The organism is Plantibacter sp. MMLR14_011, assembly GCF_001865025.1.
GTDB lineage: Bacteria > Actinomycetota > Actinomycetes > Actinomycetales > Microbacteriaceae > Plantibacter > Plantibacter flavus_A.
Genome location: NZ_MJGW01000094.1, coordinates 20,286 through 76,689, shown reverse-complemented (window position 1 = coordinate 76,689; position 56,404 = coordinate 20,286). Strand labels below are relative to the sequence as shown.

At 70.4% G+C, this 56,404-nt stretch carries 49 protein-coding genes (1 of these 49 running past the window's edge); 29 read left to right on the top strand and 20 right to left on the bottom strand.

Features of this window, described 5'->3' with window-relative positions:
• On the top strand, window positions 1-235 hold the 3' portion of the coding sequence (locus BIU99_RS18305; protein WP_064295247.1) for a zf-HC2 domain-containing protein. 17 nt of this gene lie to the left of the window's left edge; only the last 235 of its 252 coding nucleotides appear in the window; its start codon lies off the left edge, out of view; its stop codon occupies window positions 233-235.
• Window positions 236-251: 16 nt separating this feature from the next.
• Here BIU99_RS18305 and BIU99_RS18300 read toward each other — a convergent pair whose 3' ends face one another.
• The gene (locus BIU99_RS18300) at window positions 252-1,955 is read right to left on the bottom strand and encodes a sodium:proton antiporter (RefSeq protein ID WP_071262473.1); all 1,704 of its coding nucleotides are present in this window, start codon (window positions 1,953-1,955) and stop codon (window positions 252-254) included.
• A 136-nt stretch (window positions 1,956-2,091) separates the two neighbouring features.
• Window positions 2,092-5,847, bottom strand: a complete 3,756-nt coding sequence (locus tag BIU99_RS18295; RefSeq protein ID WP_071262472.1) for a multifunctional oxoglutarate decarboxylase/oxoglutarate dehydrogenase thiamine pyrophosphate-binding subunit/dihydrolipoyllysine-residue succinyltransferase subunit — start codon at window positions 5,845-5,847, stop codon at window positions 2,092-2,094.
• Window positions 5,848-5,993: 146 nt separating this feature from the next.
• Here BIU99_RS18295 and BIU99_RS18290 point away from each other — a divergent pair, with 146 nt between their 5' ends.
• Together BIU99_RS18290 and BIU99_RS18285 are read left to right on the top strand one after the other, a co-directional pair.
• Entirely contained in the window at window positions 5,994-7,433 is a 1,440-nt protein-coding gene (locus BIU99_RS18290; protein ID WP_071262471.1) for a GuaB1 family IMP dehydrogenase-related protein, read from the top strand.
• Between the two features lie 48 nt (window positions 7,434-7,481).
• A complete protein-coding gene (locus tag BIU99_RS18285; RefSeq protein ID WP_071262470.1) occupies window positions 7,482-7,781 on the top strand; it encodes a hypothetical protein in 300 nt (99 codons plus the stop codon).
• Window positions 7,782-7,796: 15 nt separating this feature from the next.
• Here BIU99_RS18285 and BIU99_RS18280 read toward each other — a convergent pair whose 3' ends face one another.
• A complete protein-coding gene (locus BIU99_RS18280; RefSeq protein WP_071262559.1) occupies window positions 7,797-8,642 on the bottom strand; it encodes a LysR substrate-binding domain-containing protein in 846 nt (281 codons plus the stop codon).
• A gap of 203 nt (window positions 8,643-8,845) precedes the next feature.
• Between BIU99_RS18280 and BIU99_RS18275 the strand changes: the two genes are divergently transcribed.
• The 3 genes from BIU99_RS18275 to BIU99_RS18265 all read left to right on the top strand — a co-directional run bounded on the left by BIU99_RS18275 (window position 8,846) and on the right by BIU99_RS18265 (window position 12,674).
• Window positions 8,846-10,159 (top strand): MFS transporter, encoded by a 1,314-nt coding sequence (locus BIU99_RS18275; protein ID WP_071262469.1) that lies wholly within the window; start codon window positions 8,846-8,848, stop codon window positions 10,157-10,159.
• A gap of 149 nt (window positions 10,160-10,308) precedes the next feature.
• On the top strand, window positions 10,309-11,628 hold the full coding sequence (locus BIU99_RS18270; protein ID WP_064295253.1) for a hemolysin family protein: 1,320 nt from the start codon (window positions 10,309-10,311) through the stop codon (window positions 11,626-11,628).
• Window positions 11,625-12,674, top strand: a complete 1,050-nt coding sequence (locus BIU99_RS18265; protein ID WP_071262468.1) for a hemolysin family protein — start codon at window positions 11,625-11,627, stop codon at window positions 12,672-12,674. Before BIU99_RS18270 ends, BIU99_RS18265 begins: the two co-directional genes overlap by 4 nt.
• Window positions 12,675-12,749: 75 nt before the next feature.
• Here the strand turns inward: BIU99_RS18265 and BIU99_RS18260 are convergent, their stop codons facing one another.
• Window positions 12,750-13,826 (bottom strand): NADH:flavin oxidoreductase/NADH oxidase, encoded by a 1,077-nt coding sequence (locus BIU99_RS18260; protein ID WP_071262467.1) that lies wholly within the window; start codon window positions 13,824-13,826, stop codon window positions 12,750-12,752.
• A 140-nt stretch (window positions 13,827-13,966) separates the two neighbouring features.
• Here BIU99_RS18260 and BIU99_RS18255 point away from each other — a divergent pair, with 140 nt between their 5' ends.
• The 7 genes from BIU99_RS18255 (at window position 13,967) to BIU99_RS18225 (ending at window position 21,022) form a co-directional block, all read left to right on the top strand.
• A complete protein-coding gene (locus tag BIU99_RS18255; protein WP_071262466.1) occupies window positions 13,967-14,830 on the top strand; it encodes an ADP/ATP-dependent (S)-NAD(P)H-hydrate dehydratase in 864 nt (287 codons plus the stop codon).
• A gap of 149 nt (window positions 14,831-14,979) precedes the next feature.
• The gene (locus tag BIU99_RS18250) at window positions 14,980-15,507 is read left to right on the top strand and encodes an FMN-binding protein (protein ID WP_139205505.1); all 528 of its coding nucleotides are present in this window, start codon (window positions 14,980-14,982) and stop codon (window positions 15,505-15,507) included.
• Between the two features lie 20 nt (window positions 15,508-15,527).
• Entirely contained in the window at window positions 15,528-16,415 is an 888-nt protein-coding gene (locus BIU99_RS18245; protein WP_071262465.1) for an FAD:protein FMN transferase, read from the top strand.
• A 58-nt stretch (window positions 16,416-16,473) separates the two neighbouring features.
• Complete coding sequence (locus BIU99_RS18240) at window positions 16,474-18,015, top strand: FAD-dependent oxidoreductase (protein WP_071262464.1); 1,542 nt, start codon at window positions 16,474-16,476, stop codon at window positions 18,013-18,015.
• Between the two features lie 89 nt (window positions 18,016-18,104).
• The gene (locus BIU99_RS18235) at window positions 18,105-19,334 is read left to right on the top strand and encodes a glycosyltransferase 87 family protein (protein ID WP_071262557.1); all 1,230 of its coding nucleotides are present in this window, start codon (window positions 18,105-18,107) and stop codon (window positions 19,332-19,334) included.
• 2 nt (window positions 19,335-19,336) lie between these two features.
• The gene (locus BIU99_RS18230) at window positions 19,337-19,645 is read left to right on the top strand and encodes a thiamine-binding protein (protein WP_064295260.1); all 309 of its coding nucleotides are present in this window, start codon (window positions 19,337-19,339) and stop codon (window positions 19,643-19,645) included.
• Window positions 19,646-19,720: 75 nt separating this feature from the next.
• Entirely contained in the window at window positions 19,721-21,022 is a 1,302-nt protein-coding gene (locus tag BIU99_RS18225) for an MFS transporter (protein ID WP_071262463.1), read from the top strand.
• Between the two features lie 213 nt (window positions 21,023-21,235).
• Here the strand turns inward: BIU99_RS18225 and BIU99_RS18220 are convergent, their stop codons facing one another.
• From BIU99_RS18220 to BIU99_RS18200, 5 genes are all read right to left on the bottom strand, one after another.
• Complete coding sequence (locus tag BIU99_RS18220; protein ID WP_056012577.1) at window positions 21,236-21,886, bottom strand: response regulator transcription factor; 651 nt, start codon at window positions 21,884-21,886, stop codon at window positions 21,236-21,238.
• Window positions 21,883-23,115 (bottom strand): hypothetical protein, encoded by a 1,233-nt coding sequence (locus BIU99_RS18215; RefSeq protein WP_071262462.1) that lies wholly within the window; start codon window positions 23,113-23,115, stop codon window positions 21,883-21,885. The genes BIU99_RS18220 and BIU99_RS18215 overlap by 4 nt, the downstream gene beginning before the upstream one ends.
• Entirely contained in the window at window positions 23,112-24,278 is a 1,167-nt protein-coding gene (locus BIU99_RS18210; protein WP_064295263.1) for a sensor histidine kinase, read from the bottom strand. The genes BIU99_RS18215 and BIU99_RS18210 overlap by 4 nt, the downstream gene beginning before the upstream one ends.
• Before the next feature lie 80 nt (window positions 24,279-24,358).
• A complete protein-coding gene (locus BIU99_RS18205; RefSeq protein WP_064295264.1) occupies window positions 24,359-25,564 on the bottom strand; it encodes a homoserine O-acetyltransferase in 1,206 nt (401 codons plus the stop codon).
• Window positions 25,565-25,829: 265 nt separating this feature from the next.
• Complete coding sequence (locus BIU99_RS18200; RefSeq protein ID WP_064295265.1) at window positions 25,830-27,155, bottom strand: bifunctional o-acetylhomoserine/o-acetylserine sulfhydrylase; 1,326 nt, start codon at window positions 27,153-27,155, stop codon at window positions 25,830-25,832.
• Window positions 27,156-27,359: 204 nt separating this feature from the next.
• On the opposite strand from BIU99_RS18200, the gene BIU99_RS18195 reads away from it, so the two are divergent.
• Window positions 27,360-28,136, top strand: a complete 777-nt coding sequence (locus tag BIU99_RS18195) for an SDR family oxidoreductase (protein ID WP_175484436.1) — start codon at window positions 27,360-27,362, stop codon at window positions 28,134-28,136.
• A 32-nt stretch (window positions 28,137-28,168) separates the two neighbouring features.
• On the opposite strand, the gene BIU99_RS18190 is transcribed toward BIU99_RS18195, so the two are convergent.
• Window positions 28,169-29,707 carry an MFS transporter gene (locus BIU99_RS18190; RefSeq protein ID WP_071262461.1) on the bottom strand — a complete coding sequence of 513 codons (1,539 nt, stop codon included), beginning with the start codon at window positions 29,705-29,707 and terminating at the stop codon, window positions 28,169-28,171.
• 45 nt (window positions 29,708-29,752) lie between these two features.
• Here BIU99_RS18190 and BIU99_RS18185 point away from each other — a divergent pair, with 45 nt between their 5' ends.
• The 12 genes from BIU99_RS18185 to BIU99_RS18130 all read left to right on the top strand — a co-directional run bounded on the left by BIU99_RS18185 (window position 29,753) and on the right by BIU99_RS18130 (window position 42,906).
• A complete protein-coding gene (locus BIU99_RS18185) occupies window positions 29,753-30,250 on the top strand; it encodes a phosphoribosyltransferase (RefSeq protein WP_071262460.1) in 498 nt (165 codons plus the stop codon).
• A 40-nt stretch (window positions 30,251-30,290) separates the two neighbouring features.
• Window positions 30,291-31,028, top strand: a complete 738-nt coding sequence (locus BIU99_RS18180) for a Type 1 glutamine amidotransferase-like domain-containing protein (RefSeq protein ID WP_064295268.1) — start codon at window positions 30,291-30,293, stop codon at window positions 31,026-31,028.
• A gap of 3 nt (window positions 31,029-31,031) precedes the next feature.
• A complete protein-coding gene (locus tag BIU99_RS18175; RefSeq protein ID WP_071262459.1) occupies window positions 31,032-31,751 on the top strand; it encodes a uracil-DNA glycosylase in 720 nt (239 codons plus the stop codon).
• A 65-nt stretch (window positions 31,752-31,816) separates the two neighbouring features.
• Window positions 31,817-32,398, top strand: a complete 582-nt coding sequence (locus BIU99_RS18170) for a GNAT family N-acetyltransferase (RefSeq protein ID WP_064295270.1) — start codon at window positions 31,817-31,819, stop codon at window positions 32,396-32,398.
• Window positions 32,399-32,508: 110 nt separating this feature from the next.
• Entirely contained in the window at window positions 32,509-33,939 is a 1,431-nt protein-coding gene (locus BIU99_RS18165) for an amidase (protein ID WP_071262458.1), read from the top strand.
• Window positions 33,940-34,041: 102 nt separating this feature from the next.
• Window positions 34,042-35,562, top strand: a complete 1,521-nt coding sequence (locus BIU99_RS18160) for an NtaA/DmoA family FMN-dependent monooxygenase (RefSeq protein WP_071262457.1) — start codon at window positions 34,042-34,044, stop codon at window positions 35,560-35,562.
• A 90-nt stretch (window positions 35,563-35,652) separates the two neighbouring features.
• On the top strand, window positions 35,653-37,275 hold the full coding sequence (locus BIU99_RS18155; RefSeq protein ID WP_071262456.1) for an ABC transporter substrate-binding protein: 1,623 nt from the start codon (window positions 35,653-35,655) through the stop codon (window positions 37,273-37,275).
• A gap of 72 nt (window positions 37,276-37,347) precedes the next feature.
• Window positions 37,348-38,439 (top strand): ABC transporter permease, encoded by a 1,092-nt coding sequence (locus BIU99_RS18150; protein ID WP_071262455.1) that lies wholly within the window; start codon window positions 37,348-37,350, stop codon window positions 38,437-38,439.
• Entirely contained in the window at window positions 38,436-39,308 is an 873-nt protein-coding gene (locus tag BIU99_RS18145) for an ABC transporter permease (protein ID WP_082916039.1), read from the top strand. The genes BIU99_RS18150 and BIU99_RS18145 overlap by 4 nt, the downstream gene beginning before the upstream one ends.
• A complete protein-coding gene (locus BIU99_RS18140) occupies window positions 39,305-41,023 on the top strand; it encodes an ABC transporter ATP-binding protein (protein WP_071262454.1) in 1,719 nt (572 codons plus the stop codon). The genes BIU99_RS18145 and BIU99_RS18140 overlap by 4 nt, the downstream gene beginning before the upstream one ends.
• A 35-nt stretch (window positions 41,024-41,058) precedes the next feature.
• Window positions 41,059-41,823: an SAM-dependent methyltransferase gene (locus BIU99_RS18135; protein WP_071262555.1), complete on the top strand. Its 765-nt coding sequence runs from the start codon at window positions 41,059-41,061 to the stop codon at window positions 41,821-41,823.
• Window positions 41,824-41,952: 129 nt separating this feature from the next.
• Complete coding sequence (locus BIU99_RS18130) at window positions 41,953-42,906, top strand: oxygenase MpaB family protein (protein ID WP_254773654.1); 954 nt, start codon at window positions 41,953-41,955, stop codon at window positions 42,904-42,906.
• 133 nt (window positions 42,907-43,039) lie between these two features.
• Here BIU99_RS18130 and BIU99_RS18125 read toward each other — a convergent pair whose 3' ends face one another.
• From BIU99_RS18125 to BIU99_RS18105, 5 genes are read right to left on the bottom strand one after another with little or no spacing between them, the layout of a single operon-like run.
• A complete protein-coding gene (locus BIU99_RS18125) occupies window positions 43,040-43,825 on the bottom strand; it encodes an ABC transporter ATP-binding protein (RefSeq protein ID WP_071262453.1) in 786 nt (261 codons plus the stop codon).
• Entirely contained in the window at window positions 43,818-44,606 is a 789-nt protein-coding gene (locus BIU99_RS18120) for an ABC transporter ATP-binding protein (protein WP_071262452.1), read from the bottom strand. Before BIU99_RS18120 ends, BIU99_RS18125 begins: the two co-directional genes overlap by 8 nt.
• Window positions 44,603-45,514 carry an ABC transporter permease gene (locus BIU99_RS18115; protein ID WP_083397457.1) on the bottom strand — a complete coding sequence of 304 codons (912 nt, stop codon included), beginning with the start codon at window positions 45,512-45,514 and terminating at the stop codon, window positions 44,603-44,605. The genes BIU99_RS18120 and BIU99_RS18115 overlap by 4 nt, the downstream gene beginning before the upstream one ends.
• Window positions 45,511-46,470, bottom strand: a complete 960-nt coding sequence (locus tag BIU99_RS18110) for an ABC transporter permease (protein WP_071262451.1) — start codon at window positions 46,468-46,470, stop codon at window positions 45,511-45,513. Before BIU99_RS18110 ends, BIU99_RS18115 begins: the two co-directional genes overlap by 4 nt.
• Window positions 46,467-47,975, bottom strand: coding sequence for an ABC transporter substrate-binding protein (locus BIU99_RS18105; RefSeq protein ID WP_071262450.1), 1,509 nt, complete (start codon window positions 47,973-47,975; stop codon window positions 46,467-46,469). Before BIU99_RS18105 ends, BIU99_RS18110 begins: the two co-directional genes overlap by 4 nt.
• Window positions 47,976-48,248: 273 nt before the next feature.
• Between BIU99_RS18105 and BIU99_RS18100 the strand changes: the two genes are divergently transcribed.
• Window positions 48,249-48,704, top strand: coding sequence for an SIP domain-containing protein (locus BIU99_RS18100; protein ID WP_064295280.1), 456 nt, complete (start codon window positions 48,249-48,251; stop codon window positions 48,702-48,704).
• 46 nt (window positions 48,705-48,750) lie between these two features.
• On the opposite strand, the gene BIU99_RS18095 is transcribed toward BIU99_RS18100, so the two are convergent.
• The 5 genes from BIU99_RS18095 to BIU99_RS20360 all read right to left on the bottom strand — a co-directional run bounded on the left by BIU99_RS18095 (window position 48,751) and on the right by BIU99_RS20360 (window position 54,316).
• Window positions 48,751-49,161, bottom strand: a complete 411-nt coding sequence (locus BIU99_RS18095) for a Fe-S oxidoreductase (protein ID WP_071262449.1) — start codon at window positions 49,159-49,161, stop codon at window positions 48,751-48,753.
• On the bottom strand, window positions 49,158-50,573 hold the full coding sequence (locus BIU99_RS18090; protein ID WP_064295282.1) for an NAD(P)/FAD-dependent oxidoreductase: 1,416 nt from the start codon (window positions 50,571-50,573) through the stop codon (window positions 49,158-49,160). The genes BIU99_RS18095 and BIU99_RS18090 overlap by 4 nt, the downstream gene beginning before the upstream one ends.
• Window positions 50,570-51,430: an arginase family protein gene (locus tag BIU99_RS18085; RefSeq protein WP_064295283.1), complete on the bottom strand. Its 861-nt coding sequence runs from the start codon at window positions 51,428-51,430 to the stop codon at window positions 50,570-50,572. The genes BIU99_RS18090 and BIU99_RS18085 overlap by 4 nt, the downstream gene beginning before the upstream one ends.
• A gap of 79 nt (window positions 51,431-51,509) precedes the next feature.
• Complete coding sequence (locus BIU99_RS18080) at window positions 51,510-52,283, bottom strand: PspA/IM30 family protein (RefSeq protein ID WP_071262448.1); 774 nt, start codon at window positions 52,281-52,283, stop codon at window positions 51,510-51,512.
• A gap of 74 nt (window positions 52,284-52,357) precedes the next feature.
• Window positions 52,358-54,316, bottom strand: a complete 1,959-nt coding sequence (locus BIU99_RS20360; RefSeq protein ID WP_256374767.1) for a TPM domain-containing protein — start codon at window positions 54,314-54,316, stop codon at window positions 52,358-52,360.
• Between the two features lie 366 nt (window positions 54,317-54,682).
• On the opposite strand from BIU99_RS20360, the gene BIU99_RS18070 reads away from it, so the two are divergent.
• Together BIU99_RS18070 and BIU99_RS18065 are read left to right on the top strand one after the other, a co-directional pair.
• Window positions 54,683-55,429 (top strand): gamma-glutamyl-gamma-aminobutyrate hydrolase family protein, encoded by a 747-nt coding sequence (locus BIU99_RS18070; protein WP_064295286.1) that lies wholly within the window; start codon window positions 54,683-54,685, stop codon window positions 55,427-55,429.
• Window positions 55,430-55,548: 119 nt separating this feature from the next.
• Entirely contained in the window at window positions 55,549-56,379 is an 831-nt protein-coding gene (locus tag BIU99_RS18065) for a DUF3097 domain-containing protein (protein WP_071262446.1), read from the top strand.
• Window positions 56,380-56,404 lie beyond the last annotated feature (25 nt).

Genomic DNA, 56,404 nt, shown 5'->3' with positions numbered 1-56,404 from the left:
CGACAAGGCCAAGCGAGACCTGGAGGAGTACCTCCGTCACGAGGTGTGCAAGACGGAGGCCGCCGACATCCGCGAGCACCTCGCGAACTGCCCGGAGTGTCAGAACGAGGCGCTCGTCGCCCAGACCCTCACCGAGGCCGTGCAGCGGGCGTGCAAGGAGACGGCACCCGAAGACCTGAAGAACCAGGTCCTCGCGTCGCTCCGGGCCACCCAGGCCACCCACGAGAGCGCCTGACGGCCGACCGACGGCATCAGCCGGCACCGTCGAGGCGTGACTCCTCGACGTCCAGCATCCGCTGCGCCTTCGCCAGCACCTCGGAGGAGTAGCTGCCGGTCGCCCGCGCATCGAGGAGCGCGTCGCGTTCGGCGTCGAGCACTCGGCGTCGCAGTTGTCGGAACTGCTCGTGCGGGCCCACGCCGGCATCGGTGCGTTCCGCCGCCGACTCGACGCGGATGAGGCTGCTCGTACGCACCCGGTCGACGACCGCGGTGTCGAACGGTTCGCCACCGTCCGTGCGCAGCTGCGGGTCGTCGAGGGCGGCCACACCGACGGTCGAGATCTCCTCGACGAGACCGGCCAGTTCCGCCATCGCGGCCTGCTCGTCCGTCCCGCCGACCCGGGACAGCCGGATGACGAGCGGGAGGGAACCGCCCTGGAGCAGCAGGGTGACGATCGCGACCGTGAACGCGATGAGGACCAGCTCCGCCCGATACGGGGTGTCGAGCGGCAACGACTGCGCGGCGGCGATCGTGACGACCCCACGCATACCCGCCCAGGCGAGCACCGCGCCGCCGCGCCACCCGAGTCCCTCGCGTTGCAGGAAGTCCAGGTCGGCGCTCCGCCGGGCGATCGACCTCGAGAAGGCGGCCTTGCGTTTGGCTGAGCGCGCGTTCTCCGTCGAATGCTCCTCGAGACGTGCTGAGACCTCCGCCAGCCTCGGGCGCCGGGAGAGGGCCTCCCGTTCGTCGCGTCGCAACGACCAGACGAGGACGCCGACGAACACGATGCGGACGACGATGAGGGTGCTGGCGGTCAGCAACCCCAGGCCGATCGACGACCAGATGCCGAGGTCGTCCTGCTCCACCTGCGAGACGATGGCCTCGAGCTCGAGGCCCATGAGCAGGAACACCCCGTTCTCGAGGAGGAACTGCGTCGTCCGCCAGTTGATGCGCTCGCTGATGCGGTCCTGGGCGGTGAAGTACTTCGCGCTCTGATGCCCGGTGTAGAGTCCGGCGACGACGACCGACAGGACGCCCGAAGCGTGGAAGTGCTCGGCGGGCAGATACGCGATGAACGGCACGGCGAAGGAGATGACCGTCGTGAGGACCGGGTCGCCGAGGCGGGACCGGATCCGGACCGTGATGAACCCGACGACGATCCCGATCGCGATCGCGAGCGCCACGGCATAGGCGAAGTCGCCCAGGACACCCCACAGCGAGACCGTGCCGGCGGTCGCGGCGATGGCGGAGCGCAGGAGGACCAGGGCCGAGGCGTCGTTCACGAGGCTCTCGCCCTCGAGGACGCTCACGAGTCGCGACGGCATGCCCAGCCGCTTACCGATCGAGGTCGCGGCGACCGCGTCGGTCGGACTGACGACGGCACCGAGGGCGATGCCGGCGGCCAGGCTCAGGTCGGGGAGGATCGTCGACAGGATCCAGCCGATGAGGACCGACGACACCACGACGAGGACGACCGAGAGTCCGGAGATCGCTTTGAGATTGCGGCGGAAGTCGACCAGGGGAACGTTGACCGCGGCGGAATAGAGGAGCGGTGGCAGCACGCCGGCGAGGATCCACTCCGGCTTGACCTCGACGTCCGGCACGAACGGCAGATAGCTGAGGGCGAGCCCGACCAGGACGAGGATGAGCGGGGCTGCCACGCGCAGCTTGTTCGCGAAGCGGGCCACCGCGACGATGGTCACCACCGCGACGACGGCGAGGAATGCGAAGTCCATGGCGTCAGCCTATTGGCGGCGGCTCACCGCCCACGCACGGATCACTGTCGCCGTGCTGACCACCCGCGCCCAGACGACGACGCAGACGACGACGACCGCCCGTCGGAACGGGCGGTCGTCGATCGTGCGGCTGGGGTCAGAGCGCCAGCGCGGTGCGGAGGAGTTCCGCCTGCTCGGCGGCGTGACGCTTCGCCGAACCCGTGGCGGGGGAGGCGGACGCGGTGCGCGACACGTTGCGGATCGTCCGACCCTCGAGGTGCTTGGCGGCCTCCAGGCAGATGAACGGCCACGCGCCCTGGTTCTCCGGCTCGTCCTGCACCCACACCAGTTCGGCGTTCGGGTACTGCGCGACCACGGCGTTCAGCTCGGCCACCGGGACCGGGTAGAACTGCTCGACGCGGACGAGGGCGATCTCGTCGTTCGGCTGCTTCTGCAGCTCGCTGAGGAGGTCGTAGTGGATCTTCCCGGAGTGCAGGAGCACCCGCTTGACCGCGGCCTTGTCGGTGATCCGCGCGTCGTCGATCACCGGCTCGAAGCGGCCCGAGGTGAAGTCCGCCACCGGGCTCGTCGCGCCACGCAGACGCAGCATCGCCTTCGGGGTGAAGACGACGAGCGGCCGACGCGGGCGGGCGTACGCCTGGCGACGCAGCAGGTGGAAGTACGACGCGGGGGTCGACGGCCGTGCGACGGTCATGTTGTCCTCGGCGCAGAGCTGCAGGAACCGCTCGATCCGCGCGGACGAGTGGTCGGGGCCCTGGCCTTCGTAGCCGTGGGGGAGGAGGAGCGTGACACTCGACCGCTGCGACCACTTCTGCTCGGCGGAGGAGATGAACTCGTCGATGATCGTCTGCGCGCCGTTGGTGAAGTCGCCGAACTGCGCCTCCCACAGCACGAGCGCGTCGGCGCGTTCGACCGAATAGCCGTACTCGAAGCCCATGACCGCGTACTCGCTGAGGAGCGAGTCGTAGATCCAGAAGCGGGCCTGGTTGTCGCTGAGGTTCGCGAGCGGCAGCCACTCCTGGCCGTTGACCCGGTCGTGGAGGACGGCGTGGCGCTGCACGAAGGTGCCGCGGCGGGAGTCCTGTCCGGACATCCGCACCGGGGTGCCCTCGATGAGCACCGATCCGAGTGCGAGCAGTTCTCCGAAGCCCCAGTCGATGTTGCCGTTGCGGCTCATGTCGAGACGCTTCTCGAGGAGCTGCTGCACCTTCGGGTGCACGGTGAACCCGGCGGGCTTGTTGTTGAACGCGTCGCCGATGAGCTGCACGACGCCCTCGGAGACGCCGGTCGTCTCGAGTTCGCCGGAGTAGCCGTCCTCGTCGAGGACCTCGGTCGGGATCGGCGTCGGCGAGGTCTGCTCGGCGTGCGTCTCCATGAAGGCGCGTTCGAGGCGGTCCTGGAAGTCGCGGTGCGCGGCCTCGTACTCCTCCTCGGTGATGTCGCCACGGCCGACGAGCGCCTCGGTGTACAGCTTGCGCACGGAGCGCTTCGCCTCGATGAGGCTGTACATGAGCGGCTGCGTCATCGACGGGTCGTCGCCCTCGTTGTGGCCGCGTCGGCGGTAGCACACGAGGTCGATGACGACGTCGCGCTTGAACTCCTGGCGGTACTCGAAGGCGAGCTCCGCGACCCGCACGACGGCCTCGGGGTCGTCGCCGTTCACGTGGAAGATCGGCGCCTGGATGGTCTTCGCGACGTCGGTGTTGTAGATGGAGGAGCGGCCCTCGCCAGGAGGCGTCGTGAACCCGACCTGGTTGTTGATGACGACGTGGACCGTGCCGCCGGTGCGGTAGCCGCGGAGCTGGGACAGCTGCATCGTCTCGAGGACGACGCCCTGACCGGCCATCGCCGCGTCGCCGTGGATGAGGATCGGGAGGGTGCCGAACGCGCCGATCGGCCCCCGGTCCTGCTTCGCGCGGACGATGCCCTCGAGCACGCCGTTGACGGCCTCGAGGTGCGAGGGGTTCGCGGCCAGGTAGACCGGGATCTCGCGGCCGTCCTCGGCCTTGAAGGTGCCCTCGGTGCCGAGGTGGTACTTCACGTCGCCGGAGCCGTGGCTAGCCGGGTCCTGCGTGCCCTCGAACTCGCGGAAGATCTGACCGTATGTCTTACCGGCGATGTTCGTGAGGACGTTGAGGCGGCCGCGGTGGGCCATACCGATCGCGACCTCGTCGAGCTGGGCCTGCGACGCACCCTGGAGGATCGTGTCGAGGAGGGCGATGGTGGACTCGCCGCCCTCGAGGCTGAAGCGTTTCTGGCCGACGTACTTCGTCTGCAGGAAGGTCTCGAAGGCCTCGGCCTCGTTGAGCTTGCCGAGGATGCGCATCTGCTCGTCGTGCGTCGGCTTCTCGTACTTGCGCTCGACCTTGCTCTGGATCCACTTGCGCTGCGCGGGGTCCTGGATGTGCATGTACTCGATGCCCGTGGTGCGGCAGTACGAGTCGCGGAGGACGCCGAGGATGTCGCGCAGCTTGGCCGTGCGGGCCGAGCCGAAGGCGCCCGTGACGAACTCGCGGTCGAGGTCCCAGAAGGTCAGGCCGTGGGTCTCGATCTCGAGGTCGGGGTGCGACCGCTGCACGTACTCCAGCGGGTCGATGTCGGCCATGAGGTGGCCGCGGACGCGGAACGCGTTGATGAGCTCCTGGACGCGGGCGGTCTTGTCGACGGCGTCGGCGAGGTCGACGCTGATGTCGGGCGACCAGTGGATCGGGTCGTACGGGATGCGGAGCGCGGCGAAGATGTCCTGGTAGAAGCTGCGGCTGCCGATGAGCAGCTCGTGGACGACCTTGAGGAACTCGCCCGAGCCGGCGCCCTGGATGACGCGGTGGTCGTAGGTGCTCGTGAGCGTGATCGTCTTGCCGATAGCCAGCTCGTTGAGCGTGCGCTCGGAGGCGCCCTGGAACTCGGCCGGGTACTCGAGGGCACCGGCGCCGATGATGCAGCCCTGGCCCTTCATGAGGCGGGGGACCGAGTGCACGGTCCCGATGCCGCCGGGGTTCGTGAGCGAGATCGTGACGCCCTGGAAGTCGGCTCCGGTGAGCTTGCCCTTGCGGGCGCGGGTCACGAGGTCCTCGTAGGCCGAGAGGTACTCGTTGAACGTGAGGGTGTCGGCACGCTTGATGCCCGGCACCATGAGGGCGCGGGAGCCGTCGGGCTTCGGGAGGTCGATGGCGATGCCGAGGTTGATGTGCGCCGGCGCGACGACCGTGGGCTTGCCGTCGGTCTCCTCGTAGTAGACGTTCTGGCTCGGGAAGTCCTTCAGCGCCTGGATGAGGGCCCATCCGATGAGGTGGGTGAAGCTGACCTTGCCGCCCCGGGCGCGCTTCAGGTGGTTGTTGATGACGATGCGGTTGTCGATCATCAGCTTCGCCGGGATGGTGCGCACGCTCGTCGCGGTCGGGACCGTCAGGCTCGCGTCCATGTTGGTGGCGAGCGACTTGGCCATGCCCTTCAGCACGGTGACCTTGTCGACGTCCTCCGGAGCGGGTTCGGTCTGGTCGCTCTTCGGCTGCTGGACCTGGTTCGGGCTCGTCATCGGGGCGTCGGCCGGGATCGGGGCCGGCTTCGCCTGGACCGAGGTGGTGCGGGCGACCGGCTGCGCGCCGATGACCTGGATCGGGGCCGTCGGCGGGTTGACCCGGGCCGCCTCGTCAGACGCCGCGGGGGCGGGGGCCGGCGCCGTGGTGCCGACGGACGCCGCACCGTCGTCCGACTGGCCGCCCGTCGTCCCCTGGGCTGCGCCGTTCACCGGCCGGTAGTGCTCGAGGATCGGCCACCAGGAGCGGTCCACGGAATCCTTGTCGACGAGGTACTGCTCGTACATCTCGTCGACGAGCCATTCATTGGCTCCGAATTCGTTCGTTGCGCCGTCATCGGCGCCCACTCCGGTCATCTGGCTCGACACCGTCGATCGCCCACTCTCTCCGTTGAATTCTCACTGTTTGCAGGCAGGGAACATGCCCGCACGATCCAGTCATCAAGCCTAAACCCATTCCGTCGTCGGTGCGGCTCGGACGCCGCTCGGGATACGGTGTTCTCATGCGGTTCATCGGTGAGATCCCCAGCCACGACCTGACGTACTCGGACGTGTTCCTCGTCCCCAGCCGCTCCGGGATCACGAGTCGACTCGACGTCGACCTGGCTCCGGATGACGGCACCGGCGCCACGATCCCGATCGTCTCCGCCAACATGAACTCCGTCACCGGGCCACGTCTCGCGGCGGCCCTGGCGCGGCGCGGCGGACTCGGCGTCCTGCCGCAGGACATGCCGCTCCAGGAGCTCGACGCGGCGATCCGCTGGGTCAAGGAGCAGCCGGTCGCCTTCGACACCCCGCTGATCATGCGCGCCGATCAGACCGCGGCCGACGCCCTGCGCCTGATCCCCGCGGTCGCCGGTCACGGCATCGTGCTCCACGACGAGCGCGACGCCTTCGCCGGCTGCATCCCGGCCGCGCGTCTCGCCACGGCGCTGCCCGACGCACGGCTCGGCGACCTCGCGCGCGGATCGCTCGCCTCGATCGACGCCGACGACGTGACCGGTGGCCGGGCCGCGTTCGACCTCATGGTGGCCGCCGACCTCGAGTTCGCGCCCGTGCTGCACCACGGAGCGGTGGTCGGCACCCTCAGCCGGACGAGCGCGCTCCGGTCGACCATCTACACGCCGGCGCTCGACGCGTCGGGCCGACTCCGGGTCGCCGCGGCGATCGGGATCAACGGTGACGTCGCCGTCAAGGCGCAGGCGCTCGCCGCCGCCGGGGTGGACGTCCTCGTGATCGACACCGCCCACGGGCACCAGGAGGGCATGCTCCGGGCGATCGCGGCCGTCCGCGCCCTCGGTCTCGGCCTCCCGATCGTTGCCGGCAACGTCGTGTCCGCCGTCGCGGTGCAAGACCTCGTCGACGCCGGTGCCGACATCCTCAAAGTCGGTGTCGGACCCGGTGCGATGTGCACCACGCGGATGATGACGGCGGTCGGACGTCCGCAGTTCTCGGCCGTGCTCGAGACGGCCGCGACCGCCCGCGCACTCGGCGCGAAGGTCTGGGCGGACGGTGGCGTCCGCTACCCCCGCGACGTCGCCCTCGCCCTCGCGGCCGGTGCGTCCTCGGTCATGATCGGTTCGTGGTTCGCCGGCACGATCGAAGCCCCCGGTGAGCTGCAGCGCGCCGCCGACGGGTCGCTCTACAAGGAGAGCTGGGGCATGGCGTCGACGAAGGCCGTGCATGAGCGCTTCGGTCGACTCGATCCCTTCGAACTCGCGCGGAAGACGCTCTTCGCCGAGGGCATCTCGTCCTCCCGCATCACGATCGACCCGCTCCGGCCGTCGGTCGAGGACCTCCTCGACATGATCACCGCCGGTGTGCGCTCGTCGTTCACCTATGCGGGTGCCGACTCGGTCCCCGGCTTCCACGAGCGCGCCATCGTCGGCGTCCAGTCGGCCGCCGGGTACGAGGAGGGCAAGGCGCTGCCCGTCTCCTGGTGAGCCGGGGCACTGGTGCGGCACGCACGACCGCGGTGGGATGATGGGCCCATGGCGGTGAACGGTGGGACGCGCGGGTTCGGTGTCGGCATGCAGGTCCTCGTGCTCGTGGACCCGGCATCCGATCCCTCGACGGGGGAGCGTGCCTCCGGGGTCATCGTCGCGCCCGGCCGCCAGCGCGCCGCGGCGTTCGTCTCGGTGTGGACCGAACAGCTGACGACGTGGATCGTCGAGTTCGACGAACCCTTCACCGCGCCCGACGGCAGCGGCCCGCACGAATCGGCCGAGGTCCGCGAGACCTACCTCATCCCGGCGCCGTTCGCCGAGGCGTGGGAGTCCGTCGACGCCTGACCGCCGTGTGCTCGCTCAGGCGAGCGACCGGTCCATGATGGCCGAGGAGAGCGCCTCCACCGGGCCGGCGGCCGCCAACGGGTTCGCGAGCAGGGTGAAGTCGACGCCGCCCAGGGTCGGGAGTTCCAGCCGGTTGCTCAGCATGACGAGGTCGCTCGGGATCAGGCTGCGCGGGAAGACCGCGACGCCGAGCCCGGCCCGCACCGCTGCGAGGACGCCGTTCACCTCCCGTGTACTGCAGGTGATCCGCCAGGTGCGCCCGGCGGCCTCCAGGGCGTCGATCGCCAGCTGCCGGGAGAGACTCGGGTCCTGGTAGGCGATGAGGGGGACAGGCTGGCCCGGCTCGATCGTGGTCTTCTCGAGACCGACCCAGACCATCGAGTCGGTCCGCACGAGCTTGCCCTCGTTCTGGCCGGGGTGCATCTTGACGAAGATGAGGTCGAGGGCGCCCGCCTTCAGCCGGCGGTACAGCGGCCCGCTCTGGTTCACCGTGAGTTCGAGGTTCAGCTGCGGGTGACCCTGCCGGAAGTGCCGCAGGATCCGGGGGAGCTGGGTCATCGCGAGGTCGTCGGCGGCCCCGAAGCGGAGGCGACCGCTCATCGCCGAGCCGGTGAAGTAGCTCTCCGCCGAGGCGTGTGCAGCGAGGATGGTCCGCGCGAACCCGGCCATCGCGTCACCGTTGTCGGTCAGGCGGACCGCTCTCGTGTCCCGGACGACGAGCCACCGGCCGGCGGCCTCCTCGAGCCGTCGGATCTGCTGACTGACCGTCGGCTGGCTCAACCCGAGCTGCGCGGCGGCGCGCGTGAAGTTCTTCGTCTCGGCGACGGCCAGGAAGGTGCGCAGCAGTGCGGGGTCGAACATGCATGAGCCGATCATTCGGGAATCGAATAGGACTGATAGGGATCATCCTGCTCGGAAATGGCCGCGTCGGCAATAGCGTGGACGGGAGCCGACGGCCTCCGCGGCTCCACCCATACGACACGCACTCGACATACGAAACGCTGGCTCTCTCCGTGACCCCTCCCTCCGACACCGCCGTCGCTCCGCCGCCGCCCACCGCCCCCATGCCGATCGTGGGGGAGCGCCCCGCCTGGCGGGACACCTTCTCCTCGCTCCGCGTCCCGAACTTCCGACTCTTCACGATCGGACACATCGTCGCGACGACCGCGATCGGGATGCAGCGCATCGCGCAGGACTGGCTCGTCCTCGAACTCTCCGGCAGCGTCGCCGCCGTCGGAATCACGGTCGCGATGCAGTTCGCGCCCATGCTGCTGTTCGGACTGCTCGGCGGCGTGATCGCGGACCGCTACTCGAAGCGCGTGCTGCTCATGATCACGCAGTCGCTCGCCGCCGTCCTCGCGGTCGCGCTGTCGATCCTGACGCTCAGCGGCGCGGTCGAGGTGTGGCACATCTACGTCATCGCCTTCATGCTCGGGCTCGTCACGGTCGTCGACAACCCGGCCAGACAGGTGTTCGTGAACGAGCTCGTGGGCCCGGCGAGACTGCGGAACGCCATCAGCCTCAACTCCGCCGTCTTCCAGCTCGGGCAGCTCGTCGGTCCGGCCGTCGGCGGTGTCCTCATCACCGCCGTCGGTTCCGGGTGGTCCTTCGCGATCAACGCCCTCGCCTGTTCGGGCGTCGTGCTCACCCTGGCGCTCATGCGCGTCTCGGAACTCGTTCCGACCCCGGTCGTCGCGAAGGCGAAGGGCCAGCTCAAGGAGGGGCTCGGCTACGCCATGCGGAAACCGGCCATCCGGTGGACGGTCATCATGGTCGCGTTCATGTCGGTGTTCGCCTTCAACCTGCCGGTCCTGCTCGCCGCCTACGCCTCGGACGTCTTCGACATCGGCGCGAGCGGCTACGGGTTCCTCAACGCCCTCGTCGCCGTCGGAGCGCTGACCGGGGCGCTCGCGTCGACGAGGCGTGGGGGTGTGGACCTGCGCATCGTGATCGTCGCGGCGGCGGCGGTCGGTGTCCTGCAGGCGGCCGCCGGCGCGATGCCCGTGCTCCTGCCCTTCGCCCTCCTGCTCGTCGCGGGCGGGGTCGCGAACCTCCTCTTCATCACGGCGGCGAACTCGCTCGTCCAGCTGTCGTCCAACGTGGCGATCCGCGGACGGGTGATGTCGCTGTACATCCTCGTGCTGCTCGGCGGGCAGTCGATCGGCGGTCCGCTCATGGGCTGGCTCGTCGAGGTCGCCGGGCCACACGTGGGCATGATCGTCTCGGGTGGGGTCCCGGCGCTCGCCGCGGCGTGCATCGGAGCACGGTTCCTCCTCCTGCGGCGTCGGAAGCGTCGCGCGGCCGAGGATCGCCAGCGGCAGACGGAGGCTGAGAAGAACCCCGGAAATCCGGGGTCCACAGCCGCGGATGTCCGATAGACTCGTCCGCACAATGGACGACCCTCCTTCAGACAGATCCCCCGGCCACCATCCCAGCCCCGTGCTGACCCGATCACGGGAGACGACCGCCCATCCGGGCGACGGATCCCCCACTCCGGCATCGACCGCTCAGCACGGACGGGATCGTCATGTCTGAGTGGATCATGCTCGGCGTCGGCCTCGTACTGACCATCGGCACGGGCTTCTTCGTCGCCTCCGAGTTCGCGCTCGTGAACCTCGACCGCGCCGATCTCGAGGCCCGCCGCGACCGTGGTGAGACCCGCCTGACGATGACGATCGCAGCGCTCAAGATCACGTCGACGCACCTGTCGAGCGCGCAGCTCGGGATCACCCTGACCACCCTCCTCACCGGTTACACCATGGAGCCGGCGCTGTCGTCGATGCTCGCCGGTCCGCTCGGCGCCATCGGGATCCCCGAGGGCGTCGTCGCCGTCGTGGCGACGATCGTCGCGATCACCCTCGCCACGCTGCTCAGCATGATCATCGGCGAGCTCGTCCCGAAGAACTTCGCGCTCGCGTTGCCCCGACAGACGGCCAAGTTCGTCGTCCCGTTCCAGACGGCCTTCACCTGGGTGTTCAAGCCCGCCATCGTGGTCCTCAACGGCAGCGCCAACGGCTTGCTGCGGTCGATGGGCATCGAGCCCAAGGAGGAGCTGTCGGGAGCACGGACGGCCGAGGAGCTGTCGTCCCTTGTGCGTCGATCGGCGCTCGAGGGCACACTCGAGGCCGACACCGCTACCCTGCTCAACCGCACCCTCCGCTTCTCGAGCCACGATGCGTCGGACGTCATGACGCCGCGCCCGCGCATCGCGTCGATCCAGCGCGGCGAACCCGCCCAGGCGGTGCTCGCCCTCGCGAGGTCGACCGGCCACTCGCGCTTCCCCGTCACCGATGCCGACGTCGACGACATCACCGGTGTGGTGCACGTGAAGCAGGCCATCGCGGTCCCGCGCGACCGCCGCGGCGAGGTGCCCGTCTCGGCCCTGCAGTCACCGGCGCTGCGCGTCCCGGAGACGATGAAGCTGGACGTGCTGCTCTCGCAGCTGCGCGGACGCGGCTACCAGATGGCCGTCGTGGTCGACGAGTACGGCGGCACAGCGGGCGTCACCACCCTCGAGGACCTCGTCGAGGAGCTCGTGGGCGAGGTCGCCGACGAGCACGACCGTTCGCGTGCCGGGGTGGTCCGCGGACGCGACTCCACGACCTTCCCGGGCAGCCTGCGTCCCGACGAGCTCCTCGAGCGCGCCGGCGTGCGCGTCCCCGAGGACGGCCCGTACGAGACGGTCGCGGGCTACGTCATGAGCGAGCTCGGACGGCTCGCGGTCTCAGGCGACGAACTCGAGCTCGAAGACGGAACGCTCCGCGTCGAGCGACTCGACGGCCGACGGATCGATCGGATCCGATTCACCCCGAGACCCGTCGTGTCGGAGGACGGTGGTGACGTATGAGCGACTGGGCAGGAATCGCCTGGCTCGTGGTGCTGCTGCTCGCGAACGCCTTCTTCGTCGGTGCCGAGTTCGCGGTCATCTCCGCGCGTCGGTCGCAGATCGAACCCCTCGCCGAGCAGGGGCGCCGGAGCGCCAAGACCGCGCTGTGGGCCATGGAACACGCCACGCTCATGTTGGCGACGAGTCAGTTGGGCATCACCGTCTGCTCGCTGCTCATCCTGAACGTCTCCGAACCGGCGATCCACCACCTGCTGGAGGTGCCGTTGGCGCTCACCGGCTGGCCTGAGGAGACCATCGGCACGGTGGCGTTCATCATCGCGCTGCTGCTCGTCTCCTACCTGCACGTGGTCTTCGGTGAGATGGTCCCGAAGAACCTCTCCTTCTCGATCCCGGATCGCGCGGTCCTGCTGCTCGCGCCGCCGCTCGTCTTCGTGGCGCGCGTCTTCCGCCCGATCATCGTGTCCCTCAATGCGACCGCGAACGCCGTCCTCCGCCTGTTCCGGGTGGAGCCGAAGAACGAGGCCGCGAGTGCGTTCACGCTGGACGAGGTGGCGACCATCGTCGACCAGTCCACCCGCGAGGGTGTGCTCACCGACTCGACGGGTGCGCTCGTGGCGGCGTTCGAGTTCACCGAGAAGAAGGTCCACGACGTGGCCCTGCCGCTCGGGAGCCTCATCACGCTGACGGAGGAGGCCACCCCCTCGGACGTCGAGCGCGCCGTCGCCAAGTACGGCTACTCGCGGTACGTGATCGTCGACGACGAGTCGGTGCCGATCGGCTACCTGCACCTGAAGGACGTGCTGCGGTACGACGACCTCGACGGCAGTGGCGACGAGGAGCGGCCGGTGCCCGCGAAGCACATCAGGCAGCTGGTCTCGGTGTTCGAGGATTCGGACGTCGAAGACGCACTGACCACGATGCGTCGCTCGGGGGCGCACGTCGCCCGGGTGTTCGACGAAGCGGGCGCCACCACCGGGGTGCTCTTCCTCGAGGACATCATCGAGGAGCTCGTCGGCGAGGTCCAGGACGCCACCCGGCGTCGCTGATCGGACGCCGGAGCACGGATACGAGGACGGCCCGCACGCGAACGCGTGCGGGCCGTCGTCGTGTCGGGGTAGCGCTCAGGCGCGCGGCTTGGCCCGCTCGTACTGGCCCGGCCAGGCGACCTCCACGCCGAGCTCGGTCGCGGCGCGCAACGCGAAGTGCGGATCACGGAGCGCCTCGCGGGCGACCATGACCGCCTCCGCCTGCCCGTCGGCGACGATGGCCGCGGCCTGCTGGGCGTCGGTGATGAGGCCCACGGCGCTCGTGTCGACACCTGTCGATCCGATGTGCGCCGCGAACGGGACCTGGTATCCGGGGGAGAGCGGGATCCGGACGCCGCCGACGGCTCCACCGGTCGAGATGTCGAAGAAGTCGGCGCCTCGCTCGGCGCACCAGGCGGCGACGGTCGCGGTCTGGTGCTCGTCCCATCCGTCGTCCACCCAGTCCGTGGCCGAGAACCGGACGAACAACGGCAGACCGGCCGGGAGGACCTCGCGAACCGCCTCGACGACGCGGAGGAGGAGCTTGGCCCGGTTCTCGAGCGAGCCGCCGTAGCCGTCCTCGCGGTGGTTGACGAGCGGGGAGAGGAACTGGTGCAGCAGGTAGCCGTGCGCGGCGTGGAGTTCGATGACCTGGAAGCCGGCGTCGACCGACCGGACGGCCGCCGTCCGGAAGTCGTCGACGACGCGGTCGATGCCCTCGTCGTCGAGGGCTTCCGGGACGGCGTAGCCCGGGAAGGCCTCGGGCGACGGAGCGACGGTCGACCAGCCGCCCTCTTCGATCGGCACGCTGCCGTGCCCGTCGGTGCCCCAGGGGGCGAACGTGGAGGCCTTCCGGCCGGCGTGCGCGAGCTGGATGCCGGGGACGGCACCCTGATCGGTGATGAACGCGGTGATCCGTCGCCAGGCGTCGCGCTGTTCGTCGTTCCAGATGCCTGCGTCCTGGGGGGTGATCCGACCCTCGGGGCTGATCGCCGCCGCCTCGGAGATGACGAGGCCGAAGCCGCCCGCCGCGAACTGGCCGAGGTGCATGAGGTGCCAGTCGGTCGGGACGCCGTCCCGGGCGGTGACGCTGTACTGGCACATCGGGGCGATCCACAGGCGGTTGGGGACGGTGAGGTCGCGGATGGTGATCGGATCGAACAGCTGGGGCACGGAACTCCTCGGGTCTCGGGGCGACGGGCGTCGCCACCCGGCTCAACGTCCCCGGGCGCGCTCGGATTCCCGACACCGGGATGACCGACGATCGACGGCTCAGAGCCGGGTCGCCGCGGCGACTGGCCTAGGGTGATGGCATGGCCGAACCGCGACTCTGGACCCCTGCCGACGCACGCGACTGGATCGCCGTGCCCGATGCCGAATCGGACAAGTACTCCCGGGGGGTCCTCGGTGTCGTGACCGGGTCCGACCGCTACCCGGGTGCCGCCGTGATCGGTGTCGAGGCGGCGATCCGCACCGGCGTCGGCATGGTCCGCTACCTCGGAGCGGACCGAGCGGCGAACCTCGTGTTGCAGCGACGTCCCGAGATCGTGACGGCGGAGGGGCGCGTGCAGGCCTGGCTCATCGGCTCCGGCATGGACCCCGGCAAGCTGACCCGCGAGGAGAGCTCGCTGCTCGACGCAGCCCTGCACGGGGGCGAGCCGGTCGTCGCCGATGCCGGGTCGCTCCGTCGCGTCGCCGCGGGTGCCCACCAGCGGGCGTTCGGTGTCGACGAGTCGTGGCGCATCGTGGCCACACCCCACGTCGGTGAACTGGCGACCATGTTGAGCGGCCTGGGGAGCCCGGCCGAGGTCGGGGACATCCGCGCCGACCCCGTGTCGTACGCGGCCGACGTCGCCGCCCGCCTCGGCATCATCGTGGTGCTGAAGGGCGGCACGACCCACGTGGTCGCGCCGGACGGCGACGCCATCACGGTCTCCGGCGGATCGCCCTGGCTCGCGACCGCCGGCACCGGCGACGCCCTGGCCGGGATCATCGGGGCGCTCGTCGCCACGAACGCCGAGCGCGTGCTCGCCGACCCCGGCTGCCTGGCGAGCGTCGCCGCGAGCGGGGTGCTCCTGCACGCGGCCGCAGGGGACGCCGCCGCAGCCGACGGCCCGCTGGCCGCGCTCGACGTGGCCGAAGCGGTGCGCGGTGTCGTCGATGGTCTCCTCCGCTGAACGAGCGTTCATCGGTGGACGAAGGACAACTCCCAGAACGCTCATAGCTCGCCCATAGGGAAGCTCAGGACACTGGTGCCACCGCGGCGGAGACCTCGCTGCGGCGGCCGCCGCACCGCGGCCCACACATCGCCCGAGGAGATTGAACGATGCGCAACCCCACCACCACCCAGCCTCCCGTCCGCACGCCACGGCTGTCCGTGGCGGCGAAGAAGACGACGTTCGCGGCTCTGACCGGCCTCACCCTCGTCGGCAGCCTGGCCGGTTGCTCGGCGGCCGACGCCGGCAGCTCGACCACCACCACGCAGCCGAGCACCGAGAGTGCGGCGACGCCCGAGGCGACCACCTCGACCGACGCCGCGGCGGGCTCGGGCGCCACCGACTACCAGGACGGCTCCTACACCGCGGACGGCAGCTACCAGTCGCCGAACGGCACCGAGTCGATCACGGTGACCGTCACCCTCGCCGCGGACACGGTCACGGCGGTCGACGTCGTCTCGCACGCCGAGAGCGCGAACAGCAAGCGCTACCAGGCGGAGTTCATCTCCGGGATCGCCGCCGAGGTGGTCGGCAAGGACATCGACAGCCTCAAGGTCTCCAAGGTCGCCGGTTCCTCGCTCACGAGCGGCGGCTTCAACGCGGCCATCGACACGATCAAGACCGAAGCGAAGGGCTGAGCCGCAGGGCCGGACCGACGATGAGCGAGACGACACTGCGCTTCGAGGCGATCGGCACCGGATGGGAGTTCGACACGGCTCTCCCGCTCGAGCCCGAGACCGCCGAGGCCGTCGCCGCGTGCATCGACCGGTTCGACCGGACCTGGTCGAGGTTCCGGGACGACGCGTTCATCGCGCGCTTCGCCGCCGGCCCGGTCTCGACCGCCTTCCCCGACGACGCGCGCGAGGACGCGGTCGCGCTGTTCGACACGTACCGGCGTCTGCACGATGCCACCGCCGGAGCCGTGACGCCGTTCATCGGCACCTCGCTCGAACGGCTCGGCTACGACGCCTCCTACTCGCTCGTCCCCCAGGGCCCGGCGGTGGCCGCCCCGCACTGGGACGACGTGGCCCGGTGGGACGGCGAGGTGCTCGAGACGAGCCGTCCGCTCGTGATCGACATCGGTGCGGCCGGCAAGGGGCGGCTCGTCGACCTCGTCGCGGACCTCCTCCGCAGCCACGGCCACGAGTCCTTCACGGTCGACGCCTCGGGCGACCTGCGTCACGAGCACGGGTCCCGCACGTCGGACCCGCTCCGCATCGCGCTCGAGCATCCGTACGATCCCAGCAAGGCCATCGGGGTCGCGACGATCGACGACGGAGCCCTCTGCGCCTCCGCCACCAATCGTCGTGCCTGGGGCGACGGCCTCCACCACGTCATCGACGGCCGGACCGGCGAACCGACGAGGACCGTCGCGGCGACCTGGGTCACCGCCCGGGAGGCGATGGTGGCCGACGGACTGGCCACCGCGCTGTTCTTCACCGATCACGAGACCCTGGCGGAGGCGTTCACCTTCGAGAGCGTCCGCATGTTCACGTCCGGTCTCACCGACCGGTCCGTCGGGTTCCCCGGCGAACTCTTCACCTGAGTCACGCGCCACAGGGCCCGAGCCCGGTCGGCACCATCTCCCAGAAAGCAGACCGCACATGAACGGCCGTACCGGCTCCTTCTTCGGCACCGTCCTCGGGCGGGTCACCATGTACCGCCTCGTGACGCTGTCACTCGGCACCCTCGCGATCTACGCCTTCGTGCTGTCGCTCTTCGGGCAGGTGTTCTACAAGCCGCTCGAGCTCCTCGCCACCCTGGTGACGCTGCTCGTCGTCGGCTACCTGACGAACCGCCTGTTCGGTGCGCTGTTCCAGGCGCAGCCGCACAGCGAGTCGTCCGTCATCACCTCCCTCCTGCTGTTCTTCATCCTGTGGCCGACGAGCGAGCCCGCCGCGCTGGCCTGGATCGCCCTCGCCGCCACGGTCGCCTCGGCGTCGAAGTACCTGCTCGCGATCCGGGGTCGGCACGTCCTCAATCCGGCGGCCATCGCTGCACTGGTGATGAGCGTATTGGCGAGCTACGTCACCCTCCCGGGCGTGTCACCGTCGGTCTGGTGGGTCGCCAACCCGTGGCTGCTGCCCGGTGTCGTGATCCTCGGCGGCCTCGTCCTCATCCGGACGAAGCGACTCACCATGGCACTCGTCTTCATCGTGCTCTCCTGGGCGCTCGTCACCGTCCGGCTCGTCACCGGTGGTCAAGAGCTGGGACCGGCACTGCTGGCTCCGCTCACGTCGTACCCGATCCTCTTCCTCGCGGCGTTCATGCTCACCGAGCCGCTCACGCTCCCGCCGCGGCGCTGGCAGCAGCTCGCCGAGGCGGCGATCGTCGCGGTGCTGTTCTCCATCCCGTTCATGCTCGGCCAGGTGGCGTCGACCCCGGAGCTCGCGCTCATCGTCGGCAACGTGCTCGCGTTCGCCGTCGCCCGTCGTCGGGGGATGCGTCTGACGCTCGAAGGCACCCGCGCCCTCACCCCGACGGCGGTCGAGTACCGGTTCAGCTCGAAGCGGTCGATCCCGTTCGCGGCCGGCCAGTACCTCGAGCTGTCGTTGCCGCACCGCGGAGCCGACGTCCGCGGCTCGAGGCGCGTCTTCAGCATCTCCTCGCCACCCGACGACGACCGCACGATCCGCGTGGCGATGCGTGTGCCCGAGCGGGCCAGTAGCTTCAAACGGGCGCTGAGTGCGCTGCCGGTCGGCGCGAGCCTCTCGGCGACCGGCGTGTGGGGCGACTTCGTCCTGCCGAAGGACGCGAGCAAGCCGATCCTGCTCATCGCCGCCGGCATCGGGATCACCCCGTTCGCCAGTCAGCTGTCCCGCCTGCACCTCCGCACCGACAAGCGTGACGTCGTCCTCGTCTACGTCGTGTCAGACGCGCAGGAGCTCGCCTACGCGGCCGAGCTCGAGACCTGGGGGACACCGGTGCTCGTCGTGGGACCGACGGACGACGTCCGGCTGCCGGACGGCTGGCGTGGCCTCGGACCCGGGCGCCTCGACCACGAGCGCCTCGCCGAGGCCGTCCCGGATCTGGCCGAGCGTGAGGTCTTCATCTCCGGGCCGCCCGCGATGATCGAGGCCCTGAAGCCCGCCCTGCGCGGGATCGGCGTCGGACACGTCCGCACCGACGCCTTCAGCGGGTACTGATCAGCAGGCTCGCGGACCCGACCCGCTCGGGCGTCGAGCGAGTGGCGGACGGGTTCCACAGGCGGCGCGAGCCTAGGATGGTCCACGTGATGCGGCGTTGGCTCCTCTGGTGCGGGTTCGGCCTCGTGCACCTCCTCGTCGGGTGGCTGTGCCTCGTGGCGGAGGGTCTCCCGCTCGGCGACGTCATCCTCGTGTACCGGCCGTGGGTCGAACAGGCGACGTCCGGCGGCCCGATCCCCGCCATCGACGAGCCCTGGGTCTATCCGATCCTCGCGATCGTCCCCATGCTGATCCCGCTGCTGCTCGGCAGCGCCGGGTACGGCGTCGGCTGGCTCCTGCTGGTGACCGCGATGAACGCCGGGGCGTTCGCGGTCCTCCTCGGCAACGGCCACTCGCGCCCACGGTTGATCGCGGCATGGTGGTGGCTCGCGTTCCTCCTCCTGCTCGGACCGATCGCGCTCGCCCGGATCGACTCCGTGACCGTCCCCATCGCGATCGTCGGGCTCCTCTGGGTCGCCGGCCGCCCGCGGGTCGCCGCGGTCCTCCTGACGCTCGCCGCCTGGATGAAGATCTGGCCGGCGGCCCTGATCGGCGCGATCGTCCTGGCGCACCGCCACCGCGGACAGGTGCTGATCGCGGCGGCGGCGACGTCGGTCGTGGTCCTCGGGGTCGGCCTCGTGCTCGGCGGTGCGAACGCGGTCAGCTTCGTGACGGAGCAGACCGGACGTGGTCTCCAGATCGAGTCGCCCATCGGCAACGCCTACCTGTGGCTCGCCGTCCTGGGGGTCCCGCAGAGCTTCGTCTACTACGACCGCGACATCCTGACCTTCCAGGTGACGGGCCCGGGCGTCGACACCGCGATCGCCGTCATGACGCCGCTCCTCGGCCTCGCCGTCGCCGGCGCGGTGCTCCTCGGGGTACTCGCGGTGCGGTCCGGACGCCCGCTCGTGCAGGTGCTCGCGCCGTTGTCGCTCCTCTTCGTGCTCACGCTCATCATCTTCAACAAGGTCGGGTCGCCGCAGTTCGCGATGTGGTTGGCTGCACCGGTGATCCTCGGGATCGTCCTGCAGCGTCGGCGTTTCCTCGCGCCGGCCGTCCTCGCGTTGATGATCGCCGCGCTCACGCAGCTCGTCTACCCCTACTTGTACCTGTGGTTGCTCAACGTCGACCCGGTCCTCGTGACGGTGCTGACGGTCCGCAACCTCGCCTACCTGGTCCTCGCCGGCTGGGCCGTCCACGCGTTGTTCTCGCCGCACCGCCACGACGAGGACGTCTCCTCGGTCTCCATCCCCGTCCCCGCTCGAACCCACAAGGAGTGACCATGCTCGTCGCCTTCTCCGTCGCCCCCAGCGGCACCGGCAACTCGGACGGTTCCGTCCACGATGCGGTCGCCGCGGCCGTGCGGATCGTCCGCGAGTCCGGCCTGCCCAACCGGACCGACTCCATGTTCACGACCATCGAGGGGGAGTGGGACGAGGTGTTCGCGGTCATCAAGGACGCCACCGAGGCGGTCGGCGCCTATGGCAGCCGGGTCTCGCTCGTGCTGAAGGCCGACATCCGCCCCGGCTACACGGGTGAGCTGACCGCCAAGCTCGACCGGCTCGACGCCGCGCTCGAGAACGACGGCTGAGCCCATCGGGAGGCGGTCGTCGGGTTTCGTCGGTCGGGACTCGAATCGATTCGAGGATTCCCGTACACTCGATCCATGCCCACCATCCTGGACGGGTCGACGCAGCTGTCGCCGACCCGTGTTCGTCTTGCCATCCTCGCGCTCGCCGTCGGGGCCTTCGGCATCGGCACGACCGAGTTCGTGGCGATGGGTCTGCTGCCGAACATCGCGACCGACCTCCTGCCCGAGCTGGCTGCTCGCAGCCAGGAACAGGCGAACGCGCAGGCCGCCTGGTTGATCACGGCGTACGCGCTCGGCGTCGTCGTCGGTGCGCCGACGATCGCCGCGCTCGTCGCGCGGTACCGGCGCAAGACCGTCCTGCTCTGGTTGGGCGTCGCGTTCACCGTCGGCACGCTCGCGTCGGCGGTCCTGCCGAGCTTCGGCCTCGTCCTCCTCGCCCGGTTCGTCGCGGCGCTGCCGCACGGCGCCTACTTCGGCATGGCCGCCCTCGTCGCCGCGAGTCTCATGGGGCCGGGGAAGCGCGGCAAGGGCGTCGCGCTCGTCATGACCGGGCTGACGATCGCGAACGTCGTGGGCGTGCCGTTCGCGACCTGGGTGGGCCAGGAGTTCGGGTGGCGCTCCGCCTACCTCATCGTCACCGGCATCTTCGCGCTCGCGACCGTGACCATCTGGTTCGCCGTGCCGGTGCAGGCGGGCAATCCGCAGCAGACGATGCGTCGTGAACTCCGCGTCTTCCGGCGCGGCCAGGTGTGGTTCGTGCTCGGGTTCGGGTCGATCGGGTTCGGCGGGCTCTTCGCCGTGTACAGCTATCTCGCGCCCCTCGTGACCGAGGTCGCGGGGGAGGCGGCGACACTCGTCCCATGGGCGCTCGCGACCATGGGGGTCGGCATGACGATCGGCAACCTGGTCGGTGGGCATCTCGCGGACCGTGGGGTGAGGCGGGCCCTGATCGTCTTCTTCGCGCTCATGATCGTGGTCCTGACGGCCCTGGCGCTCACCGCGACGTGGACTCCGACGATGTTCCTGTTCGTCTTCGCCGTCGGCTTCGCGTCGCAGGGCCTCGGCCCGGCCATCCAGACGAGGCTCATGGACGTCGCCGGCGACAGCCAGTCCCTCGCTGCAGCGCTCAACCACTCGGCGCTCAACATCGGCAACGCGCTCGGGGCCTTCCTCGGCGGTGTGGTCATCGCCGGTGGCCTCGGCTACCTCGCCCCGGTCTGGACCGGTGTGGTGCTGACCGTGATCGGCCTCGGGATCGTCATCACGAGCTTCACGGTCGAACGTCGGCAGCTTCGTCGCGAACTCCTGCGGGCGAGCGACGCCGAGGAACGCCGGATCGCGGACCGCAACCCGCCGACGGCTCCGATCCCCGTCTGACCGATACCCGTCGCCCATCCCGGCCCGTGGGGTGCGGTCTGGCGTAGTGCCAGCGCGGTGCGCTCACGCGAGCGCGCCCCATACGCGTGAGCGCGGGTCTCCGGAGACCCGCGCTCACGTATCCGAGTGGCGCTCACGCCGCACCGTGCGGTCTCGCGTCAGCGCACCGCGCTGACGCCGACACCCGCGCGCTCGCGTCAGCGCACCGCGCTGCTAGTCGACGATGATGCCGTCGAGGATCGCCCGCTTGCGCAGGGCGACCTTGGTACCGACGTCGATGCCGGCGTTGCGGTACTTCTCGCGGATGCGCTTGAGGTAGCTCTTCGCAGTCTCGTCGGAGATGCCGAGGCTCTCGGCGACCATCTTCACGGGCTCACCGGCGGCGTACAGCGCCATGACGCGACGCTCCTGCGCGCTGAGGCGGGGGCCGGTCCCGGAGGCTCCGCTCGCGAGGGCGAGGTCGAGCTCGGGGGAGATGTAGGACTCACCGCGTGACGCCGCACGGAGGGCGTGCACGATGGTCTCGGCGTCTTCGCTCTTCGCGAGGTAGCCCAGGGCGCCCGCGGCCAGGGCTTCACGGACCACTGCCGGGTCGCTGTAGGTGCTCATGAGGACGGTCGTGACGCCCGTGGTCTTCAGCGTCGCGAGCTTCACGGCGACCGGGACGTTGTCCTTGAGGTCGACGTCGAGGAGCAGGACGTCGACGGGGAAAGCGGGGTGCGTCAGCAGCTCCGGCCAGGACGGGGTCACGACGACGAGTTCGATGTCGTCGGCGACGCTCCTGATCCACTCGGTGAGCGCACCGAGCAGCATCCGGTGGTCATCGACGATGCCGACCCTGATGCGAGACTCCTGTGACGTCATTGACGTTCCCCTTTCCGCTGGCCCGCAGCAGGATTGTCGACGGTGCTGTCGATCTCGATCCTGATCCGGGATTTCTGGTACGTGTCCGTAGAGCTGCCCACTCGTCCGAGCGCTTCCCACACCGCGGGATCCACCTTGGCGCGTTGCACTCCGACCGCTTCGAGGACGATCGGGATGACGAGCGCACCTGATCGGCCCGGTCGTTCGGAGCGGTCGACCGGTCCGAGCGTCAGCACAGCTCTGGCACTCTGCGCATCTGCTTCCCCGAGGAGCAACCATACTGCAGAGAGCAGTCCATCCCGCTGATCCGTTGCGAGATACGTCGCGAGTCGCTCGGGGTCGCGGAGGGTGGCGCTGTCCGACAACACGGACGACTCCTGGAACGCGTGCTCGAGCCAGGACTCCTTGCCCTCGGACATGAGGTGACGCCGGAGCTCGGTCGCAAGGCGGGAGGCGCGCGCCGCGAGCTCGGGGCTGAGCGGGAGGTCGACCGAGCCGTCGGCGACACCGACGAACAGCTCCTCCGCTTCGAGGTCGAGGGTCACGAGTTCCTCCGAGTCGAAGAACCCGAGTGCGTCCCGGACGCTCTCGACGGTGGAGGCGACCATGACCCGGTCGAGTTCGAGGCGGACGATCCGGCGGTACTGGGAGACGATCGCGCAGGCGATGAGTGGTGGGACGACGGCGACCGCGGCGAAGAGCAGCTCCGCACCGAGGGTCGCGGTCTGGGTCCGCGTGACGGTGAGGATCGAGCCCACGAGCATCAGCCCGAGCACCACGGTCGCGGCGGCGACGTCGCGCACCGGGCGGAGGGTGACGACCGCGAGCAGGCCGCCGCCGACCGCCGCGGCCGCCGTCGGATAGACGCCCACGGCGTCGCGACTCCAGACGCTCGCCAGGTCGAGCGCGGCGACCACCACCAGCTGGATCAGCAGCGCGACGAACAGCCGATCCGAGAGGTGGAACGCGGAGCGGCGGAGGAGGAGGAAGGTCGACACGATCGCCGCGGTGAGCAGCAGCCAGGCGACGACGCTGAGCAGTGGTCGCGGGTAGTGGTGGACCGAGCTGACGAAGCGGATCGCGGCGTAGACGACGAGGATGACGCCGGACACCGAGAGACCGATGCCCAGCTGTGTCGTTCCGAGTGACGAACGCTGCCGGTCGATGGCGCGACGATGACGGTAGCGACGGGTCGGTCCGGTGGCCTCCTCGAGGGCGTCGACACTCATGCTTGCGGGACCTCCAGGATGACCGTCGTCCCGGCCCCGGGGGCGGAGAAGACGCGCGCCTGTCCGCCGACCTCCTGAATGCGCGCGACGACCGATTCCGCGACGCCGAGATGGCCGTCCGGCACTGCCGACGGGTCGAACCCGGTGCCGGTGTCGGTGATGAGGAGTCGGGCCGTCAGCTCGTCGATCGACACCGTGACGTCGGCCGAATCCACGCCGGAGTGACGCCGGACGTTCTCCAGGCACTCCCCGAGAGCGAGGAGGAACGCCTCGCGCACGCGTGGGTCGAGGTTCGCCTGTCCACCGCCGTAGACGTTGACCGTGAGGCCGAGCCCGGCGAACCGGTCCGTCACGGCCTCGATCCCTTCGTCGAGGGTGAAGTCGACACCGCGCTGCAGGATGTACGAGCCGGAGGAGACGGGGGTCAGCTCCTCGCCGAGGCGGAGGCTGCGGAGCAGATGCGCATCGTTCCCGGCCTGCGAGCGGAGGGCGGCGCCATCGACGCCCCGACCGGAGTGGGCGAGCATGGTGAGGGTCGCGAGTGCGGTGTCGTGCAGGAGGCGTGCGTCCTGTCGCCGTTGCGACTCGGCCTGACTCGCGAGCCGCTCAGCGTTGTAGGCGTTGCCGATGGTGTCGACCCGACGGATGAGTCGGGGGATGCTCGTGTCGAGCCACCCGCCGAAGGCGCCGATCGCGATCCACACGACCGCGGTCAGGCCGATGGTCGGGATCGTGAGCGCGGTGGGCCCGGTGACGACGACGATGGTGACCGCCGTCACGACGAACGCGGTCAGGAGCAGCGGCCAGGTGCGACGGATCGGCACCAGTCGGGCCGCGACAGCACCCATCCCGAGGGAGGTGATCGCGGCGATCGCGCTCGCGGAGCCGACCTGGCCGGTGTTCCCGTCGGACAGACCGATGACGACGACGACGCCGACACCGACGAGGAACACCAGCAGGACCCACCGCTGACCGTCGTACTGCTCGGCGGCCACGTGGGTGAGGGCGAGGACGGCGACGAGGACGAGGAGGACGGCGTACCGACCGCCCGAGACGACGCCCGGGACGCTGAGGATCATCGCGGCCGTGACGCAGCCCGCGAGCCCGAAGAGGCGCGTCGTACGCAGCAGCAGCCGTCGCTGGGTCCTCGCCACCCGATCCATGCTCACGCTCCTCTGAGGAGTCACCTTATCGGGTGACACGGGCGCCACGGAACGGTTGTCGGACAGACGGAGCGCGGCTGTCAGACGGCGAGGAGCCGGCTGAGATGCGGCGCGACCAGCGCGTTCTCGATGAGGAAGCCGTCGTGGCCGAAATCGGACCGGAGGACCGACGGTCGGGTGCCGTCGAGGTTGCCGGCGAGGTGGAGGGCGATCTCCTCCTGCCCACTGACCGGGAAGAGCCGGTCGCTGTCGATCCCGAGCACGAGCGACGGACCGGCGTAGGCCCGCAGCGCCGCGCCGACGCCGCCGCGATCGCGTCCGACGTCGTGCGAGTTCATCGCCTCGACGAGGGTCACATAGCTCCCGGCGTCGAAGCGTCGGGTGAACTTGTTGCCGTGGAAGTCGAGGTAGGACTCGACGGCGAAGCGTCCACCATGCCCGAGCGGGCTCACACTCGACTGCCAGCTGCGTTCGAAGCGGGCGTTCAACTCACCCGGGCTGCGGTAGTTGAGCAGAGCCATCCGTCGGGCGAGGGCGAGGCCGCGGTGCGGGCCCTCACCGTCCGGGGCGTCGTAGTAGTCGCCTCCCTGGAAGTGCGGGTCCGTCCGGACCGCTTCGAGCTGCACGAAGTTCAGGGAGATCTGGTCCGCCGTCGTGACCGGGGGTGCGGCGATCACGGCCAGTCGGTCGACGAGCTCGGGGTGGGTGGCGGCCCACTCGAGTGCGTGCATGCCGCCCATCGACCCGCCGATCACCGCGGCCCAGCGGTCGAGTCCGAGGTGGCCGAGCAGTCGGTGCTGGGCCTCGACCTGGTCGCGGATCGAGGTGTACGGGAACCGCGAACCCCACTCGACGCCGTCGGGCGCGAAGGAGGAGGGGCCGGTGCTGCCCTGGCAGCCGCCGATCATGTTCGGCGCGACGACGAACCAGCGGTCCGTGTCGACGGCGAGTCCCGGACCGACGATGCCGGCCCACCACCCGGCGGTCGCATGCCCGTTGCCGGCGCCACCGAGGACGTGGCTGTCTCCCGTGAGCGCATGGAGGACGAGGACCGCGTTGCCGCCGTCGTCGTCGAGCGTGCCCCAGGTCTCGTAGGCGAGTCTGGCGTGCGGGATGCTCCCGCCGTGCTCGAAGTCGAGGCGGCCGAGTGGGGCGAAGAGTCGGTCGCCCGGCCGATCGCCGTCGCGCCAGGCGCCGCTCGAGGGCGGGTTCGCGAGCAGAGCGCCGACCTCGGCTTCGGTCACGAAGCGGGAGGGCACGCTGTCTTCCGGGGTCTGCCAGTCCATAGGTCTCCATTGTGGCGTGCCCGCGAGCGTCGACCGGCCGTGTTACGTCACCCGATCGGTCGAGGTCAGCGCGGTGCGCTGACGCGAGTGTGCTCCCGTCGGCCTCGGCGCGCCGGAACGGGCTCGAGTGACGGGGAACCGGCCCGACTGCGCAACGAACGACGCGAGCGCGGGTCTCTGGAGACCCGCGCTCGCGGTCGTGGGGTGCGCTCGCGTCAGCGCACCGCGCTGGCGCAACCCGGGAGGGAGACGCCTCGGGACGGGCTCAGACCCGGGCGGCCTCGACGACCTGCTTCGCGGCGGTCAGACCGGCCTGGAGGTCGGCCGTGATGTCGTCGATGTTCTCGAGTCCCACCGAGAGCCGCACGAGCCCGGGCGTGACGCCGGCCGTGAGCTGCTGCTCCGGGGTGAGCTGCGAGTGCGTCGTCGACGCCGGGTGGATGACGAGCGAACGGACGTCGCCGATGTTCGCGAGGTGTGAGAACAACTGCAGGGAGTTCACGAAGGCGCGGCCGGCGTCGACCCCGCCCTTCAGCTCGAACGACAGGACCGCTCCGACGCCCTTCGGCGCGTACTGGTTGGCAGCCGCGTACCAGGGGCTGGACGGCAGCCCCGAGTAGTTGACGCTGGCGATGTCGGGGTGGGCGTCGAGCCACTCGGCGACCTGCTGGGCGTTCTGCACGTGGCGCTCGATGCGGAGGCTGAGCGTCTCGATGCCCTGGATGAGCTGCCAGGCGCTCGCCGGGGCGATGGCCGCACCCAGGTCGCGCAGGAGCTGCACGCGCGCCTTGATGATGTAGGCGAGCGAATCGCCCACGGCGTCGGTGTAGACCGCCCCGTGGTACGAGGGGTCCGGCGTGGTGAGGCCCGGGAACTTGTCCGCGTGCCCGGTCCAGGAGAAGGTGCCGCCGTCGACGATGACCCCGCCGATGACCGTGCCGTGACCGCCGAGGAACTTCGTCGCCGAGTGGACGATGATGTCCGCTCCGTGCTCGAAGGGTCGGATGAGGTACGGCGTGGCGATCGTGTTGTCGACGATCAGCGGGACGCCGGCCTCGTGCGCGACGTCGGCGACGAGGCGGATGTCGAGGATGTTGATCTTCGGGTTGCCGATGGTCTCCGCGAAGAACAGCTTCGTGTTCGGGCGCACCGCACGCCGCCACTCCTCGGCGTCGTCCTGGTTCTCCACGAAGGTGGTCTCGATGCCGAGCTTCGCGAGCGTGTACTTGAAGAGGTTGTACGTGCCGCCGTAGATCGACGACGACGACACGATGTGGTCGCCCGCCTGCGCGATGTTGAGGACCGCCGAGGCCTCCGCCGCCTGCCCGGAGGCGAGGAGGAGGGCGCCGCTGCCGCCCTCGAGCGCGCTGAGGCGCTCCTCGACGACAGCCTGCGTCGGGTTCTGGATGCGCGTGTAGATGTTGCCGAACTCCGCGAGGGCGAAGAGGTTCTTGGCGTGGTCGGCGTTGTCGAACACGTAGCTCGTGGTCTGGTAGATCGGCGTGGCCCGAGCCTTCGTGACCGGGTCGGGCGCTGCTCCGGAGTGGATCTGCTTCGTCTCGAACTTCCAGTCGTTCGTGGCATCGCTCATGGTGGATGGTCCCCTCTGCTCGGGTGGTCGGTGCTGCTCGGGTGATGGGTGCCGCCGGTGAGGCCGCTCGGTCCGACAGCGATGTCGCCGGGCGTGGCTCCGGGTGGTGCTCCGTCGTGACCCCGAGGCTACCGGCCCCGCCTGCACGCGCCAACCGCGCGGACACACGGCGTAACGGCTCGGCCCGGTGGCTACCCTGGAGGCATGACGACGAGACGTGTGGTGGTGACCGGTGCGAGTTCAGGGATCGGGGAGGCGACGGCGAGGCGTTTCGCGGCCGACGGTTGGGAGGTCGTGGCGGTGGCCCGCCGTGCGGAGCGGCTGGAGGCGCTCGTCGCGGACATCGGCGGCACCGCGGTCGTCGCCGACCTGACCGTGCAGGCGGACGTCGACGCGCTCGCCGCCCAGGTGGAGGAGCTCGGCGGCGCCCAGGCGCTCGTCAACAACGCGGGCGGTGCCTTCGGCCTCGCGTCCGTCGAGGACGGCGACGCGGAGGACTGGCGCCGCATGTTCGACATCAACGTCCTCGGCACGAAGCGCGTGATCCAGGCGCTCCTGCCGATCCTCCGTCGGAGCATCCCGGAGGGTGGTGCCGCCACCATCGTCGGTGTCACCTCGATCGCGGGCCACGTCGCCTACGTGGGTGGCGGCGGGTACAACGCGGCGAAGTTCGCGGAGCGCGCGCTCTTCGAGGTGCTGCGGCTCGAGCTCAACGGCGAACCGATCCGGGTGATCGAGGTGGCGCCGGGCATGGTGCACACGGAGGAGTTCTCGCTCGTGCGCTTCGGTGGCGACCAGGACCGCGCCGACGCCGTCTACGAGGACGTGCCGGATCCGCTCTCGGCCGACGACGTCGCCGAGGCCATCGTCCACGCGACCTCGCTGCCGCCGCACGTCAACCTCGACCTCATCACGATCAAGCCGGTCGCCCAGGCCGCCCCGTACCGCCTGGCGAAGGGGCCGTTGCGCGTCGCGGAGTAACCCTTCGACAGGCTCAGGGACCGGTCGGGAGGTCAGTGACCGGTCGGGTGCTCAGCAGCGGGATCGATGCGTGGCTCGGGTCCCGTGTCGACCGGGGCCGCGTCCGCGAAGGCGAGTTTCGGGACGAAGCAGAGCAGGACGGCGGCGACGAGCGCGCCCGCCCCGCAGATCGCCCAGACCGTGAGATAGCCGGACAGGCTCGACGCTCCGGCCGTGACGGCCTGCGCGGCGCCGGCGAACAGGACCACGCCGAAGACGGCCGAGGCGAAGGAGCCACCGATCGTCTTCGTCGTGTTGGTCAGTGCCGACGCGACGCCCGTCTGCCCGCGCGGTGCGGCGGCCGCAGCCGCAGCCGGCATGGCGCCGACGAGGGCACCGGAGCCGAGACCCGCGATCGCCATGTTCAGGAAGACCTGCCACGTCTCGAGGTGGAACGGGAGGAACAGCAGGTACCCGACCGCGACGAGTGAGGCGGCGACGATGAGCGCGATCCGAGGCGTCGCCCAGCGCGACACGAGTGGGAACAGGAGCGCACCGACGATCATCGAGATCAGGTAGGCGCCGATGAGCGTGGAGATGTCACCGGCGTCGAGCCCGAGGCCGTATCCGTTCTCCCGCGGTGTCCCCGCATAGGTGCTGAGCGGGGCCTGGGCGCCGAGCAGGCTGATCCCGATGAGCCCCGCGGTCAGTTGCACCGGCCACATGTTGGGTTGCCGGAGCACCCGGAGGTCGATCGCCGGGTCGGGCTGCCGCACTTCATGCCGCCCGAACGGCAGGAACGCGAGCACGCCGATCGCGATGAGCCCCCACACCCACCACGTCTGCGGACCGTTGAGTCGCAGGAAGGTGAGCCCCGAGGTGATGAGGAGGAGCGCGAGGCTGAGGAGCACGAAGCCCGCGAAATCCAGGGTCCTGCCCGGCAGGGGTTCGGACTCGGGGACGCCGAACAGGATGGCGAAGAAGACGAGGGTCACCGCGACGGCCGGCAGCATCATCGTGAGTGGGATGTCGCCGCCGAGGGCGGTGAGGATGCGTCCACTCGACAGCGCACCGATGATGGCCCCGGCCTCGAGCGCCACGACGAGGAGGCCGGCGGCCCGCCGGGTCTGCGAGGCCCCGGTGCCGGAGCGACGGCCCCGCTCGAAGATGAGTGCGATCTCGAGGGGCAGCCAGACGACGTAGAAGCCCTGCAGCGCCCAGGCCGCGAGGAACGACCAGAAGTCCCCGGCGACGACGAGCCACCAGCTGGCACCGGCCGTCAACACGGTGGAGACGAGGAGGACCCGCTTGTGTCCGAACATGTCGCCGAGCTTCGCGAGGATGGGGACGACGAGTGCCGACAACAGCAGCTGCGCGGCCTCGAACCAGTTGAAGTCCGCGTCGTGGATGCCCAGGTGCTCGACGAGGTCGGGGATGAGTGGGACGTAGTAGCCCTGCAGGACACCGCTCGTGATCTCGACGAGGAACAACCAGCCGATGAGTCCTGCGGTGATACCAGCTGCCGACCCACGGATCGACGTCCGCCATCCGGTCGCCGAGGCTCCGCCGGTCGTCGTGCTGTCTCGCGCCATGTGGGGATGGTACAGGCGGCCCGGCCGGCAGGATAGCGTTGGGGGATGTCGACCGAGAACCCCAGCGCAGCGTCCCCGGAGCGAGAGGTCCTCGACTGGCCCACGTTCGGTGACGCGGCCCGCGAACTGTCCAGTGCGATCGTCGCGAGCGGGTTCCGGCCCGACTCCGTCGTCGCGATCGCGCGCGGGGGGCTCCTGCTCGCCGGTGCCATCGCCTACGCCCTCGACGTGAAGGCGTGCGGCGCGCTGAACGTCGAGTTCTACACCGGGGTCGACGCGCGTCTCCCCGAGCCCGTCGTGCTCCCGCCGCTGCTCGACGTGGCCGGGTTGCCGGGGAGCCGGGTGCTGCTCGTCGACGACGTGTCCGACTCGGGTCGCACGCTCGCGATGGTGCTGGAACTCATGCAGGCGAGCGGCGCGGAGGTCCGCACGGTGACGCTGTACGAGAAGCCGCAGACGGTGCTCCGTCCCGACTACGTGTGGAAGCGCGTCGACCGCTGGATATCCTTCCCCTGGTCGACGCTGCCGACGATCACGGCCTGATCGTCCCCGCCTGATCCGGGGTGCCGGGTAGGGTCTCAGGGTGAGTGTTTTCCTCCTCGGCGGTCCGGCCGCCCCAGAGACCGAGTCGACCGTCTACGCAGCGTTCATCGCCGAGGCGGCCGCGCTCGCGGTCGTCGCCGGTCGGTTGGCCCCGCGCATCGCGATCGTCGTCGTGCACGACGGCGATGGACTCGAGCAGTCCGCCGCCCTGGAACGTGCCGTCGCACGCTCCGGTGAGATCGAGGCGATCCGCGTGGTCGTCCGCGAGGGCGGCGTGGTCGCGCAGGCTCAGCTGGCCGAGGTCGACGGGATCGTCGTCGGCGGCGGGCTGCCCTCGGCCTACGCGGAGGCGGTCGCGCCGGTCGCCACCGACATCCGACGCCTCGTCGCGTCCGGTCTGCCCTACCTCGGCATCTCGGCCGGCGCGATGATCGCCGCCGAGCACGCGATCATCGGCGGATGGCGTGTCGGCGAGGTCCCTGTGAGCCCCGAGGCGGCGTCCGAGGAACTCGACGAGGTCACGATCGGCGACGGTCTCGGGCTCGTCGACATCGCCGTCGAGGCGCACGCCGCTCAGTGGGGCACTCTCGGGCGGCTCGTCGCCGCGACGGAGGCCGGGGTCGTCGACGGCGGGGTCGCGATCGACGAGAACACGGCGCTCGTCGTCGGGCAGGGGGCGCTCTCCGTCCTCGGTGGCGGCAGCGTCTGGCAGGTCTTCACCGCCGAGCACGGGGTCGTCGTCCGCACGATCGGTGCCGAGCAGCCGCAGCAGCAGTAGGCCATGACGAACGGGATCCTCGGCGGTAGCCCGGCACAGCTCGCCGCGGCGGGGTCGATGGACGAGGGCTGGGCCGACGCACTCGCGCCTGTGGCCGACCGTCTTGCGACGATCGACCACTGGCTCGCGGCGCAAGCGGCGGACGGTGCCCGATGGTTGCCGGCCCCCGAGCTCGTCCTGCGGGCCTTCCGCACGCCGTTCAGCGCGGTCCGGGTCCTCATCGTCGGGCAGGACCCGTACCCGACACCGGGTCATCCGATCGGCCTGTCGTTCGCCGCGGACCGGGACGTGCGCCCGCTGCCACGCAGCCTCGCGAACATCCACCGGGAACTCCGCGACGACCTCGGTGTCCCGACGCCGGAACACGGCGACCTCAGTCCGTGGACCGGACAGGGCGTGCTGCTCCTCAACCGCGTCCTCACGGTCGAGGCGGGTTCCGCCGGTTCCCACCGCCGACACGGCTGGGAGGCGGTCACGGAACAGGCGATCCGGGCGCTCGCCGCACGCCCCGCACCGCTCGTGTCCATCCTCTGGGGCAAGGACGCCGAACGACTGGCCCCGCTGCTCGAATCATCGAGCGACCCCGACCGTCACGTCATCGTCTCGGCGCACCCGAGTCCGCTCTCCGCCTCACGCGGGTTCTTCGGCTCGAAGCCGTTCAGCCGCACCAACGACTTCCTCGTCTCCCGCGGCGTGGACCCGATCGACTGGTCGCTCGACTGACGACCGGGTCGTGGGGTCGACCGCAAGGGCTGTCCGCCGACCCACCCCCTGGTTAGGCTTGGGGGATGTTGGAAGAGGAGTACGAGCCGAGGCGACGGCTGCCGCCGCACCTGCGCAAGCCGCCGACCCCCGAGACCCCCTTCGCCTTCACGATGCGCGACGCCACTGCGGCCGACCTGCCCGACGTCCGGGCGATCTACAACCACTACGTCGCCAACAGCATGGTCACCTTCGACGAGGACGCGATGACCCTCGCCGAGTGGCGCTCCAAGTTCGCCTACCTGCAGCGGCTGCAGCTCCCGTTCATCGTCGCCGTCAACCCGACCGGACAGATCCTCGGGTACGCGCTGTGTGCGCCGTGGAAGCAGAAGCGCGCCTACCGCTTCACGGTGGAGAGCTCGATCTACCTCGGAGCCGCGGCGACCGGCAAGGGCCTCGGCACCGATCTGCTCGGTGAGCTCATCGAGCGCTCGAAGGCCGCCGGGCTCAAGGAGATGCTGGCCGTCATCGCCGACAAGGGCGCCGAGTCGTCGATCGCCCTGCATGAGAAGTTCGGGTTCACCGAGGTGGGCCGCATGGGCCGTGTCGGGTTCAAGTTCGACCGCTGGATCGGCACGGTCCTCCTCCAGAAGTCCCTGAAGCGCTGAACCGGTCGACGCCCTTCGACAGGCTCAGGGACCGGAACCGCCCGGGAACGGGGACCGGAACGGGCAGGGAACGGACGGGCTGTGGCCACCGCCGCACCTAGGCTGGTCGCATGGCGGAACTCCACGAGCTGACGGCGCTCGAGCAGTGGCAGGCGTTACAGCGGGACGAGGTCTCACCGACGGAGCTCGCCCGGCACTACCTCGACCGCATCGAGCGCCTCGACGACGCGATCGGCGCCTTCACCTCGGTCGCCGCCGGATCGCTCGCGGAGCGGGTGGAGGCGGTCGAGGCGCTCCCTCGGACCGCGCCGCTCTGGGGGCTCCCGATCGGCGACAAGGACCTCGTGTCCCGCATCGGTCAACCGGTCCGCTTCGGATCGCGACTCACCGCCGAGGTCGTCGCCACCACGGACGACGAACTGGTCACCGTCCTCGACCGGGCCGGTGCGGTGAGCCTCGGGAAGACCGCGACCCCGGAGTTCGGGCTCTACGGCTACACGGAGCCGCTCGACGGGACACCGACCCGGAACCCGTGGGCCCTCGACCGTGGGGCGGCCGGGTCGAGTGGCGGGGCCGCAGCAGCCGTCGCCGCGCGGCTCCTCCCGTTCGCCCCCGGCTCCGACGGCGGCGGCTCCGTCCGCATCCCTGCGGCCGCCTGCGGGCTCGTCGGCCTGAAGCCTACGCGGGGGCTCGTCCCCGCGGGCTCCGGTGTCGACCGACTCGCCGGCCTCGTTGTCCCCGGGCCGATCGCCCGGACCGTCGCCGACGCGGCCCTCCTGCTCGACGCGATGATCGAGCGCGTGCACGGACGCATCGACCACCACTTCACGCTGCGCGCACCCGACGCCGACGACGGACCGCTGCTCGGGCACGCCGTGCGCGGCGAGGGCCGGTTCCAGCTGGCGGTCCTCGCCGGCTCACCCTGGGACAGTGCCTTCGAGCTGGCGGTCGACCCTGAGGCCCTCGCGGCCGTCGACGTCGCCACCCGGGCGTTCGCCGCGATGGGGCACGGCCTGGAGGAGCTCACCCTCCGCGACGCCGAACGGTACCCGGCCGACTTCACGACGATCTGGCAGGCCTCGGCGGCCGGTGTGCCGGCGACCTCGGAGGCGGAGCTGACGCTCCTCGAACCCATCACGAGGTCCCTCGTCGAGCGCGGTCGGGCCCTGCCGGCGACCCGGCTGATGGAGACGCTCGCCAGTCTCCACCGGTTCGAACGCAGCGTCCTCGCGCAGTTCGCACCCTTCGACGCGATCATCACGCCGGCCCTCGCCCAGACGCCACGTCCCATCGGATGGTACGACCAGGACTCGCCCGAGCTGAACTTCGAGCAGCAGGTGCGCTACGCGCCGCACACCTCCTTCGTGAACGCGACCGGCTTGCCGGCCATCACGCTCCCGGTGCACCAGACGTCCGAGGGACTGCCGATGGGCGTTCAGCTGATCGGGCGTCCCGGGGGCGAGGCGACCCTGCTCGCCCTCGGTGCGCAACTGGAGCGGCGCCTGCGTTGGCAGGACCGCGTCCCGCCGATCGCCCACTGACCCGACGCCCGCTGACCGATCGACGTGGACCCCGCGCCGCAGCGCTCCGTATGACGTGATGTGACACCGCGGCCGGACCTCGCCCCTCCCGCTGCGCCTAGGGTGCTCAGACGGCCCGGTCCGGACGGACCGATCGCCGCCGCACCGGAGGAGTCGATCATCAACGCACCGTCCAGCCCGACGCAGTCCCACCCCAAGCAGCTCATCCTCAACCTGTTCGAGATGAACTGCGTGAGCCACATCACCCACGGCCTCTGGCGCCTGCCGGACAACCGACGCGACCAGTACACCGACATCTGGTACTGGACGACGCTCGCCCGGACGGCGGAGGCGGGCGGGTTCGACGCGATCTTCATCGCCGACGTGGTCGGCGCCTACGACGTGTTCCGTGGCGGCCCGGCCGACGCCCTGCGCGAGGGCCTGCAGATCCCGAACAACGACCCCCTGCTCGTCGTCCCCGCGATGGCCGCCGTGACCGAGCACCTCGGCTTCGGCATCACCTTCTCGACGAGCTACGAGCCACCGTTCGCCTTCGCCCGTCGCATGAGCACCCTCGACCACCTGACGAACGGCCGCGTCGCGTGGAACATCGTCACCTCGTACCTGCCCAACGCCGCACGCAACTTCGGCCTCGCCGAGGAGATCCCGCACGACGAGCGGTTCGCGATCGCCGAGGAGTACCTGGACGTCCTCTACAAGCTCTGGGAGGGGTCCTGGGACGACGACGCCATCATCCGTGACCGGGAGGCCGGCGTCTACTCGGACCCCGACAAGGTGCGGTACATCGACCACGTCGGGCGCTACTTCCAGGTCGCCGGACCGCACCTGTCCGAGCCCAGCGCGCAGCGGACACCGCTGCTCTACACCGCGACCGCCTCTCCGGCCGGCATCGCGTTCGCCGGACGGCACGCCGAAGCGGTGTTCACGGGCGTACGGGGTCCCGGTGGTGCAGGACCGCTCCTGGAACGGTTCCGTGCGGCGGCGGCCGACAACGGACGCGACGGGGCCGCGCTCAAGATCGTCGTCCAGGCCGCCGTCATCGTCGCGCCGACGCAGGAGGAGGCCGAGGCGAAGGCCGCGCAGTATCGGGAGCACGCGAGCATCGTCGGCCGGTTCGTCCACGCCGGGCTGCCGTTTGACCCGGAGGCCCACCCGGTGGACCGGACGGTCGCCGAGGCGCTCGCCGCAGAGGGGGTCCCGGCCGACGCGCTCCCGCCCCAGGTGACGGCCGGCACCGTCGGCGAGTTCATCAGCCGGGTCGGCAGCGACCTCGAGCGGGACTTCTTCGCCGTCGGCACCCCCGAGGTCGTGGCCGACGAGATCGAGCGATGGTTGGACGAGGTCGGTATCGACGGCATCAACCTGCGGCAGTACCACAGCCTCGACACGCTCACCGACTTCGTCGAACTCGTCGTGCCGGAGCTGCGTCGCCGTGGGCGGCTGCGCGACGCGTATCGACCGGGGGAGACGCTCCGTGAGCGCCTGACGGGCGGGGCGGCCCGGCTCCCGGACGACCACCCGGCCGCACGATACCGCGGAGGACGGAACCTCGGCGACCGGCACGGCGGGACGGTCGACGGTCATACGGCGTCATCGAGGGAACCCGTGGGAAACCTGTCGTAACAGAGCGGCGGGGTGGCCCGGTGCGCCGTCCAGGATGGGCAACCACACCGGCACAGCACCGGACCACCCCGACCCACAGGAGTACCCGTCATGACCCGAACCACCAGACGGCGAGCACGACTCGCCGCCGCAGCCCTCGTCGCCGTGAGCATCGCGCTGACCGGCTGCTCGGCGGCGTCGGCCTCGTCCGACGCGGACGGTGGCAGCCTCACCTACCTCGATGCGGAGATCCCCACCTCGGCGCAGGTGCAGGAGGCGGGCACGTGGCAGACCCGTGCGCTGCAGCAGAACATCGCCGACCGCCTGCTCTACCGGAACGCGGAGACGGGCGAACTCGAACCGTGGATCGCCGACTCCTGGACCGTCAGCCCCGACGGTCTCACGTACACCTTCGTGATCCGTGACGGCGTCACCTACAGCGACGGCACCGCCGTCGACGCCGCGAGCGTCGCGAAGAACCTGAACTGGCAGTCGACCGGCGACGAGGCGAAGGGGACGACCCCGAACGCACAGTTCCCGTCCGGTCTCGTGGCGACGCCGGACGACGCGACCAGCACCGTCACCGTCGTCCTCGCCGCACCCTACGCGCCCTTCCTCAACGTGCTCACCGGGTGGGGATCCGGGCTCGTCGCCGACGCCACGATCGACGCGAGCAAGGAGGATCAGTCGAAGTTCGTGAACCTCATCGGCTCCGGTCCCTTCGTCGTCGCCTCCGAGACCTACGGCAAGGAGATCGTGCTCGACCGTCGTGAGGGGTACGCCTGGGCCCCGCCGTCCTCCCCGAACCAGGGCGAGGCGCACCTCGCCTCGGTCACGGTCATCCCCGTGCAGGAGGACAGCGTCCGGCTCGGCACCCTGAAGTCGGGCGAGGCTGACGTCATCCGCTACGTCCAGCCGAGCGAGGAGCAGGGGCTCGTCGACGCCGGCTACGACATCGTGTCCAAGACGGGTGTCGGTCTCAGCAACCAGTGGTTCCTCCGCAGCCAGGCGCCGTTCCTCGACGACGTCGACGTCCGCAAGGCGCTGCTGCACGCGATCGACCGTGAGCAGATCATCGAGACGCAGTACACCGACAGCTGGACGCCCGCGACGTCGGTCCTGTCGCCTGGCACCTTCGGCTACGTCGACGAATCGGCGAAGTTCGCCTACGACCCGGATGCGGCGAACCGCCTCCTCGACGGCGCCGGCTGGACCGAGCGCGACGCGGACGGCTACCGCACGAAGGGCGGCGAGCGGCTCACGGTGAAGACCTACATCGACGTCTACGACAACACGGCGAAGAGCCTCTTCCAGCAGATCCAGAACCAGTTCAAGAACGTCGGGATCGAGCTGTCACTCAACGAGCTCGACTACTCCACCTACTGGGCGACCGCGTTCGCGGACCCGGAGGTCGGAGCGCTCCGAGTCGGTTGGCCGCACCCTGACCCCTCGAAGGGCCTCAGCGAGTACTACAGCAAGGACGGCTCCGACCTCCTCGGTCTCGCCGGCTCCGACACGACCCTGCAGTCGCTGCTCGACGCGCAGAACGCGGCGACCGACGACGACACCCGTGCGGCGATCCTCGGACAGATCCAGGACCACCTGATCGACCAGGCCTACGTCGTCCCGATCCTCAACGACAGCCAGGTGTTCGTCACCCAGCAGCGGGTGAAGGGCTTCTCCCTCACCGACGGCGCCCTGCCGGAGTTCTACAACACCTCGATCGAGGACTGAGCGAGCGGGAGGGCCGTCGACCGGACGGCCCTCCCGTCTCCGGTCCCGTCCCTTTCCGAGAGGAGGCCCCACATGTCCAACCAGCATCCGAACGCCAGCGCGGCGGACACGCGACGCCGGCAGTACCGCGAGTACGTGATCAGGCGCGTCGCCCAGGCGCTCCTCGTGATCGCCCTCGTCTACACGCTCGTCTTCTTCACCCTCTTCGTCCTGCCCGGCGACCCCATCGAGAACAAGCTGACGAGCCCGCTCAACCCACTGCCCCCGTCCGCCGGCGAAGCACTGCGGGCCTACTACCACTTCGACCTGTCGCCGATCGAACAGTTCGCGCTGACGGTGAGCCGACTCTTCCAGGGAGACCTGGGGTACTCGCTGGTCAGCGGTCGTGCCGTCTCGGACCTCGTCGCGCAGGGCTTCTCGGACACCATCGTGCTCGCAGGCGTGGCGTTCATCATGACGATCGTGCTGTCGCTCGCCATCGCACTCACCGCCGTGTACGCCCCCGTCAGGGCGATCAGGAGCATCGCGGCCTCAGCGCCCATCGCCTCCATCTCCGCGCCGAGCTTCCTCATCGGCTTCGTGCTCCTCGCGATCTTCTCCTTCCAGCTCGGCTGGGTGTCGTCGGTGCGCGATCAGGGCTTCGTGTCCTACGTGCTCCCGGCACTGACCCTGGCGCTCGCTGTCAACGGTCCGTTGACGCAGGTGTTGATCCAGGGACTCCGGAAGGCCGCGGACGAACCCTTCGTCACCGTGCTCCGCGCGAAGGGGACGAGCGAGGTCCGGATCGCCCTCGGCCACGTCCTGAAGAACGGTGCGATCCCGTCGATCACGATGCTCGCCCTCGTCGTCGGAGAGCTGCTGGCCGGTGCCGTCGTCGTCGAGGCCGTGTTCACCCGCACCGGCCTCGGATTGATCACCTTCGAGAGCGTGCGCGATCAGGACACCCCGGTGATCCTGGCCGTCGTCATCCTCATCTCCTCCATCTACGTCGGCATCAATCTCGTGACCGACCTCGTCTACCCCGTCCTCGACCCGCGCATCGTCCGCCCGGGGCATGGGCGGTCCCGACGCTCCCGCCTCGCCAGGCCGACGGTCGCGACATCGGCGGCGACGGGGACGGCGGTGCCCGACGGTATCCCGACGAAAGCGAGCGTGGACGCATGAGCCTCCGACTCCGACCGGACCGCGACGTCACCGCGGCCGACGACGGACCGGACGCGTTCCGTCGACTCCTCGGCCGCCTCGGGGTCGCTGACGTCCTGGCGATCATCGTGGTCGGTCTCGTCCTCGTGTCCGTGGTCGCACCCGGCCTCCTCACGCCGTACGACCCGCTCGAGCCCGACGACGCCAACGCGCTCGCCGCTCCATCGGTCGCGCACTGGTTCGGAACCGACTCCCTCGGTCGCGACCTGCTGTCGCGGGTGATCCACGGCACCGGTCGGACCCTGCTCGGCTCGGCGGTCGCCGTCCTCATCGGTCTCGGCGCCGGCACGGTCCTCGGGCTCGTGGCCGCGTCGTTCGGCGGTCTCGTCGACGCCGTCATCAGCCGGATCGTCGACGTGCTGCTCTCGATCCCCGGGCTGCTCCTCGCGATGGTCGTCGTCGTGGCGCTCGGCTTCGGCACCCTGAACGCGGCCGTCGCCGTGGGGATCTCCTCGATCGCGGCGTTCACCAGGATCATGCGCTCCGAGGTGTTGACGGTGAAGGACCTGCCGTTCGTCGAGGCGAGTCACCATCTCGGCGGTTCGCGGGCGTACGTCCTCGCCAAGCACGTCTTCCCGAACTCGTACTCCGCGGTGCTGTCGCTCACGGCCCTCCAGTTCGGACTCGCGATCATCTGGATCTCCTCGCTCAGCTTCCTGGGGTACGGAGCTCCGCCGCCCGACCCGGAGTGGGGTCTGCTCGTCTCCGAGGGTCGTCAGTACGTCGTGTCCTCGCCGTGGCTCGTCGTCGTCCCGGGCCTCGTGATCGCCGTCACCGTGCTCGCCATCAGCCGTCTCAGCCGACTCACCCACGAGAGGACCACCGCATGAACCAGGCAGCCCTGCAGCACAGCGCACTCCACGTCGTCGACGCGGCTCCGGTGCCGTTGCTCGTCGACGGACTCGCCGTCGGATACCGGACGCGCGGCTCGAGGGGGCCGACCGACACGGTGCGCGACGTGTCGTTCCAGGTGGGACGCGGCGAGACGGTGTCGCTCGTGGGTCAGTCCGGTTCGGGGAAGAGCACGATCGCCCGGGCGGTCGCGGGGCTCCTCCCCGGCAACGGCTCGGTCACCGCCGGTCGGGTCACGGTCGCCGGACACGAGGTCGCCGATTTCTCCCGGAAGCAGTGGCGCCCCCTGCGCGGCTCGACGCTCGGTTTCATCCCGCAGGATCCGCTGAGTTCACTCGACCCGCTGCAGCGGATCGGCGTGCAGATCGCCCAGGCGGTCCAGGTGGCGGGCGACACCCCACGCTCGGAGGTCCCCGCGCGCGTGATCGAGTTGCTCGAGCACGTGGGCATCCGTCAGGCCTCGGCCCGCGTGCGGTCCTACCCGCACGAGCTCTCGGGCGGGCAGTTGCAGCGGGTGCTCATCGCGATCGCCATTGCGGCGAGGCCCAAGCTGCTCATCGCCGACGAGCCGACGTCCGCGCTCGACGTGACCGTCCAACGGCGCATCCTCGACCTCCTCGACGGCCTCCGGCAGGAGCTCGGGCTCGGGATCCTCTTCATCACCCACGACCTGGCGGTGGCGCAGGAGCGCAGCGACGCGATCGTGGTCCTACAGGACGGGAACGTCCGTGAGTCGGGCCTGGCCGAGGAGGTGTTGCTCGCACCGCGGCACCCCTACACGGTGGGGCTGCTCTCCGACTCGCCCGCGTCCTCGCCCTTGCGCTACCGGGAACGCATCCGCGCTGCGGCCGAGCAGGTGCAGGCGGAGCAGCGCGGCGAGACGAACGCGGCGCCCGCGGTGGTCGAGGTGTCGCACGTGTCCAAACGGTTCGCACGCGATCCGCAGGCGCCGCCCGCACTCGACGGCGCGTCGCTCGTCCTCCGTCCGCGTTCGATCCACGCGCTCGTCGGCGAGTCCGGGTCGGGCAAATCGACGCTCGCGCGCATCGTCGCCGGGCTCACCTCCTTCGACGACGGCTCGGTGCGTGTCGTCGGCCGGGAACTCCCGCGGGACAACGCCGTCGCCAACCCCTTCGCGCGCGACCTCCAGCTGGTCTACCAGAACCCGCTTTCGGCGGTCGATCCGCGGTACACCGTCGGACAGATCATCGAGGAGCCCCTGCGGATCCACGGGGTGCGGAGCGCCGCCGAACGCCGGCGCCGCGTCGCGACCATCCTCGACCAGGTCGCCCTCCCCGCGAGTGCGCAGGGGCGTCGTGCACGGGAGGTGTCGGGCGGTCAGCGCCAACGGGTCGCACTCGCGAGGACGCTCGTCCTCGCGCCGTCGGTGCTCGTCCTCGACGAGCCCACCTCGGCGCTCGACGTCTCGGTGCAGGCGCAGATCGTCGAACTGCTCCTCGACCTCCGGGACGAGCACGCGCTCAGCTACCTGTTCATCTCGCACGACCTCGGTCTCGTCAGGCAGATCGCCGACGAGGTGACGGTGCTGTCCAACGGGCGCGTCGTCGAGTCGGGCCCGGCCTCGGCCGTCCTCGGGCATCCGCAGCACGCGTACACTCGGGAGCTGCTCGACGCGGTGCCGCGGTTCGACGTCGAGCGGCTCGATCCGAGCCGGTTCGAGGCCGTCGGATGAGCGCACCGAGCACGGAGCCGCGCACGGAGGAGACCATGTCACGATCGTTCGACGACCTCGTCGCCGAGGCCGACGCCGCCTCGGTCGACGGGTGGGACTTCTCCTGGCTCGACGGCCGGGCCAGTGAGGAGCGCCCCTCCTGGCGGTTCTCGGAGTTGCTCGGGAGACGTCTGGCCGACGTCCCGTCCTCGCTCGACCTCGAGACCGGCGGGGGAGAGGTGTTGGACACGGCGCCGGTGCTTCCACCGCTCGCCGCCGCCACCGAGTCCTGGCCACCGAACCTCGCCCGAGCCGCCGCCCGCCTGCACCCGCGCGGCGTCGTCGTCGTTCGCACGGAGGAGGGTGCTCCATTGCCGTTCGCGGACGACTCGTTCGCGCTCGTGTCGAGTCGGCATCCCGTCGCCGTGGACTGGACCGACGTGGCTCGGGTGATCGCCCCGGGCGGCGGCTACCTCGCCCAGCACGTCGGACCGGCGAGCGTGTTCGAACTCGTCGAGGCCTTCCTCGGCCCACAGCCCGAAGCGGTCCGTCGCGCGCGTCATCCCGACGACGAGGCCGCCGCCGCCCGTGCCGCCGGGCTCGAGATCGTCGAGTTGCGGACCGAACGGATGCGCATCGAGTTCCATGACGTCGGTGCGATCGTCTGGTTCCTGCGCAAGGTGATCTGGATGGTGCCCGGATTCACCTCCGCGCGCTACCTCGACCGCCTGCAGGAGCTGCACCGTTCCCTGCAGGGGGACGGCCCGTTCGTCGCGCACTCCTCCCGAACCCTCATCGAAGCGCGCAAGCCCATCCGGTGACCGGGGCCCTGCCGAGGCGCCCTTCGACAGGCTCAGGGACCGCGATGGAGGAGATGATCCCCCTACGGGTGGGGCCGCCGGCATCCCGACGTAGGCTCGTCGTGACGGCGAGTGGAGGACGATCGAGTGGTGGATGTCGGCACTGGACGGCGACCGGTCTCCCGCCTGCGCACCCGCCTGCTCGCCGGGCTCCGCTCACGCATCCTCGCGGTCTTCGCGGTGGAGCAGGACCGCCCGCCGCAGTGGACGCTCGATCTCGAGGACGGCACCGACGCGGGGTTCTTCACGCCCGACTCCGCGGCCTGGACGGTGCACGGCGGTGTCGAGACCATGGTCGCCGGCATCCGGGCGCTCCTCCTGCAGGCGGCCCACCCCGGGGCGCTCGCCGGCGTGCACGACTGGTCCCGGTACCGGGAGGACCCGCTCGGACGGCTCGACGGCACCATCCGCTGGATCTTCACCGTCACCTACGGCGACCGCGACACGGCCCGTCGGACGAGCGACTACGTGCTCAAGCTCCACGAACGCGTCGTCGGGGAATACCTCGACGCCCATGGCGTGGTGCGCCCGTACGCGGCCAACGACCCGGACCTCCTGCGCTGGGTGCACCTCGCGTTCACCGACGCCTTCCTGAGCGTGCGACAGACCTGGGGTGGCCGGATCCCCGGTGGTGCGGACGCCTATGTGGCCGACTGGGCACTCGCGGGTGAGCTCATGGGCGTCGTCGACCCGCCCCGCTCCGAGGCCGAGCTGGCCCGACAGCTGCGCGGATACCTCGACGCGGGCGAGCTGACCGGCGGCCCGAGGGTGGACGATACCCTGGCGTTCCTCCGGCGTCCGCCGCTCGACCGCTCGCTGCTCCCCGCCTACGGGATCCTCTTCGCGGGAGCCGTCGCGACGATCCCAGCCGAGTACCGCCGCATCCTCGGGCTGCGCACCGCGCACCTCGGTCCGATCCCGCTGCCGGTCGTGACGGCGACGCGGGTCGTCCTGTGGATCGTGGGGCTCGTCCTGCACGGTGAGTCGCCGAGCCAGCGCGCGGCGCTGCGCCGGCACCGGCGCCTGGCGGAGCCGTCCGCCTGAGGCCGTTCGACAGGCTCAGGGACTGGATGGTGTCTGAGGGACCGGATGGTGTCTGAGGGACCGGGGATGGTCGCTGAGGGACCGGGGGATGGTGGCTCAGGGACCGAGACGGTGGCACGGGAGCTGGGCGGCGTCAGAGGCGGGGGACCGAGGCGAGCAGCTGGGTCGTGTACGGGTGCGAGGGCCGACTGAGGACCTTGGCGACCGGACCCTCCTCGACGATCGATCCGTCGCGCATGACGACGACCCGGTCGCAGAGATGCTGCACCACGCCGATGTCGTGCGAGACGAGCACGATCGCGAGCCCGAGCTCCTGCCGCAGCCCGCCGAGCAACTCGAGGATCTGCGCGCGGACGGTGACGTCGAGCGCGCTGAGGGGTTCGTCGCCGACGAGGAGGCGAGGGCGGTGCACGATCGCTCGCGAGAGGGCGATGCGCTGGCGCTGACCACCGGAGAACTCATGCGGGAAGCGGTCGGCCGCGTCGGCGTCGAGACCGACGAGCCGGAGTACCGCGCGCACCTTGGAACGGTGGTCGCCGTCGATCCCGAGCGCGGAGAGCGGCTCGGCGACGATCCGCCCGATACTCATCCGCGGGTCGAGCGACGCGTACGGGTCCTGGAACACCACGCCCGTCTGTCGGCGGAACCAGTGCAGACTCCTGGCGCTCGCCGCGGCGCTGACCGGACGGCCGTCGAACTCGACCGTGCCGGAGCTCGGTTTGTCGAGCGCGAGCAGGAGGCGGACGAGCGTCGACTTGCCCGACCCCGATTCGCCGATGATTCCGACGGCCTCACCCGGGGCGACGACGAGGTCGCTCGGGTGGAGCGCGGCGGTGCGGCTCGGGCGCTGGAAGACCGACTCCCGCGGGTTCGTGTAGACCCGTCCGAGGCCCTTGGCGCGGAGCAGCGGCTCAGTCATCGTCCTCGCCCTTCCAGCTCATGGTCTTCGCGGCGGCCAACAGCCGCTGCGTCACGGGCGACACCGGCGTCGAGAGCAGCCGTGCGACGGGCCCGGCCTCGACGACCTTGCCCTGCGCGAGTACCACAGCATCGCTGGCGATCCGGGAAAGGACCGCGAGGTCGTGCGTGATGAAGACGAGGGACGCCCCGGTCTCGCTCACGAGACGTTCGAAGAGGCCCAGGATCTCCGACTGGATGGTGACGTCGAGCGCCGTGGTCGGTTCGTCCGCGATGAGCAGGGAGGGTCCGCAGGCGAGGGCGATGGCGGCCGCGACCCGCTGGCGTTGCCCGCCGGACAGCTGGTGCGGGTACCGCCGGACGATGCGCTCGGGGTCGGGCAGACGGACCCGCGCGGCGAGTTCGACGGCCCGGTCGAGTGCTTCCCGTTTCGACAGCCCCTCGTGGATGCGCAGTGACTCGCCGATCTGACGTCCGATGGTGCGGATCGGGTTGAGCGCCGTCCGAGGTTCCTGGAACACGATCCCGATCTCACGCCCGCGGATCCGCGCCAGTTCGCGGTCGTCCCGGCCGAGGAGTTCCTCGCCCTGCCAGCGGATGCTGCCGCTCACCGAAGCGCCGTCGGGGAGGAGTCCGAGGATCGCCAGCGCCGTCAGCGACTTCCCGGATCCGGACTCGCCGATGATGCCGAACCGTGCGCCCGCCGGCACGCTGAAACTCACGCCGTCGACGACCCGGCGGCCGCCGAGCGTGACCACGAGGTCCTGGACGTCGAGACTCATGCGGTCACCCCCTGGGGCGAGGTGGGGGTCGAGGCGGGTCCTTGGCGACCGAGGGTCGGATCGGTCGCGTCCCGCAGGGCGTCACCCAGCAGGTTGAGGGCGAGGACGGTGACGGTGATGGCGAGCCCCGGCCACAGCACCGACAGCGGGTGCACGGCGAGGTAGGTCTGCAGCTCACTGAGCATCCGACCCCACGACGGGACGCTGGAGGGGGCGCCGTAGCCGAGGTACGACAGGCCCGCCTCGGCGAGGACCGCGACCGCCATCGACCACGACAGCTGGACGATGAACACCGGTGCGATGTTCGGCAGCAGATGCCGCGTCAGGTTCCTCACCGGTCCGAGACCGGCGGCCTTGCCGGCGAGCACGTACTCGCTGTGCGAGACCCGGCGGATCTCGGGGCGGGTCACCCGGGCGATATTCACACCGAAGCTGATACCCACCGCCCAGATGACGACCCACAGCGAGCCGCCGAAGACCGAGGCGATCATCATGGCGATGAGGAGTGTCGGGAACGCGATGAGGATGTCGATCAGTACCGCGACCGTCTCCCGGACCCAGCGCCGCGTGAGCGAACCGAGGGCGGCGAGCGCGACCCCGATGATCGTCGAGACCACGGCGGAACCGATCGCGACGGCCACGGTCACCCGAGCACCGACGAGCAGCAGGCTGAAGATGTCGCGTCCGACCTCGTCCGTGCCGAGCAGATGGGCCGGCGACGGAGCCAGCCACTTCGCGAACGGATCGGTGAGCTGGGGGTCGTAGGGCGTCCAGAGGAAGGAGACACCGGCGCTCAGGAGGAGCAGGATGACCACGACGAGCCCGAACACGCCGGCCGGGCCGGACACGAGCGTGCGGAGTCCGCCTGATGCCGTGCGCCGACGGGCGTGATCCTGACGAGCGGTCATGCGCTGCGCTCCCGTTCTCGGAGTCGCGGGTCCGCGATACGGTGGACCACGTCCACGACGGCACCGATCACGAGGACCACCCCGGTGAGGACGAGAAGCTCGCCTTGCACTTTCACGAGGTCGCGGTTGCCGACGTCGGCGACGAGCATGCGCCCGATGCCGGGCAGGGTGAAGAGCTGTTCGATGATGACGCTGCCGACGATGAGCCCGGCGATCTGGAGCCCGAGCACGGTGACGACCGAGAGGGCCACGTTCGGCAGCCCATGGCGGATGAGTGCCTGCGAACGGGTCAGCCCCTTGGCCGCCGCCGTCCGGACGTAGTCCTGGCCGATCGCGTCGAGGGCGGCGGAACGGACGAAGCGCAGCAGGACCGCGCCCTCGACGACGCCGATCGTGAGTGCCGGGAGGAGGAGTGCGCGGATCGCCGCCAGCGGATCGTTCCAGCCCGCGCGCGGGAAGCCCTGCGCCGGGAGCCAACCGAGCACGACGGCGAAGAGGAGCACGAGCATCATGCCGGCCCAGACGACCGGGACGGCGGCGAGCCCCTGCGACGCGAAGGAGATGACGACGCCCGTTGCGCGGGTACGCCGGACGGCGGCCAACACCCCGAGCGGCACGCTGAACGCGAGCGCGATCACGAGCGCCATGATGCCGAGCGGAACGGTGACCTGCGCCTTCTGGGCGAGTTCGCTGGCGACGGGGGTGCCCGTGATGAGCGAGTTCCCGAGATCGCCGCGGAGCAACCCGCCGATCCAGTCGAGGTACTGCAGGAGGACGGGCTGGCCGAGTCCCAACTGTTCGCGGATCGCGGCGACCGCTTCGGGCGTCGCGTCCGTTCCGGCGATGACCTGGGCGACGTCGCCCGGGAGCACCCTGATGGTGAAGAAGATCAGGGCGCTCGCGGCGAGCAGCCCGACGAGGAGGAGCACCAGCCTCGTCAGGATGAAGCGGGTCACCCGGTCACGGCGACCTTCGCCAGGTTGATGCGCGAGTTGACCGAGTCCACGGGGAAGCCGGTCACGCCGTCGCGCACCACCGTGAGGGTGATCGCGGTGTAGAGCCAGTCGGCGGCGTTGTCCTTCGACACGAGGTACGCCGCCTCCTTGAGCTTCTGGGCTGCGACGGCCGGGTCGGTCGCCGCTACGGATTCAGCATAGAGCGACTGGACCTGCGCGTTGTCGTAGCCGAAATAGTAGTTCGGGTTCGCCCAGTTCTGGAAGTCGCGCGCCTCGACGTGGTTCACGTAGCTGAGGTCGTAGTCCTTGTTCGTGTAGACGTCGTTGAGCCAGGTCGGGAACTCGACGCTCTTCACGGTGAGGGTGACGCCGATGGCCTTGAACTCGGACACCAGGACGTTGGCCACCGAGGTGCCGTAGAAGCTCGGGATCGTGAGCGTCAGCGACAGGTTCTCCTGGCCGGCCTGGGCGAGCAGCGCCTTCGCCTGGTCCGGGTCGTACTTCACCAGCTCGCTGAGGTTCTCGTAGCCCGGGTCGAGCTCGGGGATCGGCCCGTACTGCTCGACCGCGGCGCCGCCGACGGCCTCGACGATCGCGGCGTGGTCGATGGCGGAGCGGAGCGCCTGCCGGACGAGGGGGTCGTTCAGGGGAGCACGCTGGTTGTTGAAGGCGAGGGTGTACTTGTCGGTCGTCTTGCCTTCGGTGATGCTGAACCCGTCGGCGCGGGTGATCTGGTCCTTGAGGTTCGCGTCGAGCGCCGTCTGCACGTCGAGTTCGCCGGCGAGGGTGGCGTTGACGGCGGAGGAGGCGTCGGGGATGTAGCTGAAGACGACCTCCTTGACCTTTGGAGCGTCGCCCCAGTACTTCGCGTTCCGGTCGAAGGTGATGCTGTCGCCCTGCTTCCAGGTCTTCAGGGTGAACGGCCCGGTGCCGTTGGCGGTCGTCGACAGGTCGTTGGTGGCGCCCGACTCCAGCACGAGTCCTGCGCGTCCGGTCAGGGTCCACAACAGGTTGGAGTCGGGCGAGGTGAGCTGCAGCTGCACGGTCGAGTCGTCGACGGCCGTGATCGAGGCGACCTTCTGGAGCGCCACGTTGTCGACGAAGGTCGGGTCCTGCTGCACCTGGGTGATGGAGTCGACGACGTCGGCCGCGGTCAGGGCGGCGCCGTCGTGGAAGGTCACGCCGTCGCGGAGGACGAAGGTGTAGGTGAGACCGTCGGCGCTGATGTCGTGGCTCTTGGCGAGCGTGTCGACGATCTGGTTGTCCTCGGTGCGGGACACGAGGCCCTGGTAGACGTTGTCGATGAGGATCTGGTCGAGCGCGGCGCCGGAGGTGGTGCGGATGTTGAGGTCGGAGGGCTCCAGGACGAGACCGACCCGCAGGGTCGCGTCGGCGTCGGGCGTCGGCGTCGCGGCCGGGCCTGCGCAGCCGGTGAGGACGAGGGCGGCGCCGGTGACCGCGATCGCGGCGGTGAGGAGCTGACGACGCAGCTGACGATGACGCATGGAGGTCCTTTCGGGGATGCTGGAGTGGCCGGCATCTGGAGACGCACAACCGGTTCCGGGCAGCGGGCATTCCCGCCTGGGCCGCGTGAATACTGGACCGCGTCCGGAAAGCCGCATCGCTGGGGCTCCAGCGAGCGTACCCAGTCGACGTGTGTGGTGCCAGCCACGGTGTCAGGGGGCGTCACAGAGTGATCGGATCGTGATGTGCTCCGCCGCCTTGGAAGACCCTGCGCAGGGGATCGAAGTGAGCTTAGGCTCGCCTATACTGATCGCGTGAGCTATTTCGAGGATCCGGCGGAGTTCGCCGTCGCGGACGCACGCCACGTGCTGCTCGCGGGCGACGAGTCGTCGGTCGGCGAGCTGGCCGAGGTCCTCGCGCTGCTCCCCATCTGCGCCCGCGGTCAGGTCTTCGTCGAGGTCGACGACGCCGCGTCGATCACCACCCTCGACTCGCCGGGACGCGTCGTCGTGACGTGGCTCGTCCGCGCAGCGCGTTCGGGGGAACCCGGAACGGGCAGCCGGTGCGCACGCGGTCAGGCCGTCGCGCGAGCGACCCGGGCCTGGGCGAGCGAGATGCTCGACGTCGACGGACACGACGCGGCCGACTACCACGTGTGGATCGGCGGCGAGACGGAGCACCTGACGGGTCTCCGGAACGACCTCAGGATGACCCTGGCGAGCATCGGCGTGCGTCAGCGATCGAGCTCGGTCGAGCGCGCATCGCACTGACACGCCCTCGAACCGGCTCGGCATCGCGCGGACGCCGCGACGCTCCTCAGCGGCGCTTCGGCAGGTAGCCGCCCGCTTCGAGACCGGCTTCGATCTCGAAGCGGTTCCGGAGCGGATCTCGACCGGCGATCGCGTACATCAGCGGGAAGAGCATGCCGTACCGCTGCCACTGCCGTTTGTGCACCGCCTCGTGTTCGAGCACCCGGGTCGACACGTTCCGGTCGGTGAGGTACACCCCGCCGACGCATGAGCCACCTCGGCCGAACGTCCACGACGGCATCCCGCGGAAGACGACCATCCCGCCCCGCCGTTCGACCGGACCGGTGCTCCAGAGTGCGCCCCAGACGAGCCCGGTGAGCGTGGCGTACCAGTACCCGATCCGGCTCAGGGGTGAGTCGAGCCACGGGCCGCCGGAACGACGGCTCCGCGGCTCGTCGACGTCGCCGGGACGGGTCACGCACCGCTCCGGTAGGTCTCGAGGAGTCGCAGCCAGATCTCGCTCATCGTCGGGTAGGACGGCACCGCGTGCCAGAGGCGGTGCAGCGGCACCTCACCGACGACGGCGATCGTCGCGGCGTGGACGAGTTCGGCGACGTCCTGACCCACGAAGGTCATCCCGATGATCACGCCGCGATCCTCGTCGACGACCATCCTCGCCCGCCCGGTGTAGCCGTCGGCGTGGAGGCTCGAGCCCGCGATGCCACCGAGGTCGTAGTCGACCACCCGGTGGGCGATCCCCGCCGCCTCGGCCTGCGCGGCCGTGAGTCCGACGGCTGCGACCTCGGGCTCGGAGAAGACGACCTGCGGCACGGCACGGTGGTCGGCGGTCGCCGCGTGGTCGCTCCACGGGCTGGTGTCGACGTCCTCGCCGTTCGCCCGTGCTGCGATGACCGCTCCCGCGGCGCGTGCCTGGTATTTGCCCTGGTGCGTCAGGAGCGCCCGGTGGTTGACGTCGCCGACGGCGTAGAGCCAGTCGCTGCCGTGGGCGAGGAGCTGATCGTCGACCTCGATCCAGGCACCCGGTTCCAGGCCGACGGTCTCGAGCCCGAGGTCGTCCGTCCGGGGCGTCCGGCCGGTGGCCACGACGAGTTCCGCCGTCGTCACCGCGTCCCGGTCGTCGAACTCGAGCGTGACGGCGCCGTCGGCGGCACGGGAGACGGCGGTGGGGGAGGCGTGCACGATCGTCACGCCGAGTTCACGCAGGGAGGACTCGACGAGCTCGCCGGCGAACGGCTCGGTGTTGCCGAGCAGGCCGCTGCGGGCGACGAGCGTGACGTCGACCCCGAGCGAGCGGTAGGCGGTCGCGAGCTCGACGGCGACGACGCCGCCACCGAGGAAGGCGACGGACTCGGGCAGGGTCTGGACGCTCGTGGCCTCGCGGCTCGTCCACGGCTCCACCGCCGACAGCCCGGGGATGTCGGGAAGGAGCGCCGCGGAGCCGGTGCAGACCGCGACGGCGTGCGTCGCCGTGAGCACCGTCGTCGAGCCGTCGGCGGCCGTCACGGTGACCTCGCGCTCGCCGGTCAGGCGACCGTGCCCACGCACCAGCTCGATGCCGGCGCCCTCGAGCCACTCGACCTGGCCGTCGTCCGACCAGTCGCTCGTGAACGAGTCCCGTCGCGCGAGGACCTTGAGCGGATCGAGCGCGGTGTCCTCGGGGATTGCTCCCCCCGTGCGCTTGGCGGCCCGCAGGGCGGCTCCCGAGCGGATGAGGGCCTTGGACGGCATGCAGGCCCAGTAGGAGCACTCACCGCCGACCAGTTCGCTCTCGACGATGACGACGCTCAGACCGCCCTTGTGGGCGTAGTCGGCGACGTTCTCGCCGACGGGTCCGGCTCCGATGACGACGAGATCGACGGTACGGCTCATGGGGTGACTCCTGTCGGGTTGGTGCTGTCGGGTTTCGGTTCGCGACTGATCGCGCCGATGATGCGGAGGATGGTGCCGAGGTCGTCGGCTGCGGCGTCGGGGGAGCCGGGCGAGAAGCCCGTGACCCCCGCCCCGGCGAAGCCGAACCGTGCCCGGAGGGCGGTGATGCAGTCGAGCAGGGTGCCGAGTTCGAGACCGAAGGGGACGGCCGAGCTGACGCCGGCGATGACCGCGGGGTCGAGGACGTCGACGTCCACGTGCAGGTAGACGCGGTCGGCGCCCGTCGCCTCGACGGCCGCGACCACCTCGGCGGCGCTCGTCATCACCGAGGAGACCATGGGGATGCCACGCTCCTCGATGTGGGCGAGTTCACCGTCGTCGAGGTCGCGCACCCCCACGAGGACGAGCCGGGCGGGATCGAGCGGGGCCTCGGGCAGCAGCATCGCGGCGCCTTCGCCGGTGAGTGCCCGGGCGACCATGCCGCTGAACGACCCGGACGGCGAGCTGAGCGGGGTGTTGAGGTCGCCGTGGGCGTCGAACCAGACGACTGCGATGCCGGGGTCGCGTCGGAGGGCCTCACCGACCGACGCGAGTTCGACGCCGCAGTCCCCACCGATGGTGATGACGGGCTCGTCGATCCCGACGAGCGCCTGACGTTGGAGTTCCGCGGTCGTCACGAGGGAACTTGCGCGCCGGATGTCGGTGTCGAGTGCCTCGCCGGCCTCGGTCGGCACGTGGACGAGTGTCGTGGCCGCCGTCGGCAGGTCGCCACGGATCGCCTCGGCTCCATCGATCAACTGCATGGCCCTGGACGAGCCGGAGCCCTGCCACTGGGGGACGACGACGAACTTCGTCATGCGGTGCCTTCCTGGAGATGGTGCGAGGGGGCGAGGTCGACGGGCCCTCGGGAGGTCCCGAGCGCCCGTCGGATCGGTACTACTGTCCGGCGTTCGGGGTGTACTCGGGGCCGGAGGACTCGATCGCGGGCGACGCGGAACCGCCGCCCTTCAGCGCGGCGAGGCGGGCCTCGACCTCGGTCAGCTCGCCGAGGTCATCGAGGTCGTTGAACTGCGCGTCGAGACTCGAGGCGGCGAGCTCCTGCTGGCCGAGCACCTTCGCCTCCTCGCGACGGATCTTGTCCTCGTAGCGGCTGAGGTCGCTCGTCGGATCCATGATGTCGATGCTGCCGACCGCGTCCGCGACCTTGCGCTGCGCCTCGGCGGTCTTGGCCCGGGCGACCAGCTCGCTGCGCTTCGTCTTCAGCTGCTCGAGCTTCGTCTTCATGCCGTTGAGGCCGTTCTTCAGCTGCTCGACGACCTTCGTCTGGGACGCCAGCTGCGGCTCGGCCTGCTTGGCCTCGTTCTCGGCGCCGATCTGGCGCTGGAGCGCGATCTTCGCGAGGTTGTCGAACTTGTCGGCGTCTGCGGCGTTGCCCGCCTGACGGTATTCGTCGGCCTTGCGACTCGCGGCCAGCGCCTTGGTGCCCCACTCGGAGGCCGCCTCGACGTCCTGCCGGTGGTCCTGTTCGAGGAGCCGGAGGTTGCCGATCGTCTCGGCGATCGCGCTCTCGGCGTCGGCGATCGAGTTCGTGTAGTCCCGGACCATCTGGTCGAGCATCTTCTGCGGGTCCTCGGCGGAGTCGAGCAGCGCGTTGATGTTGGCCTTGGTCAGCTGGGCGATGCGTCCGAAGATGGACTGCTTCTCTGCCATGGTGTGGTTCCTCTCTCGTGTCCTGCTGGGTCGTGTCGGTCGGTGTCTGGTGATGAGATGGGTGGTGCAGCGGATCAGAAGCGACCGCCGCCACGTCGGGAACGGGTGCCGCCGCCACCGAAGCTGCCGGCGCTGCGTGAGCGACCGGAGCCGCCGCCGAACATGCCGCCGCTCGATCCGCCGCCGCCGAACATGCCGCCGCCGGAACGGGACCCGCCGCCGAGGACGGAGTTGATCAGGATGCCGCCGAGGACCGCACCGAGCATCCCGTTGCCGCCCTGCTGACCCTGGCCGCCGCCGAACATGCCGTCGAGTCCGCCCGCCGACTGGCTCTGGAACTGCCCGAGGTCGGCCTGGGCGAGCTGCACCGCTTGACTCGCGAGCGAGTTGGCGCGCTGGGCGAGGGGGAGCGCCTGCGTCGGGTCGGTGGCGGCAAGGCCCTGGGCCTGCACGAGGGTTCGGCCGGCCTCGGCGAGGCGCGTCCGGGCCTCCGGGCCGACGGCTCCGCGCCGCGAGACGATGAAGTCCTCTGCAGCCGACACCTGCGCGCCCGCCGTCTGCAGGGTCTGTCCGAGGGCGGCCGCGGCGCGTTGTCGCTGCTCCGCCGCGGTGCGCACCCCCTGGAGAGCGCCGTCGATCTGCGTGTTCGCCGCATCCAGGCGGGCGAGGAGGGCGATCGGGTTGTTCGGTGCGCCGAGCGCGCCGCGCACCTGGGAGACCGTCGCGGTGGTGCTCGCGACCGCTGCGGCGAGGGTGCCGGTCGGGTCGGATTGGCCGCCCGCCGCGGCGACGTCCCCGTCCAATTCGGCCAGTCGGGCGGCGAGGTGCTGCTCGGCGGTCGTCAGATCCGCCTGCAGCCGCTTCACGGCCCCGGTGAGCTGGGTGGCCTGGTCGAGCGCTTCCTCCGCGGCGCGGATGCCGACGGCGGCCTCGCCCGAGTCTCCGGCGGCGAGCCGCGCAGCTGCGTCCGAGATCGCCGCAGTGGCGAAGGCGAGTCGCTCGGTCGCCTGCGCCGGGTTGTCGATCACGGTGATGAGGGCGTCGGGGCTGTAGCGCGTCTGCAGGGCGTGTACCGCGTCTTGCGCGGCCGTCACCGTCGGTCCGGCTGCGGCCGCCCTGGCTCGCAGCTCCTCGACCGCCGCGGGCGCGTTCTTCTCGAGCGCGCGGAGCTCGTCGAACGAGGCGGCCTGTTCGTCGAGCACGTGGTTCGCGTGCTCGCAGAGCCGGATGATCTGGAGGTTCCAGTCGCGTTGTTGCTGCTCCGTGTCCGGCTCGGCGTCGTCGAGCCGCTGCTTGAGTGCGAAGGCGTGCGAGAGGTCGTCCTTCGCTCCGGCGAGGGCAGCGGTGAACGCGGCCGTGGCCGGTTCGCCGTAGGAGGCGGTCGCGAAGCCGAGCTCCTCCTCGCTCGTCCGGACCGCGTCGTCGGTCTGGACGAGCGCACTGCCGGCGAGTCGTTCGAGCTCGGGGATCGGGGCGATGGTCAGCGGGTCGACCGGCGCCCCCTGCCGGCCCGCGGTCACCGCGCCGTCGCCGTTCGCAGCGCGGCGCCGGCGGAGGAAGACGACCAGGAGGACGACGGCCACGACGGCGACGACCACGATCAGCAGGATGGTCAGCCACCCGGTCGAGCCACCTGATCCGCTACCGGTGCCCCCGATCGACCCGCCGCCGACGGCGGCACCCAGGCCTTCGGCGGCAGCGACGCCGGCGCCGGTCCAGTCGTCATCACGCAGCTGCGGCAGGATCCGCTGCTGCTCGATCTCGGTCAGCTGGTCACCGCTCACCGGTCCGCTGGAGTCGCCGGAGAGGTAGTAGGCGCGGTCCTCGGTCGCCACGGCCAGCAGGTACTGGTTCGGTCCGAGGTTGTTGTCCTTCGCGGTCTGGTTCGCCCAGGACTCGGCGTCACTCGGGTCGGTGAAGGTCGGCACGTAGACCACCCAGAGGTCGACGCCGTGATCCGCGGCCAGCTCGTCGACGGCCGTCGTGATCTCGGTGGCCTCACCGCTGCTGAGGACACCTGCGCTGTCGGACACGCGCCCATCCCCGAGCTGCACCGGGCTCTCCGCCCAGGCGGCGGTGGCTCCCACTCCGAGGAGCACGGCCACGCAGAAGGCCCAGATCGATACCGCCCAGCGAACCCGCATCGGCCACCTCGTCACTCGTTCGGACCCTGGAGCCCCACCCCGCGGCTCGATTCCGAGTCTAGGTCCGGGCCCTCGACATCTCTACAGCGGGCTCCCAGCGAGCGTGCCGAACCACAGCTGTGCTATACGGCGGTGACCGGGCTTCACCGACGCCCACCGGGACTCTGTTACCGACCGTGACGCGGCAGCTCGCGCGAGGGCATCCGCCCGGCGAGACTGGTGGAGTCACCTCACGGAACCCCTGGAAGGAGCATCATGCAAGGACACGTCTCACCCATGCTGGCGCTCGTCGAGGTCACCAGGTTCCGTGAGGACGACCAGGCGTACCACGAGTACGTGCAGATCCTCGTCGGACGGACCATCGCCGCCGCCGAACGGGCAGGCTGGCGCGTGACCCGGTTGGCCGCGCACGACCTCGGCACCGATGCGCTCCTCGCCTCGACCGACGGGGCCTCCGCCGTCGTCATCATGGGCGGAGCCGACATCGATCCCGCCCAGTACGGCGGCACCACCGGCTACCGCGCCGAAGGCCAGCACTTCCCCGAGGCCGACCGCGCCCAGCTCGCGGTCGCCCGTCGCGCGGCCGAGCGGGGCACACCGCTGCTCGGGATCTGCCGCGGTCACCAGATCATCAACGTCGCCCTCGGCGGGACGCTCGTGCAGGACCTCGGTGAGCACAGCGCCCACCGCAACGAGGGCGTCCCGGTCGATGAGAGCATGACCCCGCACGAGGTCGAACTCGACCCCTCGAGCGCCCTCGCATTCCGACTCGGCGCCCGTCACCTCCAGGTGCAAAGCGCCCACCACCAGTCGGTCGGCGAGCTCGGCGAGGGTCTGCGTGCCGTCGCCTGGGCCTCCGACGGCACCGTCGAGGCGATCGAGCACCGCACCCTGCCGATCACGGGCGTGCAGTGGCACCCGGAGGACCCGGGCACCGTGGACGACCAGCTCGGGCTCCTGCTCGGCGGTCTCGCCCGTGAGGCCGAGCGCGCCGCAGCCTGAGTACCGGCGCGGTTCGCAATTCAGGACGATCTCGGAGTGTCGTCTGCCCGAGGCGGCAGGTGCCGCCGCCACGCCGCGGTGATCCTGAGTTGTGAACGGTGCTGTCGTAGCGTTGACGGGTGTTCGAAGACAGGTACGGTCAGGACGTCCTCGCGGGGGACTGGCGGAAGAAGAACCGCGTGGTGGCCCGTGAGGTCGAGGCGGTGACCGACCTCGTGGTCGAGGAACTGGGTGGCTTCTGCGGCGCGATCACACGCGTCGAGGCGAAGACGGTCGAGCTCGAGGACTACCGCGGCAAGCGGCGCGTGTTCCCGATGGGGGCGGGATTCCTCCTCGAGGGTGAGCCCGTCGTCCTCGTCGTGCCGAAGCGTGCACCGACCGGGCGGGCGCGCACCGCTTCCGGCTCCTTCGCGGTGGAGACGACCGCTCGGGTGGCTCGCGCGAGCCGGATCTTCGTCGAGGGCCGCCACGACGCGGAACTCGTCGAGCGGGTCTGGGGTGACGACCTCCGCGTGGAGGGCGTCGTCGTCGAATACCTCGCAGGCGTCGACCACCTCGACGCCGCGCTCGCCGAGTTCCGGCCCGGCCCCGACCGTCGTGTCGGCGTCCTCGTCGACCATCTGGTCCCCGGCTCGAAGGAGCAGCGGATCGCCGACGCCGTCATGGCCGGACCGAACGGCCGGAACGTCCTCATCGTCGGACACCCGTACGTCGACGTCTGGCAGGCCGTGAAGCCCGCAAGGGTCGGCCTGCGCGAGTGGCCGACCATCCCTCGCTCCATCGAGTGGAAGAAGGGCATCTGCCAGGCCTTCGGCTGGCCGCACGACTCGCAAGCCGACATCGCCCGTGCCTGGAAGCGCATCCTCGGTCAGGTCCGGACCTTCAACGACCTCGAGCCGGAGCTCCTCGGTCGCGTCGAGCAGCTCATCGACTTCGTCACCGTCGACTGACCCGTTCGTCGGTTGCGCCAGCGCG

Excerpts from the sequence above, each read along its gene's own strand:
- BIU99_RS18300 (WP_071262473.1), bottom strand. The coding sequence starts at position 1,955 with ATGGACTTCGCATTCCTCGCCGTCGTCGCGGTGGTGACCATCGTCGCG.
- BIU99_RS18295 (WP_071262472.1), bottom strand. The coding sequence starts at position 5,847 with ATGACCGGAGTGGGCGCCGATGACGGCGCAACGAACGAATTCGGAGCC.
- BIU99_RS18290 (WP_071262471.1), top strand. The coding sequence starts at position 5,994 with ATGCGGTTCATCGGTGAGATCCCCAGCCACGACCTGACGTACTCGGAC.
- BIU99_RS18285 (WP_071262470.1), top strand. The coding sequence starts at position 7,482 with ATGGCGGTGAACGGTGGGACGCGCGGGTTCGGTGTCGGCATGCAGGTC.
- BIU99_RS18280 (WP_071262559.1), bottom strand. The coding sequence starts at position 8,642 with ATGTTCGACCCCGCACTGCTGCGCACCTTCCTGGCCGTCGCCGAGACG.
- BIU99_RS18275 (WP_071262469.1), top strand. The coding sequence starts at position 8,846 with ATGCCGATCGTGGGGGAGCGCCCCGCCTGGCGGGACACCTTCTCCTCG.
- BIU99_RS18270 (WP_064295253.1), top strand. The coding sequence starts at position 10,309 with ATGTCTGAGTGGATCATGCTCGGCGTCGGCCTCGTACTGACCATCGGC.
- BIU99_RS18265 (WP_071262468.1), top strand. The coding sequence starts at position 11,625 with ATGAGCGACTGGGCAGGAATCGCCTGGCTCGTGGTGCTGCTGCTCGCG.
- BIU99_RS18255 (WP_071262466.1), top strand. The coding sequence starts at position 13,967 with ATGGCCGAACCGCGACTCTGGACCCCTGCCGACGCACGCGACTGGATC.
- BIU99_RS18250 (WP_139205505.1), top strand. The coding sequence starts at position 14,980 with ATGCGCAACCCCACCACCACCCAGCCTCCCGTCCGCACGCCACGGCTG.
- BIU99_RS18245 (WP_071262465.1), top strand. The coding sequence starts at position 15,528 with ATGAGCGAGACGACACTGCGCTTCGAGGCGATCGGCACCGGATGGGAG.
- BIU99_RS18240 (WP_071262464.1), top strand. The coding sequence starts at position 16,474 with ATGAACGGCCGTACCGGCTCCTTCTTCGGCACCGTCCTCGGGCGGGTC.
- BIU99_RS18235 (WP_071262557.1), top strand. The coding sequence starts at position 18,105 with ATGCGGCGTTGGCTCCTCTGGTGCGGGTTCGGCCTCGTGCACCTCCTC.
- BIU99_RS18230 (WP_064295260.1), top strand. The coding sequence starts at position 19,337 with ATGCTCGTCGCCTTCTCCGTCGCCCCCAGCGGCACCGGCAACTCGGAC.
- BIU99_RS18225 (WP_071262463.1), top strand. The coding sequence starts at position 19,721 with ATGCCCACCATCCTGGACGGGTCGACGCAGCTGTCGCCGACCCGTGTT.
- BIU99_RS18220 (WP_056012577.1), bottom strand. The coding sequence starts at position 21,886 with ATGACGTCACAGGAGTCTCGCATCAGGGTCGGCATCGTCGATGACCAC.
- BIU99_RS18215 (WP_071262462.1), bottom strand. The coding sequence starts at position 23,115 with ATGAGTGTCGACGCCCTCGAGGAGGCCACCGGACCGACCCGTCGCTAC.
- BIU99_RS18210 (WP_064295263.1), bottom strand. The coding sequence starts at position 24,278 with ATGGATCGGGTGGCGAGGACCCAGCGACGGCTGCTGCTGCGTACGACG.
- BIU99_RS18205 (WP_064295264.1), bottom strand. The coding sequence starts at position 25,564 with ATGGACTGGCAGACCCCGGAAGACAGCGTGCCCTCCCGCTTCGTGACC.
- BIU99_RS18200 (WP_064295265.1), bottom strand. The coding sequence starts at position 27,155 with ATGAGCGATGCCACGAACGACTGGAAGTTCGAGACGAAGCAGATCCAC.
- BIU99_RS18195 (WP_175484436.1), top strand. The coding sequence starts at position 27,360 with ATGACGACGAGACGTGTGGTGGTGACCGGTGCGAGTTCAGGGATCGGG.
- BIU99_RS18190 (WP_071262461.1), bottom strand. The coding sequence starts at position 29,707 with ATGGCGCGAGACAGCACGACGACCGGCGGAGCCTCGGCGACCGGATGG.
- BIU99_RS18185 (WP_071262460.1), top strand. The coding sequence starts at position 29,753 with ATGTCGACCGAGAACCCCAGCGCAGCGTCCCCGGAGCGAGAGGTCCTC.
- BIU99_RS18175 (WP_071262459.1), top strand. The coding sequence starts at position 31,032 with ATGACGAACGGGATCCTCGGCGGTAGCCCGGCACAGCTCGCCGCGGCG.
- BIU99_RS18170 (WP_064295270.1), top strand. The coding sequence starts at position 31,817 with ATGTTGGAAGAGGAGTACGAGCCGAGGCGACGGCTGCCGCCGCACCTG.
- BIU99_RS18165 (WP_071262458.1), top strand. The coding sequence starts at position 32,509 with ATGGCGGAACTCCACGAGCTGACGGCGCTCGAGCAGTGGCAGGCGTTA.
- BIU99_RS18155 (WP_071262456.1), top strand. The coding sequence starts at position 35,653 with ATGACCCGAACCACCAGACGGCGAGCACGACTCGCCGCCGCAGCCCTC.
- BIU99_RS18150 (WP_071262455.1), top strand. The coding sequence starts at position 37,348 with ATGTCCAACCAGCATCCGAACGCCAGCGCGGCGGACACGCGACGCCGG.
- BIU99_RS18145 (WP_082916039.1), top strand. The coding sequence starts at position 38,436 with ATGAGCCTCCGACTCCGACCGGACCGCGACGTCACCGCGGCCGACGAC.
- BIU99_RS18140 (WP_071262454.1), top strand. The coding sequence starts at position 39,305 with ATGAACCAGGCAGCCCTGCAGCACAGCGCACTCCACGTCGTCGACGCG.
- BIU99_RS18135 (WP_071262555.1), top strand. The coding sequence starts at position 41,059 with ATGTCACGATCGTTCGACGACCTCGTCGCCGAGGCCGACGCCGCCTCG.
- BIU99_RS18125 (WP_071262453.1), bottom strand. The coding sequence starts at position 43,825 with ATGACTGAGCCGCTGCTCCGCGCCAAGGGCCTCGGACGGGTCTACACG.
- BIU99_RS18120 (WP_071262452.1), bottom strand. The coding sequence starts at position 44,606 with ATGAGTCTCGACGTCCAGGACCTCGTGGTCACGCTCGGCGGCCGCCGG.
- BIU99_RS18115 (WP_083397457.1), bottom strand. The coding sequence starts at position 45,514 with ATGACCGCTCGTCAGGATCACGCCCGTCGGCGCACGGCATCAGGCGGA.
- BIU99_RS18105 (WP_071262450.1), bottom strand. The coding sequence starts at position 47,975 with ATGCGTCATCGTCAGCTGCGTCGTCAGCTCCTCACCGCCGCGATCGCG.
- BIU99_RS18090 (WP_064295282.1), bottom strand. The coding sequence starts at position 50,573 with ATGAGCCGTACCGTCGATCTCGTCGTCATCGGAGCCGGACCCGTCGGC.
- BIU99_RS18085 (WP_064295283.1), bottom strand. The coding sequence starts at position 51,430 with ATGACGAAGTTCGTCGTCGTCCCCCAGTGGCAGGGCTCCGGCTCGTCC.
- BIU99_RS18080 (WP_071262448.1), bottom strand. The coding sequence starts at position 52,283 with ATGGCAGAGAAGCAGTCCATCTTCGGACGCATCGCCCAGCTGACCAAG.
- BIU99_RS18070 (WP_064295286.1), top strand. The coding sequence starts at position 54,683 with ATGCAAGGACACGTCTCACCCATGCTGGCGCTCGTCGAGGTCACCAGG.